Raw genomic sequence first — 54,288 nt, 5'->3', positions numbered from 1 at the left:
TCCTGAGGCCCGTCCATGGACACCTTTGCTCTGGTCGTGACCATCGGGGTCGCGCTCTTCTTCACGTACACCAACGGCTTCCACGACTCGGCGAACGCGATCGCCACCTCCGTGTCGACGCGGGCGCTGACACCGCGGGCCGCGCTGGCCATGGCCGCTGTCATGAACCTTGCCGGCGCGTTCCTCGGTTCCGGGGTCGCCAAGACCGTCAGTGAGGGCCTGATCCAGACACCGGAGGGCTCGAAGGGGATGGGCATCCTCTTCGCCGCGCTGGTGGGTGCGATCACCTGGAACCTGATCACCTGGTACTTCGGCCTGCCCTCGTCCTCCTCGCACGCGCTGTTCGGCGGCATGGTGGGCGCGGCGCTGGCCGGCGGGACGACCGTGTACTGGGACGGGGTGCTGGAGAAGATCGTCATCCCGATGTTCGTGTCGCCCATCGTCGGGATGTGTGCCGGGTACCTGGTGATGACGGCGATCATGTGGATCTTCCGGCGCGCCAACCCGCACAAGGCCAAGCGGGGATTCCGTATCGCGCAGACCGTCTCGGCCGCGGGCATGGCGCTCGGGCACGGTCTGCAGGACGCCCAGAAGACGATGGGCATCGTGGTGATGGCGCTGGTCATCGCCGATGTCGAGGACTACGGCGACCCCATCCCGGTGTGGGTGAAGGTCGTGTGCGCCGTGATGCTGTCGCTGGGGACGTACGCCGGCGGGTGGCGGATCATGCGGACACTGGGGCGGAAGATCATCGAGCTGGATCCGCCGCAGGGGTTCGCGGCCGAGACGACCGGCGCGTCGATCATGTTCGTCACCGCCTTCCTCTTCAAGGCGCCGATCTCGACGACCCATGTGATCACCTCGGCGATCATGGGCGTGGGCGCGACGAAGCGGGTGAACGCCGTGCGGTGGGGCGTGGCCAAGAACATCGTCCTGGGGTGGTTCATCACGATGCCGGCGGCGGCCGTCGTCGCGGCGTGCTCGTTCTGGATCGTCAATCTGGCCTTCCTGTAGATCACTTCCCTAGTAGGGTGCATCCGTTCGGAATTCAAGTGTTCGAGCCAGCACTCGTATGGGGGAAACATGAGTCTTGTCCGCAAGCGTTTCGGCTATGTCGCCGGGATGGCGGCCGCCGCGACGGCGTCCGTCGTCCTCGCGGCGAGCCCGGCCGCGGCCCGGGAGTACTCGAAGTCCACCGTGGCGTCCAACGGATTCGCCACGGCGGCCGGCCACATCGTCTTCGAGACGTACGGCGACCGCTTCCGTGTCTGTGACAACTGGAGCGACTCGGCCGGCGTCGTCGGCTACTGGAAGACCGGCAGCGGCGTGGTCCACTCGCTCTACAACGGCAAGGGCTTTGCCACCTGCGAGTACGCCAACGAGCAGCTGGCCGAGGACATCTACGTCAGCATCAAGGTCTGCATCCGCGACAACGGCAACGACGTCCAGGGCACGTGCAGTTCCTGGCGGGACGTCTTCAACCCGAGCGGCGAGACCGGGCCGTGAAAAACGGGCCCGCCCCCCGGGAGCCGGGGGGCGGGCCCTTTTTCGTCCTCGCGGTGGCACCGCCATGCAGCACCGCGAGGGGTTCACATCGCCGGGCGCCGGCTCAGCCGAAGCGGCCCGAGATGTAGTCCTCCGTGGCCTGGACCGACGGGTTGGAGAAGATGCGCTCCGTGTCGTCGATCTCTATGAGCTTGCCGGGCTGGCCGACCGCCGCCAGGTTGAAGAAGGCGGTGCGGTCGGAGACGCGGGCGGCCTGCTGCATGTTGTGCGTCACGATGACGATCGTGAAGCGCTCCTTCAGCTCGCCGATCAGGTCCTCGATCGCCAGGGTCGAGATGGGGTCCAGGGCCGAGCAGGGCTCGTCCATCAGCAGGACCTTGGGCTCCACCGCGATCGCCCGCGCGATGCACAGACGCTGCTGCTGGCCGCCCGACAGGCCCGAGCCGGGCTTGTTGAGGCGGTCCTTGACCTCGTTCCAGAGGTTCGCGCCCTTCAGGGACCGCTCGACGATGTCCTGAAGCTCGCTCTTCTTGTAGTTGCCGTTCAGGCGCAGGCCCGCCGCCACGTTGTCGAAGATCGACATGGTGGGGAAGGGGTTCGGGCGCTGGAAGACCATGCCGATCTCCCGGCGCACGGACACCGGGTCGACCCCGGCGCCGTACAGGTCCTCGTCGTCCAGCAGCACCTTGCCCTCGACCCGGCCGCCGGAGGTGACCTCGTGCATACGGTTCAGGGTGCGCAGGAATGTCGACTTGCCGCATCCGGAGGGGCCGATGAAGGCCGTCACCGAGCGGGGCTCGACCGTCATCGAGATGTCTTCGATCGCCTTGTGGGAGCCGTAGTAGGCGGTGAGCCCGCTTACGTCGATTCGCTTGGCCATGTCTGCTTCACTTCCAGAAATTCTGATCGGTCGCTGTGGGTGCCCCGCCGGGCGGAGCCGGAAATCGTCGCCTCAGCGACCGGTCTTCGGGGCCTTCCAGCGGGCGATGCCCCGGGCCACCAGGTTGAGGATCATCACGAAGGCGATCAGGGTGAGCGACGCGGCCCACGCACGGTCGTACGCCGCCGGGGAACCGGCGCTGTTCGCGTACTGCTGATAGATGTACAGCGGCAGTGACGCCTGCGCACCCTCGAAGGGGTTGGCGTTGATGAACGCGTTGCCGAACACCAGCAGCAGCACCGGGGCCGTCTCACCGGTGATACGGGCGACCGCCAGCATGATGCCGGTCGTGATACCGCCGATGGAGGTCGGTACGACCACCTTCAGGATGGTGCGCCACTTCGGGACGCCGAGCGCCAGGGACGCCTCGCGCAGCTCGTTCGGGACGAGCTTGAGCATCTCCTCCGTGGAGCGGACGACCACCGGCATCATCAGGATCGCGAGCGCGAGCGAGCCGGCGAAGCCGAAGGGCTGCATCTCCAGCATCAGCATGAGGCTGAGGATGAACAGACCCGCGACGATCGACGGGATGCCGGTCATGACGTCGACGAAGAAGGTGATGGCCCGGGCGAGATTCCCGCGGCCGTACTCCACCAGGTAGATCGCGGTCAGCACACCGATCGGCGCGGCGATCAGGGTGGCGAGGCCGACCTGCTCCAGGGTGCCGAGGATGGCGTGGTAGATGCCACCGCCCGGCTCGGAGTCGGCGACCACGCCCATGGAGTGGGTCAGGAAGTAGACGTCGAGGACCTTCACGCCGCGCTTGACCGTCTCCCAGATCAGGGAGACCAGCGGGACGACGGCGAGCAGGAAGGCCACCCACACCAGCGAGGTGGCGATGCGGTCCTTGGCCTGGCGGGGACCCTCGACGCGGGAGGCGATGACGTACGTGCCGAAGACGAACAGGAGACCGGCGATCAGCCCCCACTGGACGCGGCTGTGCAGGCCGGCGGCCAGGCCGACGCCCACGGCCACGGCGGCCGAGCCGGCCGCGATCGCGTACGGCGCCCACTTGGGCAGGCGGGCACCCTTGAGGGTGCTGACGGTGGCGGCGGTGCTCATGCGTTGGCCCCCGAGTACTCCTTGCGGCGGGCGATGATCGCGCGGGCCGCGCCGTTGACCAGCAGGGTGATGACGAACAGGACGAGGCCGGAGGCGATCAGGGCGTCCCGGCCGAACTCGGTCGCCTCACCGAACTTGCTGGCGATGTTCTGGGCGAAGGTGCCGCCGCCCGGGTTGAGCAGGCTGGCGTGGATGTCGAAGTCCGGCGAGAGCACCGTGGCCACGGCCATCGTCTCGCCGAGGGCGCGGCCGAGGCCGAGCATCGAGGCGGAGATCACGCCGGAGCGGCCGAAGGGGAGGACCGCCATGCGGATGACCTCCCAGCGGGTGGCGCCGAGCGCCAGGGCCGCCTCCTCGTGCATCTGCGGTACCTGCCGGAAGACCTCGCGGCTCACGTTGGTGATGATCGGCAGGATCATGATCGCGAGCAGGACGCCGACGGTGAGCATCGAGCGGGGGGCGCCGCTGTCCCAGGAGAACACGCCGGTCCAGCCGAGGTAGCTGTCCAGCCAGCCGAACAGGCCGTCCATGTGCGGGACGAGGATCAGGGCGCCCCACAAGCCGTAGACGATGGACGGCACGGCGGCGAGCAGGTCGATGACGTAGGCGATCGTGCCGCCGAGCTTGCGCGGCGCGTAGTGCGTGATGAACAGCGCGATGGCGACGGCGATCGGGACCGCGATGACCATGGCGATGACCGAGGAGACGATCGTGCCGTAGACCAGGACCGCGATGCCGAACTTCGGCGGCACCGCGCTGGTGTTCCACTCGAAGGCGGTGAGGAAGTTCGCCTCGTCCTTGCTGATCGCGAGGCTCGCGCGGTAGGTGAGGAAGACCGCGATGGCGGCCATGATCACCAGCAGGAAGATGCCCGACCCACGGGAGAGACCGAGGAAGATCCGGTCACCGGGTCGGGTGGCGCCCCGGGCGGCACGCTTCTGCTCGGTCGGCGAGGGCTCGGGGACGGGTGGAGGAGCTTGGATGTTCTTCGTCGATATGTCCATCGGGTTCTCCGGTCTGCGGAGCCGCATGCGGTCTGCGGCGGCTCGGAGGAGCCGTGCGGGTGACACGGCTCCGGGCGGCGGTGCACCGGAAGGTGCGGTCCGGTCCGGGTCACTGGGGCCCGGACCGGACCGCACCCAGGTCAGTTCAGGCCCTCGATGGTCTTGCGGACCTCGGAGATGATCTCCGCGGGCATCGGGGCGTAGTCGTTCTCGGTGAGGATCTTCTGGCCGTCCTCGGAGGCGATGTAGCGCAGGAACGCCTTGGTACCGGGCAGGGTCTCGGCCTTGTTGCCCTTGTCGCAGACGATCTCGTAGGTCACCAGGGTGATCGGGTAGGCGCCCTCGGCCTTGGTGGCGTAGTCCAGCTCCAGCGCCATGTCCTTGCCGGTGCCGACGCGCTTGGCGGCGGCGATCATCTTGGTGGCGTTGGCGACGTTGGCCTCGACCGGCTCGGCGGCACCCGTGTCGATGCTGACGGCCTTGATGCCGTCCTTGGCGTACGACAGCTCCATGTAGCTGATGGCGCCGGCGGTCTGCTTGACCTGCTGGGCGACACCGGAGGAGCCGGAGGCGGACTGGCCGCCCTTGGCCTGCCAGGCCTTGCCGCCCTCGTAGGGCCACTCGGACTTGGCGGTGGCGATCAGGTACTTGGTGAAGTTGTCCGTGGTGCCGGACTCGTCGGAGCGGTGGAACGCCTGGATCTTCAGGTCGGGAAGCTTGACGCCGGGGTTCAGCTTCGCGATCGCCGGGTCGTTCCAGTTCTTGATCTTGTCGTTGAAGATCTTGGCGAGGGTCGGCGCGTCCAGGACGAGCTTGTCGACGCCCGGGACGTTGTAGCCGACCGCGATCGGGCCGCCGACCATGGGCAGGTCGATGCCCTGACCGTTGGAGCAGACCTTCTTGGAGGCGGCGATCTCCTCCTCGTCCAGGGCGGAGTCGGAACCGGCGAAGGCGACCTGGCCCTGCGTGAAGGCGGTGACACCGGCGCCGGAGCCGCCGCCCTTGTAGTTGATCTGGACGTTCTTGCAGGCGGCGGTGAACTGCTTGACCCAGGCGTCGATGGCGTTCTTCTGCGCGGAAGAGCCGTCGGCGAGCAGCTGGCCCTGGGCGTCGTCGCACTTGATGTTGCCGGCCGCGGCGGTGGACGTGCCGCTGCCGCCGTTGGTGCCGGTTTCGTCGGAGCCGCACGCCGTGAGGGCCAGGGCGCCGGAGACGGCGAGAGCGCCGAGAGCGAGTGCCCGCCGGTTCTTGCGCTGAAGCTTCACTTGAGGGAGTTCCTTCCAGGAGCCGCCGTCCTGAATTCGGCGGCGTGCGAAGAATGGGTGGTGCGGACGTCCCCCCGGGGCGCGGTCCGCACCGCGTAAGGCTGAAATTAGGCAGATCAGGTGAAGCGGCCGATTGGCGTAAATGAACGAGGGGTGAACCCCTGGGGACGGTGCGGTGAGGTCACGGAACGCTCACGTCGAGGACACGGGTACATCCCGAGACTTTGTGCGATGTGCCGGTGCTCAGGCGAGGTGCAGCGACTCGAGCAAGGCGTCCACGAGGGTGCGGTCCCTCGGCTGGGTCAGCCGGCGCCGGGCGGCCGCGGGGGAGAGCCACCGTATGCGGTCCACCTCCGGGCCCGGGGTGAAGGTGCCCGGCCCCGCCTCGGCGGCCCAGTAGCGGACCTCCTTGGGGCGGTCGTTCGCCACGTACCGCACGGTCGGCAGCTCGGCGCCGGGGCGGGCGGTGTGCCCCGTCTCCTCCGTCACCTCGCGCAGGGCCCCCTCCAAGGGGTCCTCGCCGCGTTTCAGCTTGCCCTTGGGGTGTGACCAGTCGTCGTACTTCGGCCGATGGATGAGGCATATCTCCACCTCACCGCCGGCCGGGGAGCGGCGCCACAGGACGCAGCCGGCCGCGCGGACGGTGAGGTCCTTCGCTTGTGTCACCGGTATGCCTCCTTCCTGGGATGCCCGCCTTCCGGTCAGCGCCTCCGTCTCAGGACGTGCCCACGGTCTGCATCTGCCAGGACTGCTGGAAGGCGAACCGCGCCGCCTCCACCTCGTGCCGCTGATCGGCGTGCAGCACTCCCAGGGCGTACGCCGTCGCCGGGGCGATCCGCGGCGTGCGGGCCGCCTGGGCCGCGGCGGCCGCCGCCTCGGAGGCGTCGCGGTGCCGGTCGAGGGACTGACCGGCCGCCAGCAACCGTACGTCCACCGAGGCGTCGCCGCCGTGGAGGGCCTCGCGGGCGTAGCGGTGCAGGCGCAGCAGCAGACGGACCTGGTGCCAGGGCGCGTCCTGCGGGTGCGGGGCCGGATCCGGGGAGAGGCCGTGGATGAGGGCCTCCGCGTTGTAGGGGTGGCCCGCGGTCACCAGGGGGAGCGCGGCGACGGCGTCGGTGAGGCGTTCCTCGGCGGCGACAGCGAGGGGGCGCAGGTCGGCGGTGGCCGCGGCGGCGGTGAGGGGGACCTCGCTGGCCAGTAAGGCGATGCCGTCGGCCACGGCGTGGAAACGGCTGCTGCCGAGGGCCTGGAGTGCGGTGCTGTGCGCCCGGGTCCGGGCGAGGGTGAGCTGGCGTTCGAGGAGCGCGCCCGCTTTGGCGGCGCCGACCGTGAGGTTGCCCCGGTCGGGGGCGGGCGCCGGGGCGGGCGGGCCGGCGTGCGACGGTGCCGCTTTCCGCAGGGCGGGTGCGGCCCCGGCGACACGACCGTCCGCGGCCGGGTCCGGCGCGTCGGACGCGGTTCGGGACGGACTGCCCGCGGCGGCGCCGAGCGGGCCGTCGGCCGCGGTCCCGGCTGCGCGCGCCGAGTGGACGCCCGCCGCCGAGTCACCGGCCGGCGTCCCCCCCGCGATCCCCGTGCCCGCCTGCGCCGGGAAGACCGGTGCCCCCGACAACCGGTGCAGCGCCAGCAGCAGGCGGTCCAGGCGGGCCGCGTACGCGTGTTCCATGGCGAGGGTTCCCGAGAGCCAGGCCAGTTCCGGGCGGATGGCCTCCGACCAGTCGGGGTCCAGCAGGGAGCGGAAGGTGTGCAGGCTGGCGCTGATGCGGCGGGCCGAGCGGCGCAGGGCCCGGGCCGCGTCGACGGAGTCCACCGAGCCGCTGCCCGCCGGCCGGGACTTCGCCCGGGCGAGGGCGCCCCCGTCGCCGCCGGTCTCCCGGTGCAGGCGCAGGGCTCGGAGGAACTCCGTGGCCTGGGCGCGCAGGTAGCCCGCGAGGGCGTCCCCGGTCACCGCCCCGGCCACGGGGTCCGTCGGGTCAAGGTGTTGCTGTGCCACGCCGGCGCCTCCGGGCGTCTATGAGCATCTCCTGGACGTTGCGCAGGGGCTGCCCGTCCACGTCCGTCGCGTGCCGGGTCCACTCGCCCTCCGGCCCCAGGTGCCAGGACGCGGTGGAGTCGGACATACCGGTCTCCATGAGCCGGTTCAGCGCGGCGCGGTGGGCGGGGTCGGTGACCCTGACCAGTGCTTCTATACGGCGGTCGAGGTTGCGGTGCATCATGTCGGCGCTGCCGATCCACACCTCGGGTTCGCCGCCGTTGCCGAAGGCGAAGACCCGGGAGTGTTCGAGGAAGCGGCCGAGGACCGAGCGGACGCGGACGTTCTCCGACAGCCCCGGCACGCCCGGGCGGACCGCGCAGATGCCGCGGACCCAGATGTCGACCGGCACGCCCGCCTGGGACGCGCCGTAGCAGGCGTCGATGAGCGCCTCGTCGACGATCGAGTTGACCTTGATGCGGACGTAGGCGGGACGCCCGGCACGGTGGTGCTGGACCTCCTTGTTGATCCGCGAGATCAGGCCGTCGCGCAGGGATTTGGGCGCGACCAGCAGACGCCGGTACGTCTCGCGGCGCGAGTAGCCCGACAGCCGGTTGAACAGGTCGGACAGGTCCGCGCCGACCTGCGGGTCGGCCGTCAGCAGGCCCAGGTCCTCGTACAGCCGTGCCGTCTTCGGGTGGTAGTTGCCGGTGCCGACGTGGCTGTAGCGCCGGAGCGTTTCGCCTTCCTGGCGGACCACCAGCGACAGCTTGCAGTGGGTCTTCAGGCCGACGAGGCCGTACACCACATGGCAGCCCGCCTCCTCCAGCTTGCGCGCCCACTTGATGTTGGCGTGCTCGTCGAACCGGGCCTTGATCTCGACCAGGACGAGCACCTGCTTGCCGGCCTCGGCGGCGTCGATGAGCGCGTTGACTATGGGGGAGTCGCCGGACGTCCGGTACAGGGTCTGCTTGATCGCGAGGACGTCCGGGTCGTCTGCCGCCTGCTCCAGGAACGCCTGCACGGAGGTGGAGAAGGAGTCGTACGGGTGGTGCAGCAGGACGTCCCGGTTGCGCAGCGCGGCGAAGATGTCCGGCGCCGACGCGGACTCCACCTCGGCGAGGTCGCGGTGGGTGCCGGCGACGAACTTCGGGTACTTCAGCTCGGGCCGGTCGATGGAGGCGATGCGGAACAGACCGGTGAGGTCGAGGGGGCCGGTCAGCGGGTAGACCTCGGCCTCGCTGATCTTCAGCTCGCGCACCAGCAGGTCCAGGACCTCCTGGTTGATGTTCTCCTCGACCTCCAGGCGCACCGGCGGCCCGAAGCGGCGCCGCATGAGCTCCTTCTCCAGGGCCTGGAGCAGGTTCTCGGCGTCGTCCTCCTCCACCTCCAGGTCCTCGTTGCGGGTGACCCGGAAGGCGTGGTGCTCCAGGACCTCCATGCCCGGGAACAGCTCCTCCAGGTGCGCGGCGATGACGTCCTCCAGCGGGACGTACCGGCCGGGGGAGGCCTCCAGGAAGCGGGAGAGCAGCGGGGGCACCTTGACGCGGGCGAAGTGGGGCGTGCCGGTGACGGGGTTCCGTACCCGCACGGCCAGGTTCAGGGACAGGCCGGAGATGTACGGGAACGGGTGCGCCGGGTCGACCGCCAGCGGGGTCAGGACCGGGAAGATCTGGTGCCGGAACAGGGTGAACAGGCGGGCCTGCTCCTTCTCCTGCAGTTCGTTCCAGCGGACCAGGTGGATGCCCTCCTCCGCGAGGGCGGGAGCCACGTCCTCGTGGTAGCACGCGGCGTGCCGGGCCATCAGCTCGCGGGAGCGGGCCCAGATCATCTCCAGGACCTCGCGGGGCTGGAGGCCGGAGGCGGAGCGGGTGGCGACACCGGTCGCGATACGGCGCTTCAGACCGGCCACGCGGACCATGAAGAACTCGTCCAGGTTGCTGGCGAAGATCGCCAGGAAGTTCGCCCGTTCGAGCAGCGGGGTGTTCGGGTCCTCGGCGAGTTCGAGGACGCGCTCGTTGAACGCGAGCCAGCTGCGCTCCCGGTCCAGGAAGCGGCCCTGGGGCAGCTGGACGCCCGCGATCTCGGTGACCTCGTACGCGTCGAGGTCGGCGTCGATGTCGGGTTCCAGCTCGGAGACGACCGCCGAGGAGACCGTGTGCGGGCGGTGTGCCGCTATGGAGCCCACGGAGGGCTGCGCGTGCTGGACGTTCGCCTGGGCGTTTGTGGACTGGCTCATGTGCCCATTGTTCCGCGCGTCGAGGCTTACGGGCGCGTCGGAACGGGCGGGCGGGAGCGTGGTGGCGAGGCGTCGGGCGTACCCGTTGGTCGCGCTCCCCTCCGTGGACGGCGAAGGCTCTGGCACGGCGGGCGTCATTGGCCGAGCGTCGCAAGCCTGTCTGAACCGTTGGTTACGGAGACATGGCGTGTGGGATAGCGGGGGGCGGCCCGCAAAGGTTCACCGGGTGGCCGGCCGCCGCGGCCGCACGTCCCTCCCCCCGTGGAGGGACGTGCGGCGGGTCTCACGGGGTGCGGCGGCGCAGGACGGCGAAGGCGGTGACCGTCGCGGCGGCGGCTACGGCGAGGAGGATGCCGGTCTCGACGTACTGGAGCGGCCAGAAGTGGGACTCGGGGTGGTACGTCACCCGGGTCTCGCTCTGCCAGTGCGTCTGCCAGGCCGAGCGCGGCAGCTCGAACTCGGTCTTCTCGACACGGGTGACCGTCGGCCACAGGTCCTCGCGGAAGCGTTCCAGCACGGTGTGGAGGACCAGGGCGGCGGTGAAGCCCGCGCCCGCGGCGGGCAGCGCCCGGCGGCACAGCAGTCCGGCGAGGGCGCCGAGGGCGAGTCCGGCCAGCGCGTGGGCGACGGCGGTCGGCCCGAGGCTGATGTAGACCTCCGGGAAGTACCAGTCGCCGGCCAGGCTGGGGTCATCCTGCCGCGTCGACAGGTACAGCAGCACGAGCCCGCCGATGCCGACGGTGAGCAGGACGGCCGGGACGGCGAGCTTGGCGGCCAGCCAGCGGGCCGGGGAGACCGACTGGACCCAGGTCAGCCGGGCGGTGCCGTTCTCCAGTTCGCGTCCGATGAGCGCCCCGCCCGCCCAGGCGGCCACGGGGAGGACCGTGTACGACAGGGCCGCGGCGATCAGCGCGATGAAGGCGCGGTACGTGTCGTCGGCGGTGATCGCGTGGACGGAGGCGCAGGAGGGCAGGCCGTCGGCGGCGACCGGCATGGCGCACGCGCTCAGCCCCCGGCGTGCCTCGTCGCCGATGGCGTACATCCAGATCAGGACGGCCACGGCGGCGGCCAGCGCCAGCGCCAGGAAGACCAGGGCCGTGCGGTGCACCCGCAGCACGGCCCAGACCAGGCCGCTCGGCCCGCGCGGGGTTCGGGCGGCCGGAGCCGCCGTGGCGGAGAGCGCGGTGGTCATACGGCGGCTCCGGTACGGCGCTTCAGCATCCGGAAGGCGAGCAGGACCGTCAGGGCCGCGACGGCGAGGACGATGCCGGTCTCCACCAGCTGGAGGGGCCAGAAGTGGGAGGACGGGTGGTAGTCGCGGTAGAAGCCGACGATGTCGTGCTCGGCGAGGCACTTGGTGTCGTCGACGCAGATGGGGTCCGGCACGCGGGCGCCGGTGGAGGTGAGGGCGCCCTCGTCGACGACCATGCCGATGTACGGCGGGTACTCGTGCTTGTCGGTGAGCGTCGCCAGTGGCCACAGGTACGGGCGCAGGGTGCCGAGCACGGTCGTGATGAGCGCCAGGCCGATGACCGCCAGGCCGAGCGCGGGCAGGGCGCGGCGCTGGAGCAGACCCGCCAGGACGCCGACGGCGAGGCCGAGAAGGGCGTAGGAGACGCCGACGGTGCCGTTGGCTTCGAAGGCGGTGCCCTGGTACCAGCTCCGCGAGCCCATCGCCGCCCGCAGCTGACCGTCCGCCGACCACAGCGTGCGGTGCAGCAGCGTGAGCACGAGCATGCCGGTGGTGAGGAGGGCGGCCGGGACGGCGAGCTTGGCGGCCAGCCAGCGGGCCGGCGTGACCGACTGCGTCCACGCCAACTGGGCGGTACCGCTCTCCAGTTCACGTCCGATGAGCGCGGCGCCCGCCCAGGCGGCGGTGAGGAAGGGAGCGAGGCCGAGGAGTCCGGCGCCGATGCCGACGGCCGTGTCGTACATGTCGTAGGCGGGGCCCAGGGCGTCGCAGCCCAGGCCGGGATCGTTCGTGTCGCAGTGCAGGGTGCGGTACTCGGCCCAGGCGGCGTCCGCTCCCGGACCGTACGCCCACAGCAGGGCACCGGCGGCCACGACCACCAGCATCACCCAGAACCACAGTGCCGAGCGGTGCACCCGCAGCAGCGTCCAGAGCAGTCCGCGCGGCCCCCGGGAGGGCTCGGCGGTGGTGGACCTCTCCAGCGTCAGGGCGGTCATGCGGCGGCCTCCTGGACACCGTCGAAGCGCAGGGCCGGTGCCTCGGGAGCGCGCAGGTGCGCCAGGACCAGTTCCTCCAGGGTCGGTGGTGAGGCCTGCCAGGTGTCGCCGAGGGGGCCCGCGGGGCGGATCAGCGCCGTGAGCTGACGTCCCGTGGTGCGGGACTCGATCACGGTGTGCGGGGCGAGCGGTGTCTCGGCGCGGGCCTTGACGAGCCGGTGTGCGGCGAGCAGGTCGTCCAGCGGGCCGGCGAGGCGGACCCGGCCGGAGCCGAGCAGCAGGAGGTGGTCGCAGGCGCCGTCCAGTTCGGCGACGACGTGCGAGGACATGACAACCGTGGTGCCGCGCTCGGCGGCGTCGGCCATGAGCGTGGCCATCAGCTGGTGCCGGGCGAGGGGGTCCAGGTCGGCCATGGGCTCGTCCAGGAGCAGCACTTCGGGGCGCTTGCCGAGGGCGAGGGCGAGGGCGACGCGGGTGCGCTGGCCGCCGGAGAGCGTGCGGATCTTGGCGTGGGGGTCGAGTTCGCCCTCGGCGACGATCCGCTCGGCGGTCCGGGTGTCCCAGCCGCGGGGGTTGAGCTCGCGGCCGAAGCGCAGGGTGTCGGCGACGGTGAGCTGGGGGTGCAGGGGCTTGTCCTGGGCGACGTACGCCAGGCGCTCACGGGCGGCGGCGGGGGACCGGCCGAGGACGGTGATCGTGCCGTCGGTGGGCCGCAGCAGTCCGGCGGCCAGGGAGAGCAGGGTCGACTTGCCGGCGCCGTTCGGGCCGACGACCGCGCAGACCCGGCCCGTCGGCAACCGGAAGGCGCAGCCGTCCAGGGCCGGCCTGCGGCGCCCGAACCTCTTGCTCAGCGCCGCCGCCTCGATGGCGGTGTCGGTCATGAGTCGTCCCCCTTGAAGTGCGTGTCCAGTACGGAAGTGAAGAGCGCGTCCACGTCGTCGCGGTCCAGCCCGGCCTCGCGGGCCCGCACGGCCCAGGCGTCCAGCTCGGTGCGCAGCGGCGAGTCGGCCGGGGCGGTGCCCAGGGTGCGGCGGACGAAGGTGCCGAGTCCCCGTCGCGCCTCGACCAGGCCCTCGCGTTCCAGTTCGCGGTAGGCCTTGAGGACGGTGTTGGGGTTGATGGCGGTGGCCTCGACGACCTCGCGGGCCGTGGGCAGTTTGTCGCCCGGCTCCAACACGCCCAGGCGCAGCGCCTGTTTGGTCTGCTGGACGATCTGGACGTAGGTGGCGACGCCGGAGCGCCGGTCGATGCGGTACTCGACCACCCGTTCCACCACCCTTTCACTAATTGAGTAGTGAAAGGGTGGTGCAAAGAAAGGGGCGGCGTCAAGGCTGCCGCCCCTTAAGGAAGTTATGTGTGGATCGACATCCCGTTGTGGCCCGGTATGTCGCGTCCCCGGATACCGGGTCTCCGGTAGGTCAGGTCTCCGTGCGGTACATCAGGTCCGTCTCGTACGTGGTGAACCCCAGCCGCTCGTACACCGACACCGCCGCCTTGTTGTCGGCGTCGACGTACAGCATCGCCGTCGGCAGCCCCTGTGCGGCCAGGTGCCGCAGCCCGATCGTGGTCAGGGCCTTGCCCAGGCCCCCGCCCTGCTCGCCCGGCCGCACGCCGAGGACGTACACCTCGCCGAGCCCGTCGGCCGCGTGGACCTTCGTCCAGTGGAAGCCGACGAGTTCACCCCCGCGCTCCGCCAGGAAGAACCCGGCCGGGTCGAACCAGGGCTCGGCCTTGCGGTCGTCGAGGTCCCGCTGGGTGAGGGAGCCCTGCTCGGGGTGGTGCGCGAACGCCTCGGCGTTCACGGTGAGCCAGGCGGAGTCGTCCTGGCCGGGCACGAAGGCGCGCACCGTCACGCCCTCGGGGAGCACCGGGTCGGGCAGGTTCAGGTCGGCCAGGGAGCGGCGCATCTGGCGCAGTTCGCGGAACAGGGTGAGGCCGAGCACCTGGGAGAGGTGGCGGGCGGCGGCGTGGCCGCCGTGGGCCCACACCCGCAGCCGTTTGCCGGACGCGGCGAGCAGGGCCGAGCCAAGGGCGCGGCCGTGGCCGTGGCCGCGGTGCGAGGGGCGGACGACCAGTTCGGCGGCCGGCGCCTCCACCGGGTCGGTGTCCTCCAGCTGGGCGTAACCGACGAGTTCGCCCGCGACCGTCAGCAGCAGATGCGACACGCCCTCGCGCTCGCCGCCCCGCAGCTGCAGCCGGCCCTGCTCGGACACCGCCTGCTGCCCGTCGTTGCGGGCGGCCTCCGCGAGCAGTTCCAGTACGGCCTCGGTCTGCTCCGGGGAGAGCGCAAAGCGGGTCTCGATGGCGCGGGACGAGAGGGGGTGTGCGGTGTCGTCGCTGGTCATGCGTACGAGGGTAAGGGGCCGTCTGGTCAAAGTCCCGGCACAGAAGCAATCAACGTGTGACCTGAATCCCCTGTCGCGCTACGCGCGTTGACTCTAGGCTGCCGCCCGACGGGGCCATGTCACACCTAGACCGACAGGGGGGCGCATGCCAGCCACATCCCACCAGGACCACCGCAGACGCCGTACGTACGCGCTGATAGCGACCGCGGCGTCGCTCGCCACCGCGGGCGCGCTGGTCGCCGCCCTCCCCGGGGCGGCGACGGCGACGGAGAGCTCGGACCGGCACGGCGGCGGCCACTACTTCAGCCGCTACCAGGACGTGCAGCTGCTGTCCTTCAACGACCTGCACGGCAACCTGGAGCCGCCGGCCGGTTCCTCCGGCCGGGTCACCGAGCTCCAGCACGACGGCACCACGAAGACCATCGACGCGGGCGGCGTGGAGTACCTCGCCACGCACCTGCGCAAGGCCCGCGAGGGCAACAAGTACTCCATCACCGCGGCCGGCGGCGACATGGTCGGCGCCTCCCCGCTGATCTCGGGCCTCTTCCACGACGAGCCCACCATCGAGGCGCTGAACAAGCTCGACCTGGACGTCACCTCCGTCGGCAACCACGAGTTCGACGAGGGCGCCAAGGAACTGGCCCGCCTGCAGAAGGGCGGCTGCCACCCGACGGCCGGCTGCTACACGGACGAGGAGTTCGAGGGCGCCGACTTCCCGTACCTCGCCGCGAACGTCCTGAACGAGAAGACCGGCAAGCCGATCCTCAAGCCCTACTGGGTGTGGAAGAAGAAGGACGTCAAGGTCGGCTTCATCGGTGTGACCCTGGAGGACACACCGGGCGTCGTCTCGGCCGAGGGCGTCAAGGGCCTGAAGTTCAAGGACGAGGTCGAGACGATCAACAAGTACGCCAAGGTGCTCCAGAGCCAGGGCGTGAAGTCGATCGTCGCCCTGATCCACGAGGGCGGGGCCCCCGCCTCGACGTCGTACAACTACGACTGTGACGCGCCGGGCGCGGGCGACGGGATCTCCGGTCCGATCGTCGACATCGCCAAGAACATCACGCCGCAGGTCGACGCGCTGGTCACCGGCCACACGCACGCCGCGTACGCGTGCACGATCGCCGACCCGTCGGGCAAGCCGCGCACGGTCACGTCGGCCGCGGCCTTCGGCCGCCTCTACACCGACACCACGCTGACGTACGACCGCTTCACCGGCGACATCGCCCGTACGGCCGTGAAGTCGGCGAACCACGTGGTCACCCGGGACGTCCCCAAGGCGCCCGACATGACCGAGCTGATCAGCAAGTGGAACACCCTCGCGGCGCCCATCGGCAACCGCGCGATCGGCTACATCTCCGCCGACATCCCCAGCACCGGCACCGAGTCCCCGATGGGCGACCTGATCGCGGACGCGCAGCTCGCGCACGGCAAGGAGCTGGACCCGGAGACCGACCTGGCGCTGATGAACCCCGGCGGCATCCGGGCACCGCTGACCTACGCGGCCAAGGGCGCCGAGGGCGACGGTGTGGTGACGTACGCCGAGGGCTTCACCGTGCAGCCGTTCTCCAACACCGTGAACCTGCAGGACTTCACCGGCGCACAGCTGATCCAGGTGCTCAAGGAGCAGGTCAGCGGCACGAACGCGGCCTCGCCCAAGGTCCTGCAGGTGTCCTCGGGCCTGACCTACACCCTGGACCTGACGAAGACGGGTGCGGACCGGGTGGTGACCGACTCCATCAAGCTGAACGGCGAGGCCGTCAACCCGACGGCCACCTACCGCGTCGCCACGAACAGCTTCCTCGCGGGCGGCGGCGACGGTTTCCCGACGCTGGGTCAGGGCACGAACGACCTGGTCGGCTCCGACGACCTGACGGCGCTGGAGAAGTACCTGACGGCCAACTCCTCGGCGTCCGACCCGATCGCGCCGCCGGCGGCGAACCGGATCACCGTGGTGAAGTAGTTCGACGCGGGATTGCGTGAACCGGCGTGAACTAGATCGCAAACCCCCGGTACAGGTTGCGGGTGGGGGGCGTGCGCATGGTCGGATGGACCGATGCGTTCCCCCCACCACATAACGACGCATCCGTATACAAACCCATACGAGGAGCTCGCCGCACTGGACGACCGCCCGCTGGACGACGGCCCGCTGGACGAGTTCCTCCACGAGGACACGCGCGACGGGCCGGACGGGCCGGACGGGCCGGACGAGCGGGACGAGGCGGCGGCCCAGGACGATCCCTGGGCCCCGCCCAACCACCGCCGTAACGGCCGGCGCCGCCGGCGCGGTCGCTTCGCGGGGCTTCCCCTCGCCCTCAAGGCGGTGGTCGGCCTGCTCGTCCTCGCCGCCTTCCTCGCCCTGGGCGACCGCTGGGCCCTGCTGTACGCCGAGCGCAGAGCCGCGGACACCCTCAAGGACCGACTGCACCTGACGGCGGCCCCCGAAGTCGAGATCGGCGGCTTCCCCTTCCTCACCCAGGTCGCCGACGAGCGGCTGGACTCGGTGCGGGTCACCGTCCCCGACGTGGCCGCCGACCGGATCTCGCTCGCCCAGGTGACGGCGACGGCGAAGGACGTACGCCTGGACACCGACGGCCCGACCGAGGTGCGCGGCGCCGACGTCCCCCGCCTGGAGGGCGACGTCCTGCTCTCGTTCGCGGACCTGAACCGCGAACTCGGCGCCTCCCAGGTGACGTTCACCGGTGAGGGCGACGACCGCGTCCGGGCGCGCGGCACCCTGCCGGTCGCCGGACACGACCTGCGGCTGCGCGCCGAGGCCCGCATCGTGCGCGAGGGCGACCGCGGCATCGCGACCCACATCGCAGGCATGCGCCTGGACATCGGGGACCTGGCCACGTACCGCCCCGGCGCCCGCGCCTCCCAGGGTCTGCACCTGAGCCCCCGGTCGGCGGAGCGCCTCGCCGAGGAGACCCACAAGGCGAAGGCGCTGCTGTCGGTCCCCTCCGTGGTACGGCGTCTGGGCGTGCCCGACTCACTGGTGCGCGACGCCCTGCGCAGCGAGGCCAAGCTCACCGAGCTGACCGGCACCCCGCGTTTCGCCCAGCGGGCGATGAAGCTCAACCTCATCGACCTGGCCCTGGACCACCCCGAGCTCCTCAAGCGCCTCGGATTCGACCCGGCCCTCCTCGACGCCCTGCCCCGCCTCACCCGGCCGGTCCTGGCCGACCAGCTGTCCCTGGGCTTCCGCCTGCCCGAACCGCCGAGCGGTGAGCTGCGGTTGCGGGACGTGCGGGTGGAGGAGGACGGGATCAGGGTCCGCCTGGAGGGCGCGGGGCTCACCGTCGGCGGCAGGTGAGTGCCGTCCCCGGCCGAGGGACGTGAGGGCGAGCGGGTGCGGCAGGTGTCCGGGAGGACGGCCGCACCCGCTCGCCCCGCGGCGTCAGCACAGGCGGTGGACGCCCTGGGTCGTCAGTTCGTAGCGGGCGCCGACGATGGCCAGCTCGCCCGCGGCGACCTTCGCGGCGAGGTCCGGTTCCGCGGCGAGGCGGGCGCGGACGGCTCGTACGTTGGCGTCGATGGTCGAGTCGACGCGGGCGTCGCCCTCCTTGCCGCGGTCTATGTTCGGCGCTATCTGGTCGGCTATGTACTGGATGTGGGCAGGCAGCCGCTCGCCCGACCCGTCCGCCGCGACCGCGGCCTTCACCGCGCCGCAGGACTGGTGCCCGAGCACCACGACCAGCGGGATGTCCAGTTCGAGCACGCCGTAGGCGACGCTGCCCAGTACGGCCTCGTCCAGCACCTCACCGGCGGAGCGCACGGTCATCAGGTCGCCGAGGCCCTGGTCGAAGACCAGCTCCGGAGGGACACGGGAGTCGATGCAGCCGAGCACGACGGCGAAGGGGTGCTGACCGGACGTCAGGGCCTGACGCACGGCGGGCGACTCGTCGGGGTGCCGTTCACGGTAGCTGCGCCAGCGCCGGTTGCCGGCCGCCAGGGCCCGCAGGGCTTCCGCGGGGGTGCTGGGACGGTGGCGGGAGGCCGTGGTGGCCGGTGCGGCGGCGGCGGGGCCCGAGCCGAGGGCTGCGGTGGTTCCCAGCGCCGCGGCCCCGGTCAGCCCGGCCCGCAGCAGTGCGCGGCGGGCGAGCGAGGGGAAGGCGAACCGCTTGTGAGCGGAGGCGGCCGGCACGGGGCCGGCGGATCTGTCGGAGTTCACGAACTGGAACGTACGCTCGATGAAGCGGACGGCTGTTCACGTTGCCGAATCATGGCCGGGCGCGGAGAACTCATGATCGAGCGTTGGCATGCTCTTGGTGCTTTCCCGCGCCCGCCTTGACTCTTCCGGCTGTGACCGGGCTCAGGACGCCGTCGCTTGAAGGGCCCCGCGTGAGAGCCGCTACGGAATGTCCGGCGGAGCCGTAGGCGCACCCGGCAGCCGTACGGTCGCCACCGTGCCGCCGCCCTCCGCGCGCTCCAGGGTGACCTGGCCGCCGGCCTGCTCGACGGTCCGGGCCACGATCGACAGACCCAGTCCCGACCCCGGCAGCGCCCGCGCACTCGGCGAACGCCAGAAGCGGTCGAAGACGTAGGGGAGTTCGTCGGAGGGGATGCCGGGGCCGTGGTCGCGGACGGTGAGGACGCCGTCGTGCAGGGCGACCTCGATCGTGCCGCCCTCGGGGCTGAACTTCACCGCGTTGTCGAGGACGTTGACCACCGCGCGCTCCAGCGCCGCCGGTTCCGCGCGGACGTACCAGGGCCGGAGGTCGGCCGTGATCGTCAGCTCCGGGCCGCGGAGGCGGGCTCGGCGCAGCGCCGACTCCACCGTGTCCTCCAGCGAGATCACCTGAACGCGCTCACCGCGCTGGCCCTCCGAACGGGACAGTTCCTGCAAGCCACCGATGAGAGCCGCCAGTTCGGTCATCTGGGCCTTCACCGAGGCGAGCAGTGCCTTGCGGTCGGCTTCGGGGATCGGGCGGCCCGTCTCCTCGCTGCGGGTGAGGAGTTCGATGTTGGTGCGCAATGACGTCAGGGGGGTACGCAGCTCGTGGCCCGCGTCGGCGATGAGCTGCTGCTGGAGCTCGTGGGAACTGGCCAACGCCGATGTCATGGAGTTGAAGGAGCGGGACAGGCGCGCCACCTCGTCCTCGGCGTCGTCCTCGACGGGGATGCGGATGTTCAGGTCCTCGGTGCGGGCCACGTGCTCGACGGCCTCGGTGAGCTTGTCGACGGGACGCAGCCCCGCGCGGGCGACCGCGAGGCCGGCGGCACCGGCGCCGAGTACTCCCACGCCGGAGACGAGGAGAAGGATCAGGGCCAGTTCGTTGAGGGTGGCGTGGGTGCCCTTCAGAGGGGTCGCGAGCTGCAGGGCGACCCCTTGTGAATCGGCCTGGTCGACGCCCAGGTACACGGTCAGCACACGTACGGCGTCGCCGCCCTCGGTGGTGCCGTCGCGGAACATGCCCTCGCTGCTCTTCGCGTTCTCGATCACGGTCTTGTCGGAGTCGGTGACCTTGACCGTGCCCGGGGAGTTCGGGTCGACGCAGGGGGCGCCCTCCTCCTTGATCGCCTGGACGTAGTCGTTCCGTCCCGGGAACAGCTGGGTGTTCTCCTGCGGGGTCTGCGTGCACCTCTGCAGGAGCGCCGTGACCGTTCCGGGCCTGCGCGCCATGTCCTTCAGGTCGGAGTCGACCTGCTCGTACAGCTTCCCCTGCACGATGAACCAGCACGTCACCGAGACCGCGGCCACCGCGAACGCCACCGCCGCCGCCACCAGCAGCGCCAGCCGGGAGCGGATCGGCAGGGACCGGTACCGGCGCACTACACGCTTCACTCCGCCCCGCCCTGCCGCAGCACGTACCCCACGCCCCGGACCGTGTGCACGAGCCGTGGCTCGCCGCCCGCCTCGGTCTTGCGGCGCAGGTACATGACGTACACGTCCAGTGAGTTGGAGCTCGGCTCGAAGTCGAAGCCCCACACCGCCTTCAGGATCTGCTCCCGGGTGAGGACCTGCCGTGGATGCGCCATGAACATCTCCAGCAGCGTGAACTCGGTACGGGTCAGCTCCACCGGCCGCCCACCCCGTGTGACCTCCCGCGTGGCGAGGTCCATACGCAGGTCGGCGAAGGTGAGCGCCTCGTCGTCGTCCGCCGCGCTCGCCCCCGCCGCCGCGTACGAACTGCGGCGCAGCAGCGCGCGGACCCGGGCGAACAGCTCGTCCAGTTCGAAGGGCTTCACGAGGTAGTCGTCGGCGCCCGCGTCCAGTCCCGTCACGCGGTCACCGACCGTGTCACGGGCCGTCAGCATCAGGATCGGGGTCGTGTCGCCGGCGCCACGGATGCGGCGGGCCGCGGTCAGGCCGTCCATGCGGGGCATCTGGATGTCCAGGACCACCAGGTCGGGCCGGTAGGCGGACATCTTCTCCAGGGCGTCGGCACCGTCGACCGCGACCTCGGTGTCGTACCCCTCGAAGGCGAGGCTGCGCCGGAGCGCTTCGCGCACGGCCGGCTCGTCGTCGACGATCAGGATGCGCTGGGGGTCACGGTCGCCGTCGGCGGGGCTCATGGGCTCGGGATCCTCGGGTGTGGTGGGACGGGGACTGAGCGGCTGTACGCCTTCAGCCTCGCATGTTCGGCCTCGGCTTCTAGTTCTGCGCCCCCGACCGCAGCGTCGCCAGGTCGGACTTGACGGTGTCGATCGGGATGGCGAAGCCGAGGCCGACGCTGCCGGCGTCGGTGGAGCTCGAACCCGCCGGCGAGTACATCGCGGAGTTGATGCCGATGATGTTGCCGTTCATGTCGATCAGCGCACCGCCGGAGTTGCCGGGGTTCAGTGAGGCGTCGGTCTGCAGGGCCTTGTACGTCGTGGTGTCCGAGCCGGTGTCGCCGTTGAACTGGCGCCCGCCGAACTCGAACGGCCAGCCGCCGTCCGGCTGTTGCTGCCCCTCGTCCGTCGAGACGGTCACGTCGCGGTCGAGGGCCGAGACGATGCCGCTGGTGACGGTGCCGGTCAGGCCCTCGGGGGAGCCGATCGCCACGACCTGGTCGCCGACCTGCACCCGGCTGGAGTCGCCGAGGCCGGCCGCCTTGAGACCGGAGGCGTTCTCCAGTTTGATCAGCGCGAGGTCCTTCCTGCTGTCGGTGCCGACGACCTTGGCGGTGTACGACTTCCCGTCGCTGGTGGAGACCTTGATCTGCGAGGCGCCCGCGATGACGTGGTTGTTGGTGACGATCTCGCCGTCACCGGTGATGATCACACCGGAGCCGGTGGAGGACCCGGCGTTCGAGGCCGCGTTGATCTCGACGATGCTCGGACCGACCGCCTTGGCGACCCCGGCGACGGTGCCCTTCTGGCTGGCGGGGACGACGTTGGTGTTCGTGGTGCTGGAGCCGGCGACGGTGTCGTTGCCGGTCAGCTCCTGGATGCCGTAGGCCGTGCCGCCTCCGATCGCCGCGGCCACGATCGCCACGGCGGCGATGAGGGCGACGGGACCCCGGGTGCGGCGCCCGGCCCTGGGCGCCTGGGCGACGGGCTCGGTCAGGAGCGTGGTGGGCGTTCCGCCGCCCGCCTGGTGCACCGAGGGCCGGTACGCCGGCGGGGGCGGCCATTCCGGGTCGACGGGCGAGGAGGCGTGCTGCTCGGCGCCCTGGCGGGGGTTCTCGTGATCGCCGCTGCGGCGGAAGCTCTCGGTCATGGAAATGAGCTTGTCGCCCGTCCATGAGAGCTTCCTGAGTGCTGACTGAGAAGCCCGGCAGAAGCGCGTATGCCCGATGTAAAGGCCGTTTCGGCGGTAGGCGCCCGCCCCTCGGAGACCTCTCAGGAAAGCCGTCGGGACGGTGGCCCCGTCAGCCCTGCCGCTCTCAGGCGCACCCGCAGGACCGCCGGGTCACGAGCCGCGACGGGAACACCTTCAACCGCTCCCGCCGGGAGCCCGCGACGCGCAACCCGTCGTCGAGGACCAGGTCCACCGCGGCCCGAGCCATCGCCGACCGGTCCGACGCGATGGTCGTCAGCGGCGGGTCCGCCAGCGCCGCTTCCTTGATGTCGTCGAACCCGGCGACGGCCAGCTTCCCGGGCACGTCGATCCGCAGCTCACGAGCCGCGCGCAGCACACCGATCGCCTGGTCGTCGGTGGAGCAGAAGATCGCGGGCGGCCGGTCCGGCCCGGCGAGGATGTCCAGCGCTATGCGGTACGCGTCGTAGCGGTTGTACGGCGCCTCGAAGAGCCGTCCCTCGGTGGGGAGCCCGGCCTCGGCCATGGCCCGCCGCCAGCCCTCGACGTGGTCGGAGACCGGGTCGCCGACCGCCGGGGTCTCCGCGGTGCCGCCCATACAGGCGACGTACTCGTACCCGTGCTCCAGCAGGTGGCGGACGGCGAGCTGGGCGCCGCCCAGGTCGTCGGTGACGACGGCGACGTCGTCGATGGCCTCGGGCCGCTCGTGCAGCAGCACGACCCGGGCGTCCCAGGCCTCGATCTCGGCGGCGGCCAGGTCGTTCAGGGCGTGGGAGACGAGGATGAGTCCGGAGACCCGCATGCCGAGGAACGCCCGCAGATAGTGGACCTCGCGCTCGCCCACGTAGTCGGAGTTGCCGACGAGAACCATCTTGCCGCGCTCGGCGGCGGCCCACTCGACGGCGTGCGCCATCTCCCCGAAGAAGGGCTGGCGTGCGTCCGGCACGATCAGGCCTATGAGATCCGTGCGCCGCGAGGCCATCGCCTGCGCGACCCGGTCCGGACGGTAGCCCAGCTCCTTGATCGCGGCGAGGACACGCTCGCGCGTGGCCGGGGCGACCGGCCGGGGTCCGTTGTTGATGACATAACTGACGACGGCAGTGGAGGTCCCTGCCAGTCGCGCGACGTCATCCCGAGTCACCTTGGCCACGCGCGGAGTCTACGCGGATGGACCCGCTCTGGGCAGGGCGTGAAGGAGCTTGCCCGGCGCCCGGCCACGGCTTCGCTGTGCGAAAGCAACGCGGCCCCACCCCGCCGGAGCCCGCGCTAGGCGTCGGCGCGGACCTCGGCGCCGTCCAGGGCCGCCGTCTCGTCCGCATCGTCCGACTTTGAACGGCTTGCCTTGGCCTTGGCTTCGTCGGCGGCGCGATCGGCCTTCTCCGGCGTAACGAATCGATAACCGACGTTCCGGACGGTGCCGATGAGCGACTCGTGCTCGGGGCCGAGTTTCGCCCGCAGCCGTCGTACGTGCACGTCGACGGTCCGGGTGCCACCGAAGTAGTCGTAGCCCCACACCTCCTGGAGGAGCTGCGCCCGCGTGAAGACGCGGCCCGGGTGCTGGGCGAGGTACTTCAGGAGCTCGAACTCCTTGAAGGTGAGGTCGAGGACCCGGCCCTTGAGCTTGGCGGAGTAGGTCGCCTCGTCCACCGACAGGTCGCCGTTGCGGATCTCCATCGGGGAGTCGTCGTTGACGATCTGCTGGCGGCCCATGGCGAGCCGCAGCCGCGCCTCCACCTCGGCGGGACCCGCGGTGTCGAGCAGGACGTCGTCGATGCCCCAGTCGGCGGTGACGGCGGCGAGACCGCCCTCGGTGACGACGAGGACGAGGGGGCAGCCGGGCCCGGTCGAGCGCAGGAGCTGGCACAGGCTGCGGACCTGCGGGAGGTCGCGGCGTCCGTCGATCAGGATGACGTCGGCGCCCGGGGTGTCGACGAGTGCGGGGCCTTCGGCCGGAGCCACGCGCACGTTGTGCAGCAGCAGGCCGAGGGCGGGGAGCACCTCCGTCGACGGCTGGAGGGCATTGGTCAGGAGCAGCAGAGAACTCATACGTCTGGTTCCTCCTCGGTCCCTGCGAGGACATTGCGGTACGGAACTGCTCTGCGATCCCGAAGGCCCGTACACCTGCGGTTTCCCGCGTCGTATACAACGCTTCCGAAAGCACAAAAGGACCCGGGGGCAACGCTGCCCGAGTCCTCTGCCCAGCAGAATAGCCGACATGAGCGATGCTCCGGCAGGTCATGTGGCACGATCGACGGTTCGTCCGAACTGTGAGACATCCAGACGTACACCTATGCGGACGTTTCTGTACACCGACGACGGTGTGACCATCGATTCCGTATACGACCCGGGTGCGGTCGTATACGACGCCGACGACCCCTCGCGTCCACCTGCCCGTGATCTGGTGTTCGTTGTCGCCCACGGCTTCACCGGCCATGTGGACCGGCCGCATGTGCGCAGGGTGGCGCGGGCCCTCACCCGGCACGGAGCCGTCGTGACCTTCTCCTTCCGGGGGCACGGCGCCTCCGGCGGACGCTCCACCGTCGGTGACCGCGAGGTGCTGGACCTGGCGGCAGCGGTGCGCTGGGCCCGCGGGCTCGGGCACGCGCGCGTGGTGACCGTCGGGTTCTCCATGGGCGGCTCGGTGGTGCTGCGGCACGCGGCGCTGTACCGGCCGGACGCGGCGGGGAGCGTTCAGCAGCGCGCGGGGGCGCACGCGGACGCGGTGGTGTCGGTGAGTGCGCCTGCGCGCTGGTACTACCGGGGCACGCCCTACATGCGCCGCCTGCACTGGCTGGTGACCCGGCCCGAGGGGCGTCTGGTGGGCCGCTACGGATTCCGCACCCGGATCCACCACCGGCAGTGGGATCCGGTGCCGATGTCGCCGGTCGAGGCGGTGCCGCACATCGCGCCCGCTCCGCTGCTGATCGTGCACGGCGACCGGGACGGCTACTTCCCCCTCGACCACCCCAGGATGCTGGCCGCCGCGCCCGGTGACCAGGGCGAGCTCTGGCTGGAGCCCGGCATGGGGCACGCCGAGCACGCGGCCGGCGAGGAACTGCTGGACCGGATCGGGGACTGGGCCCTCGCGCAGGGCGGCTAGCCTGACGGGGTACACAGCCGATCGATCGAGGAACCTGATGCCCAAGGTCACGGTGCGCTACTGGGCCGCCGCGAAGGCCGCGGCCCAGATCGCCGAGGAGCCGTTCGAGGCGGCCACGCTCGCCGAGGCGCTGGACGCCGCCCGCGAGCGACACCCCGGTGAACTCGTGCGCGTCCTGCAGCGATGCTCGTTCCTCGTCGACGGCGATCCCGTGGGCACCCGCGCACATGAGACGGTACGGCTGGCCGACGGCGGCACGGTCGAGGTGCTCCCGCCGTTCGCAGGAGGGTGACGATGTCCGACCAGCCGTATCAGGGGTACGACGGGTACGACCCGTATCAGCAGCCCGCGCCGCAGGGGTGGCCCGGGCAGCAGGCGTACGACGATCCGCAGGCCGCCCAGCAGCACACGCAGCAGTGGCAGGGGCAGACCTGGGAGACCCAGGTGCAGCCGCCGGTCACACCGGCCGCGGCTGCGGAGACGTCGTATCTGCCCTCCCAGGGGGCGGGGGTGTACGGGTACGGGGACGCGGGGCACACCGGCCAGGCTCCCGGATATCAGGCAGCGGGCTGGGACGGCCCGGCTCATCCGCACGGCCACCAGCCGCAGCCGCAAGGCCGGCCCCAGGGCCACCAGGCGCAGCCGCAGCCGCAGGTTCAGCCCCAGGCCCAGCCGGCCCACGTCCAGCCGCAGGCCCCCGGGCCGGAGCCGGAAGCGGAGCCGGGCGACGGGTCCGGATACGGCCCGGCGACCCTCGCCGGCAACCCCCGCGTCACCGACGCCCAGCGGGCCCGGCTGGAGGGCCGGTCCCCGATCATCGAGCCGGGGATGCAGCCGGCCGCGCTCACGGCACTGCTCGGAGTGCTGCTCGCGTCGGCGGCAGCGGTCGGCTCGTACGCCCTGCTCGTTCCCCTCGTGGTCCTGCAGGCGGTGACGGCGGCGGGCTGGTTCCGGCTGAACGGCATGTGGCCCGCCCGGCAGGGCATCGCGCTGGCCTTCGCGGGCGCGCTGACGGCGGACGTGGCGCTGCTGGCGGCGGACCGCGCGCCGGCGGCGATCCTCGGCACGCTGGGCGTCTGGGTGCTGCTCGCCCTGGTGCTGCAACTGCGCTCGCACGCCGACCCGGACGAGCGGATGTACGGCCTGATGGCGACGGTCGCCTCGGCGGCGCTGTCCATCGTCGCGGCCGGGTACCTCGCGGCGGAGGCGGACGCGGCGATCGTGGGCGCGTTCGCGGTGGCGGTCTCGGTCCTGGCGCGGGCACTGCCGCTGCCGACGCCGGCCTCCGTGGTGGTCGCGTTGCTCGCGGCGGCCGGAGCCGGGGTCGCCGGAGGCGCGATGACGGGCGTGGGGGCGAGCGGGGCGCTGCTCGGCGCGGGAGCCGCGGTGTGCGCCCTGATCGGGCACCGGGTGGCGAGCTACGACTACCCGTCCCGTTTCGTCCACTTCACGGCCGGAGTCGCCCTGCCGCTGGCGTGTGCGGCGCCCGCGGTGTACCTGCTCGGGCGGGCGTTGGTCTGAGCCGGGTGCTGGCTCGTTACGGTCGTCCCTGTCACAGGTGATCGACAATCCGGTGGTCCCCCCTTGCCCCAGGGTTACCCTCGCGCTTGACGGCCGTCCGGTCGTCGGCGACCACGTCCTTGATGACCGTCGAGGTGGGGGGAACACCACAACATGCGCGCCCTTCGGATACTGCTGATCCTCGTCGTGATACTCGGCGGCCTCTTCGTGCTGGCCGACCGGCTCGCCGTCGGATTCGCCGAGGACGAAGCGGCCGGCAAGCTCCAGGCCAGCGAGAACCTCACCGCCACCCCCGAGGTGTCCATCAAGGGCTTCCCCTTCCTGACCCAGGTCGCGAGCGGCACGCTGGACGACGTCGAGGTCGGCATCAAGGACTACGAGGCGAGCGCCGGCGCCGAGGGCAGGACGATCCGGATCGACGACCTCACGGCGAACATGAAGGGCGTCGAGTTCTCCGGCGACTACAGCTCCGCCACCGCCGCCACCGCCACCGGCAGCGCGTCCGTGACCTACGCCGAGCTGCTGAAGGCCGCCAAGTCCGAGCCCACCCAGGTCGCCCCCGGCGTCACCGCGAACGTCATCGGCCTCTCCGACGGCGGCAACGGCAAGATCAAGGTCGCCGTCGAGGCCACGGTCCTCGGCAAGAAGCTGCCGAACCCGGTCTTCGTCCTCAGCTCGGTCACCGCCCAGGGCGACACGGTGAAGGTGAACGCCGACAACCTGCCGAAGTTCGCGGGTGCGGACCTCGCCGAGTCCCGGACCCGCGCGATCACCGACTTCGAGCAGAAGATCGACGGCCTTCCGGGTGGCATCGAGCTCGACCAGGTCCGGGCCGCGAAGAACGGCGTCGAGATCACGGTGAAGGGTTCGAACGTCCGCCTCGCCGGGTAGTACCGGACGGGACGAAAAGGGGCAGTCGCGTGGCGTCCGGACACCGATGTCCGACTGGCGAGACGGCGTAGTCCGCACCGTAGATGTGACCGCCGATGCACCGGCCGACGGGCCAGGCGCGGACGGCCCCGACGGTGATCCTTTCCCGTATGGCGGACGATCCTGTCTCAGCATGCGACACGCCGGTGACATGCTCGCCTGTCCGTCCCTACGATCGAGGTCATGAAGCGACAGGCGGATCTCACGAAGCGGCGGGCAGTAGACCTGTGCCGCGTTGCCGCCATGCTCTGTCGCACCTTCTGAGCGGACGCGTCCGGCGTAGCCCGGCGCCCGCATCCCAGCCGCCCTGCCCAGGGCACCCGTGCGCGCACCCCGGCCCGATCGCCGGTGCGAACCGCACCCCGCCTACACGCACGCCCCGCCGTAACTGCCCCGGAGGAGAAAGAGCATGAGCCGCAGCGACGTCCTGGTAGACGCCGACTGGCTGCAGGAGCACCTCGACGACGAGAACATCGCGATCGTGGAGGTGGACGAGGACACGTCCGCCTACGAGAAGAACCACATCAAGAACGCGATCCGCATCGACTGGACCAAGGACCTGCAGGACCCGGTCCGCCGTGACTTCGTCGACCAGGCAGGCTTCGAGAAGCTGCTGTCGGAGAAGGGCATCGCCAACGACACGCTGGTGATCCTGTACGGCGGCAACAACAACTGGTTCGCGTCCTACGCCTACTGGTACTTCAAGCTCTACGGCCACGAGAACGTCAAGCTCCTCGACGGCGGCCGCAAGAAGTGGGAGCTCGACGCCCGCGAACTGGTCGCCGGTGACGAGGTGCCGGAGCGCCCGAAGACCGACTACAAGGCCAAGCCGCAGGACACGTCGATCCGTGCCTTCCGCGACGACGTCGTGGCCGCCATCGGTTCGCAGAACCTGGTCGACGTCCGGTCCCCCGACGAGTTCTCCGGCAAGCTGCTCGCCCCGGCCCACCTGCCGCAGGAGCAGTCCCAGCGTCCGGGCCACGTCCCGTCCGCCCGCAACATCCCGTGGTCGAAGAACGCCAACGACGACGGCACCTTCAAGTCGGACGACGAGCTCAAGGAGCTCTACGCCGAGGAGCAGGTGGACCTGGCGAAGGACACCATCGCCTACTGCCGCATCGGTGAGCGCTCCGCGCTGACGTGGTTCGTGCTGCACGAGCTGCTCGGTGTGGAGAACGTCAAGAACTACGACGGCTCCTGGACCGAGTACGGCTCGCTCGTCGGTGTTCCGATCGAGCTCGGCGCCAACAAGTAAGCGACACGTCCCGAAAACCCCCGACCGGCCTTCCTTCCGGTCAGACCCCTTCTGGAGAAAGACATGTGTGGAGCGAAGGCCGGCGGCCCCGACGCCTCGACGATCAAGCCCGGTGAGACCACCATCCAGGGTCAGGTGACCCGCGACGGCGAGCCGGTGACGGGCTACGTCCGTCTGCTGGACTCGACCGGCGAGTTCACCGCGGAGGTCCCCACCTCCGCCACGGGCCAGTTCCGCTTCTACGCGGCCGAGGGCACCTGGACCGTGCGCGCTCTGGTGCCGGGCGGCACCGCCGACCGCACCGTCGTCGCCGAGAAGGGCGGCCTGGCGGAGGTCGCGATCGCGGTCTGACCGCCGAGCGCACGTGACGGCCGAGGGGCCGCACCTCATGGGTTGGACGCCCGAGGTGCGGCCCCTTTGGCGTGCACAGACCTACCCTGGAGGCATGTACGCGCGCCGGCGTCACCTCTACTTCGCCATGATGGGGACGTGCCTCACGCTCTTCGTCCTGGCCTGGGGCGTCGTACGCCTGTGGTCGGTGCCGGTGGCCGTGGGCATGTGCGTGGTCGCCATGGTCATCCCGCCCCTCGCGGCGATGGTCGCCAACCGCCGCGGCCCCGAGGACCGCTGGTGGGACGACCCCTCGGGCGATCCCCAGTCCGACGAGTGGTGGGACGAGCTGGACGGCAGGAAGGGCCCGCGGTGAGCGTCGGGATGCGGACGCGGGGGAGGGACCGGCGCGGGGTACGGGTCCTGGAGCCGTAGGCGCGACGACCGGCCCTGGGCCCTGTCGTCACATTCCCGTCTGCCCGGCGGCGTCTGGGCCTAGTAGACCAGCGCCTGAGCCCCGTCCCCCAGGGCCTCCTGCACGAAGACCTGCGCCCCGGCGATCCGTACGCCCTCGATGACGTCCTTCTCGGTGATGTCCCGGCGGGCCGCGCACTGGGTGCACAGGGTGACGCGGCCACCGGCCAGGAGCGAGTCGAGCAGGTCGGGCAGCGGGGCCGCGTGCGGGAGCTCGAACTCGGCGGCCCGGCCGGGCAGCGCGAACCAGGCGGACTCGCCGGTCAGCCACAGCGACACGTCCACGCCGCTGGCGACGGCCACCGCCGCCACCGTGAAGGCCTGCGAGCAGCGTTCGGGAGCGTCGGCCCCCGCCGTCACCTTGATCACCAGCTTCTTCGCCATGGCCGAATCGTAATCAACTCCTCTGCAACCCCGGGTGCGGGCCGGAGGTCTCCTGTGCGCACGCATACGGAATACGGGCTTCATATTGGGTGGGGGCGTTGTGGAAGGACCCGAAGAGATACGGGGGGCGGTCGACGCGCCGGTGGAACCGGTCGCGCCGGCCGCTTCCGGACCGCCGCCCCGAGCGCGGCGGCGTGGGCGTACGGCGATGCTGATCGCCGGTGCCGCGGTGCTGGGACTGGTGGCCGGGACGTGTGCCGGTTACCTGATCCAGGCGGACCGGGAGCCCACCAGGCTGCCCTCGCTGTCGCAGCCGGAGCTGACGCAGGCCGAGGGTGCGGCCCCCGAGCCGCTGTCGGCCGCGCGGGACCGGCACGTACGGACCGACGGCGATCTGCGCAAGCTGCTGCTGAAGAAGCCGCGCGGGGCGAAGAGCGCCGAGTGGCTGCGTGCCGCCGACGGCTGGCTGGACCTGGCCGACCACGCGCGTACGTTCAAAGAGCCGGACGCCGCCTTCGGTGAGCTGGTCAGCGACGAGTTCAGGCGCGCGGCGGTGGTCGGCTGGAAGACCGGCGACCTCGCGGTGGAGATCCGGCTGGTGCAGTTCCGGCAGGAGGAGTCCACCGCGGCCGCCGACATCACCGAGGACAACCAGTACTGGGCGGAGACCGAGGACGCCGACAGCTGGGCCGTTCCCGGCACCGGGGACGGTATGGCCTACGCCTACTCCGAACCCCGCTCCGAGCCCGGTTACGTGCCGCTGTACTCGGCGGAGGCGTTCGCGTGGCGCGGTGACGTCGCGATGCAGGTCTTCGCCTTCGACACGAAGCCGATCACCAAGAAGACGATCATGGGTCTGGCCGAGCGGCAGATGGAGCGGCTGTGAGCGAGAACGAGACGGGTGCCATCGACGTGCTCGGCTCCGGGGGCGAGCCGTCGGCCGTGCCGCCCGCCGAGAGGCGCAGGAAGCTGCGCCCGGGCCGTATCGGCGCCGTCGCCGGGGCCGTCCTGCTGGCCGGCGCGGTCGTCGCCGGGGTCGGGTACACCGTCGTGACGGTGCGGGACGCCGACCGGGACGCGGGAGCGCCGGTGTGGAAGTTCCCCGCGGACCGGCCCGACGAGAAGGTGCCGAGCGCCGAGGGGCTGGCCGGGATGCTCGTGCCGTACGGCACCGACGGCTGGGTGCGGGGTCCGGACCACGGCCGGTTCGGCTCGGACGCGCGGCTCACCGGGGCCGAGGCGACGGCCCTGAACAAGGAGTCGCTGCGCGACCTGCCCCGCTCGCAGCGGCGGCAGCTGGAGAAGCAGTCGAACAGGCTGCGCATCAAGGGCATGGTGATGCGGAGCTACTTCAGCGCGAACGGCAGCGGGCTCACCCAGGACGCCGCCGCCGGCATCTACTCCGTGAGCATCGTCCTCAGCCAGATGGAGAACCGGGCGGCCGTGCGGGACATGGCGACGTTCCAGAGCGGGTTCCTCGACGCCCTGGACTTCTTCCGCAAGGGCCCCGTGGTCAAGGGCCACAAGAACGCCAAGTGCTTCCTGGCGCCCAAGGAGGTCACCGAGGGCATCGACAGCATGTTCTGCTCCGCCTACGTCGGTGACGTCCTGGTCACCGCCACGGCGGACGGCGTCAGGCCACTCGACAGCAAGGGAGTCGCGATGCTGCTGAGCACCCAGCTCGACCGCATCGCCGAGCCGGGGGAGGCGGTATGAGCGAGCACCGGTCACAGAGCACCGAGCAGGCTGGTCCGGCGCCGGAGCCGACGGTGGTGCGGGCGCCCGCCGCGGCACCGGAGCCGACGGCACCGGCCGCCCCCGCCTCACTCGCGCCTTCAGCGCCTTCGGTCTCCGTTCAGCCCCCCGTCCAGGCGCCGCCCGTCCCCGTTCAGCCCCCCGTCCAGGCGCCGCCCCTCCCGCCCGCGCCCGGCAGGAAGGACCGCCGTGTCCTGCGCGCCGCGCTGCGGTGGACCGCTGCCGTCGTCGTCTTCGCGGCCGTCGGGGCCGGGACGGCGTACGGGATCGCCGGGATGGAGCGGACCGACGTGCCGGGGCTGCGGACCGAGTCGGACGGACGGTGGGACTTCCCGACGCTGCGCAAGCCGCCGCTGCCGTCCGGCAGCCCGCAGCCCTTCGCCGCGGAGAACGAGGCCGAGGCCCACTACGCCGACCTGCGCGCCCTGGTGCTGCCCGCGCCGGAGGGGGCCGAGGAGGATCCGGCGTTGCGGGGTGAGGACGGCTGGCTGGACACCAAGGGCTTCCTGGCGGAGTACCCCGTGCGGGGCGAGCGCGAGGAGCTGCGGCAAAAGCTCGTCGACAGCGGCCTGCGCCATGTCGCCGCCCGCGGCTGGACCACCCAGGACGGCACGCACTCCCGTGTCTACCTGCTCCACTTCGACACCGCCGCCATGGTGGACGAGCTGGTCACCGACATCGCCCCGTACAGCGGACCGGCGTACAAGGTGCGCGGCACCGACGCCTCGGTCATGGACAACGCCTTCGCGGAGGTGCCCTGGCCGGGTGAGTACCCGCGCCTCGCCTTCACCGAGTCCGAGCCGTACGGCGCCGAACAGGTCCGCCAGGCGTACCTGTCCGCCGGTGACGTCCTCGCCGTCGTCATCCAGTCCCGCAAGGGCACCGCGAAGGCCGTGCCCTTCCAGCAGACGGTGACCCTGCAGAGCCAGCTGCTCGGCTGACCCCGCGAGGGCGTACCTCACACGGAGGGCCGGGCCCCGGCCGCGTAAGCTGGGGCCCGGCCCTGTGCACGTACCGCAATCCCTCCGCTCAATCGAGGAGCACCCCGTGGAGATCTTCTTCGAAGCCCTGCTGGTCCTGGTCTGCGTCGGCGTCCTCGCCTTCGCCGGGCTGGCCGTGAAGAAGCTGTACCAGGGCCAGCGCTGACCGCCATCACCGACGTACGAGACTTCTGAGCTGCTCATGATCGAGATCCCGTCCGACCTCCACAAGGACCTTGTCCCCCTCGTCTTCCTGCTCGGCAACTGGGCGGGCGCGGGCGTGCACGACTTCCCCGGGTCCGAGAAGTGCAACTTCGGTCAGGAGGTCGCCTTCACGCACGACGGCCGGGACTTCCTGGAGTACCGGTCCCACACCTGGGTGCTCGACAACGACGGCAACAAGGTGCGGCCGCTGGAGTCCGAGCACGGCTTCTGGCGTGTCGACGCCGAGCGCAAGGTCGAGGTGACGATGGTCCGCGACGACGGCGTCGTCGAGGTCTGGTACGGCGAGCTCGCCGACAAGAAGCCGCAGATCGACCTGGTCACGGACGCCGTGGCGCGGACCGCCGCCTCCGGCCCCTACACCGGGGGCAAGCGGCTGTACGGCTACGTCAACAGCGACCTGATGTGGGTCGGCGAGAAGCAGACCCCGGAGGTCGAGCTGCGCCCCTACATGTCGGCCCATCTGAAGAAGGTCGTCACCCCGGAGGAGGTCGAGCGCTGGGCCAAGGCCCTCCCGGACGACCTGCCGGACGACGGCATCGCCTTCTTCAAGTAGTCCGGCGTCCGCTCAGGGGTCCTTTCACTGTGCCCGTCCGGGTCCTCATAGTGAAAGGACCCCTTAGGCAGCCGTTCGAATGGCTCTAGACTTTCCGGTGTGGTGAGCACCGACTGGAAGAGCGACCTCAGGCAGCGCGGCTACCGGCTGACGCCGCAGCGGCAACTCGTGCTCGAAGCCGTGGACACCCTTGAGCACGCGACCCCCGACGACATCCTCACGGAAGTGAAGAAGACGGCGTCGGGGGTCAACATTTCCACCGTCTACCGCACTCTGGAGCTGCTGGAGGAGCTGGGGCTCGTCAGCCATGCCCACCTCGGGCACGGCGCGCCGACGTATCACCTGGCGGACCGGCACCACCACATCCACCTCGTCTGCCGGGACTGCTCGAACGTGATCGAGGCCGATCTGTCGGTGGCCGCCGAGTTCACGGCGAAACTGCGCCAGACCTTCGGATTCGACACCGACATGAAGCACTTCGCGATCTTCGGCCGGTGCGAGGACTGTGCGCTGAAGAGTTCAACTACCGAGTCGTAGGCTTAGTCGTATGAAGAGCCCCCTGCTGACCCTGCCCGGTGCCGTGCCCGCCGAGGGCGTGGACGAAGGCGTCGCCGCCCACTACGGCGATCTGTTCCGTGAGCAGCGCACCCTCGCCGATGGCACCGGTTTCGTCGACCTCTCGCACCGCGGCGTCGTGACCGTCTCGGGCGAGGACCGGCTGAGCTGGCTGCACCTGCTGCTCACCCAGCACGTCAGCGACCTGCCGGCGGGCGAGGCCACCGAGGCGCTGATCCTCTCCGCGCACGGCCACGTCGAGCACGCGCTGTACCTGGTGGACGACGGCACGACGGTCTGGGCCCATGTCGAGCCGGGCACCCAGGACGCGCTGATCGCGTACCTGGAGTCGATGAAGTTCTTCTACCGGGTCGAGGTCGCCGACCGCACGGCCGAGTTCGCGGTGGTGCACCTGCCCGCGGGGTCGATCGCCGAGGTGCCCGAGGGCGTCGTCGTGCGCGAGACGGCGTACGGCCGTGATCTCTTCCTCCCCCGCGCGGAGCTGGAGTCGTACGCCGCGAAGACGGGCCCGGCGGCCGGGATCCTGGCGCACGAGGCGCTGCGGGTCGAGCAGCACCGCCCGCGTCTCGGCTTCGAGACCGACCACCGCACCATCCCGCACGAGCTGGGCTGGATCGGCACCGCGGTGCATCTGCAGAAGGGCTGCTACCGCGGCCAGGAGACGGTCGCCCGGGTGCAGAACCTCGGCAAGCCGCCCCGTCGGCTGGTCTTCCTGCACCTGGACGGCAGCGAGGTCCATCTGCCGGCCCCCGGCACCGAGATCCGGCTCGCCGACGAGGGCCCCGACGGCCGCAAGATCGGCTTCATCACCACGTCGGTACGCCACCACGAGCTGGGCCCGGTCGCCCTCGCGCTGGTGAAGCGGAACGTGCCGGTGGACGCTCGGCTGGTGGCGGGGGAGACGGCGGCGGCGCAGGAGGTCGTGGTCGAGCCCTGAGACCGGCGCCGTGACCGCGGTTCGCGGTTCTCTTCCCCGGTGATCAGAGGTGATCAGATCTCGATCAGCACCGTGAACGGGCCGTCGTTGGTGAGCCCCACCCGCATCCGGGCGCCGAACCGGCCCGTCGCCACGGTCGCGCCCAGCGCGCGGAGTTGCGCGACGACCTCGTCGACGAGCGGCTCGGCCACATCGCCGGGGGCGGCGGCGTTCCAGGTGGGGCGGCGGCCCTTGCGGGCGTCACCGTAGAGGGTGAACTGGCTGATGACGAGGAGCGGGGCGTCGATGTCGCTGCAGGACTTCTCCTCGTGCAGCATCCGGATCGACCAGAGCTTGCGGGCGAGTTGGGCCGCCTTCTCCTTGGTGTCCTCGTGCGTGACCCCGACCAGGACGCACAGCCCCTCGCCGGTGATCTCCCCGACCGTCTCGCCGTCCACGACGACGCTCGCGCCGTCCACTCTCTGCACCACAGCTCGCATGCCGCCATCATGCCGTGTGCGGGAAAGTGCCTCGTAAGGGCCTCTTTTTTTGATCCTTAAGCCCCCATCTGGGGCTGTTCGTGGGCACTCGGTCACATAGCGTCCACTGGGGATGGCACCATGCTTCCACGCGCCGGTCGAGGGGACGGTAGAGGCACATGAGCACACCGAGTACCGGGCAGCCGCCTGGGGCTGTCGTGTTGGACCAAGCGGGCCAGCTGGAGGTTCTTCGGCCGCCCACACAGCGCACCGCCGAGGATCCGGGACCGGGTGCCGATCCACGGCTTCCGGTGGACCCACCCGAGCATGATCTGATCCGGCTCAGCCTGCCCGAGCTGCGCACCCTGCGCCGGGACGCCCAGCGGGACGAGGCGGACCTCAGCTACGTACGGCGGCTGCTGCAGGGGCGGATCGACATCCTGCGGGCCGAACTGGCCCGGCGCTCCCCGGCGGGCGCGGCGTCCGTCGTGGAGCGCCTGTCGGAGATCCTGACCGACGCCCCGGCCCGCCACCGCTCCTCCGCGCGGCATGTCACGCTCGGCACCCCGCAGAGCGAGGAGTACCGGCGGCTGGCGTCGGAGATGCTCGCCGAGGTCGAGCTGTCGGACCTCCAGGCGCGTACGGACGTCGAGCTGAGCACCGCGATGGGCCGGCTCGTGCAGTACGAGCAGCAGGTCTCGCGGCGCCGCCAGCGGCTGCAGCGGACGGCGGACGACTGCGGCGCGGAGATCACTCGCCGGTACCGGGACGGCGAGGCGCAGGTCGACGATCTGCTGACCTAGGGCCGTCGTCCGGATCATGCCGGCGTCGCCGGGTGGCCGCCGCCGTCCACAGGCTGTGGACGGCGGCACCGGATCGGGACATGGGTCGCGGGACACGGGCGGGGCGCGGCGGGCGGGCGGAAATGTCGGCGACACCCCGCGCCCGCCGACCTACCGTGGCCCCATGAGCCGCCCCGAACCCCCCATAGACGTCCGTCCGATCACCGAAGCCGACATCCCCGACTGGACCCGGGCCCTCAACACCGGTTTCCTGCGCACCCCCGGCGTCGCCGAGACGGAGATCGCGGACCGCAGTTCGTACCTCGTGCCCGCCCGTACTCTGGGCGCCTTCGACGACGGCCGGTGTGTCGCGACGTTCCGGTCGTTCGCGCAGGAGCTCACCGTGGTGGGCGGCGGGACCGTCCCCGCCGACGCCATCTCCAACGTCACCGTCACCCCCACACACCGCCGCCGCGGCATCCTCGGCCGGATGATGGACCACGACCTGGCCGCCGCGAAGGACCGCGGCGACGTCGTCGCGACCCTGATCGCCGCCGAGTACCCGATCTACGGCCGGTACGGCTTCGGCCCCGCCACCTGGACCGCCCAGTGGACGATCGACGTTCCGCGTACCGGCCTGGACCCGAGGTGGGCAGGCCCTGGGGACGGCGGCCGTATCGACATCGTGGACCCGGCGGACGTACGCAAGATCGGCCCGGAGCTGCACGAACGGGTCCGCCGTGCCCAGCCGGGCGCCATCAACCGGGACGCGCGCTGGTGGCAGGTCGCTACGGGGGCGCTGCGTCTTGACCGGGACCCGTGGACCGAGCCCTTCTTCGCCGCATACCGTTCGGCGGGCGGTGAGGTCCAGGGGCTGGTGGCGTACACGGCGGACGACCGCTGGGGGGACGGCAAGCAGCCGCTGAACACGGCGAGCGTGAAGTGGCTGATCGCGGCGACGCCGGACGCCGAGCGCGCGCTGTGGCGCTACCTGTGCTCGATCGACTGGATCACCACGGTCAAGTCCGGCTGGCGGGCCCCCGACGACCTGCTGCCCTTCCATCTGCCCGACCCGCGGGCCGCCCGGATCACGACGCTGGCGGACTGGTTGTGGGTACGGATCCTCGATGTCGTACGGGCCCTGGAGGCCCGGACCTACGAGGGCGAGGGGGCGCTCGTGCTGGAGATCGTGGACGAGGGCGGACCGGCCGGGGGGCGGTACCGGCTGGAGGCGTCGGCGGACGGGGCCCGTTGTGCGCCGACGGCCGCTGCCGCCGACCTCACCCTCGACGTCGCGGAGCTGGCCCGGTTGTGGCTCGGCGACGAGTCGGCCGTGCGGCTCGCCGCGCTGGGACGGGTGCGCGAAGACCGAGCGGGCGCCGCCCGGGTGGCCGACGCCCTGCTGCGTACGTCCAGGCGTCCTTGGTGCCCGGACATCTTCTGAGGTCTCCTCTCTGCCGACGACGGGGGGCTCATCCGTAGCGAGCTGTGCGGTTGTGGTTGTTGTTCGGTTGTGGCTGTGCCATCACGCTGTTCGGTTGTCGGTGTGAAGTTGTGGCTGTGCTGACCGATCGGGCTCCCGGCTCCCCTCCGGAAGGGAGCCCGGCCGGTGGAACCTCGGCTTCGGCGGCCAACCCTCTGAAAGTTTGACCATGTCGCTGAAGTTGGCGACCAACTTGACTGTAGTTATGACCGCTTGGGAGCGGCGCATAACCACCATGCGCGGAACTGCCTAAAGATGGCGGGAAGTTGTAGTGTTTTGTCGTGGAGCCGAAACACGCCCCCGTCACTGGACGGAACAGGTCACAGCGGCCACAGAAGTCACACCGGGAGGTGGCCGACGAGCTGCGCGCCCGGATCGCCTCGGGTGAGTTGCGGCCCGGCCAGCGCATGCCCACCCAGGCCAAGCTGGCCGACGAGTTCGGCGTCGAGCGCGGGGCCGTGCGCCAGGCCCTGCGCATCCTGCAGTCGGAGCACCTGCTGACCAACGTGTCCAAAGGGGCCCCAGCGACCGTCGCCCTCGACCTGGGCAAAGCGCTGACCGGCCCGGGAGCACCTCCGCAGCCCACCATGGTGGCGCTCGCCCCGCGCATCGCGGCCGCCTTCGCGGCTCCGCACGTCGAGATCGACGCCCTGTGCCTGACCTCGGTCTCCCTCACCCTCGCCATGGGCGAACCGCTGCGCCAGATCCACGCCGGACAGCTGAAACCGGCCAAGGTCGACGTCCGCGTCCTGCTGCCCAGCCGGGACATCCCGCTCGCGTTCCCGACGCCGGTGGACGGCTCGGCCGACGACGCCGACGAACGGCTGCGCCGGCGCTGGCTGGCCCAGCGCAACGCCCAGGGGCAGGTGCTGCGGCATAACCTGCTCGCGCTGCGCTCCACGCACGGTATCGATGTGCGGGTCAGCTTCCGCGCGCTGCCGTTCACCCCGCCGGTGAAGCTGTACCTGCTCAACGGCACGGAGGCGCTCTTCGCTTACTACACGCTGAAGCGCCACGAGGTGGAGATCGACCACCAGCAGCTGCAGATGTACGACGCCCCGGGCATCCAGTCGACGCTGTTCGCCTTCGAGCAGGGGGCGGGGCTGCGGGACACGACGTTCGTGGAGCAGTCGCACGTGTGGTTCAACGCACTGTGGGAGACGATCAGTTCGGAGCTGGTGCTCACGAGCTGATCGTCTCCCACAGTGTGTGACCTGTGCGTTCGTGGTTCCGGTGGTGCGCATGGCTCATAGGGCGGGCCCCGAGACCAGAAGGGCGAGGACGACGGCCCCGATCGAGGAGACGGTGGGGCTCTTGGCCTTGATGCCGATGGTGAGCAGCAGCAGGCCGATGACGCCGGTGGCTCCGTACTTCCACTGGAGGGTCTGTTCGACGCCGACGACGAAGACGGCGGAGAGGAGTGCGAGGACGGGCATCGGTGTTTCCCCCTTCGGGCTCCTGGGGATGGAAGAATTACTTCCGCCAACTCAACCAACTTGGTGCCAACCCTGACTAAGTTGTCCCCACTTGGCCCCTACTTTGAAACAAGCCGCAGACAACTCCCGCTAGATGGATCAGAGTTGTAGCGTTTGGTCGTGACTCAGGAGAACGTGGCAGTGAACGGCAGCAGGAGACTCTCTCCGCAGGAGATCGCCGACAACCTGCGGGAACGGATCCGGGTCGGAGACCTCAAGGCGGGCGACCGCCTGCCCACCCAGGCCGAGCTGGCCGAGGAGTTCGGGGTGGAGCGAGGCGCCGTTCGCCAGGCGCTGCGCGCACTCCAGGAGGACGGTCTGCTCACCAACGTCAGCAAGGGCAGCCCGCCGCGCATCGCCCTGCCGGCCCCGACCCGGGACGCCCCCCAGCCGACGATGGTCAGCCTGGCCCCCCGGCTCACCGATGCCTTCGCCGCCCCGCAGGTCCGCGTGGACGTGGTCTGCCACACCTCCGAGACCCTGATGGTGGCCCTCGGCGAGCCACTGCGCCTGATCCACGAGGGGTCGGTCCGCCCCCGGTCGATCGACGTACGGATCCTGCTGCCCTCCCGGAACATCCATCTCGCCTTCCCGGTGCTGGTCGAGGGGCGGGGCGACGACGACCCCGTGCACCAGCGCTGGCTGGCCATGCGCAACGCCCAGGCCCAGGTGCTGCGCCACAACCTCCAGGCCATCCGCGCCACCCACGGCGTCGACGTCCACGTCACCTTCCGCGCGCTGCCGTTCACCCCGCCGATCAAGCTGTACCTGCTCAACGGCGACGAGGCGCTGATCGGCTATTACGTCCTCACCGAACGCCAGGAGGAGTACGAGAGCCGGACCCTGGACATGTACGACGCCCTGGGCTCCCAGTCGCTGCTCTTCTCCTTCGCGCAGTCGGCAGGGCAGCGCGACGCCGCCTTCGTGGCGGAATCCCAGAAGTGGTTCGACGCCCTCTGGGAAACCATCAGCACGGAGCTGACACTCTCCTAGTGACTTCTGATACGACACAGACCGAACCGGTGACCGCCGAGACCGAGACCGACCCGCACCGGCTCCGGGAACTGATCGCGGGCGCCCGCATCGTGCTCTGGGACTTCGACGGACCGATCTGCCGGCTGTTCGCCGGGCACTCGGCGGAGCGGGTCGCGACCGACCTGGTGGAGTGGCTGGAGCGACGGGGACTGCCCGGCCTGCTGTCCGACGACGAACGGGAGTCGCTGGACCCCCATGTCGTCCTGCGCGCCGTGGACCGCCGGCGCCCGGGCAGCGACCTGGTCGCGGAACTGGAGGAACGTCTCACCCAGGAGGAGCTCAGGGCTACCTCCTCCGCGATGCCCACGGCGTACGCCGACCCGCTGATCCGTACGTGGACGGCGGTCGGGTCCCGGCTGGCCATCGCCACCAACAACTCCCCGCGCGTGGTCCGCACGTACCTGGACAGCCGCGGGCTGCTCGGATGCTTCAGTCCCCACGTCTACGGCCGCACCCGCAACCTCCACCAGCTCAAGCCGGACCCGCACTGCCTCAACCGGGCCCTGAGCGCCATGGGCGCCGCCCCCTCGTCGGCGCTGATGATCGGCGACACGCCCTCGGACCTCGACGCCGCCACCAGGGCCGGGGTTCCGTTCCTCGGGTACGCGCGTAACGCGCGCAAGGAGAAGCTGCTGCGTGAGGCGGGTGCCACGGCGGTGGTGGACTCACTGGAGCCGGTGCTGGCGCTGGTCCGCGCTCACGCCTGAATCATCAGCAGCGCGAACATCACGGCGGCCCCTACCGCGAGACCCGTGCGCCGGGCCCGTAAGCCGACGCCGACGGTCAAGAGGAGCACGATCCCGGCCAAGCCGAGTCGTGTCTCGGCCTGTATGCCGAGGAAGAGCTCGAAGAGTCCTCGGGTGACCTGTAGCAGGAGCATGACCCCACCCACCTTCCGCTGTCCTGCAACTCCACAACCATCCGTCCAATTGGGCTGACTGGTCTGGGAGTGGTCTGCCCGCCTGGTGTGATCCCTTAACCAACCGGCCTGCCTGGCAGTCGTGTTGACTGGTTGACTGGGCGCTGGTTTGCCGGTGGACGGAAAGCGGTACGGTCCCCACGTGGAGGCACAGCAGAGCGGTGACAGTGGGGCCAGGGAATTCCAGCGGGTGGCCTACGAGTTGCGCTCCCGGATGACCGACGGAGCGTACGCGCTGGGCTCCTTCCTGCCCTCCCAGCGCGATCTCGCGGAGGAGTTCGGGGTCTCCCGCGACACCGTCCAGCGGGCCCTGCGCGAGTTGGTCGACGAGGGCTGGATCGAGTCGCGGCAGGGCAGCGGCTCCCGGGTCGTCAAGACCCAGCGCATACAGTCCCCGACGCCCAAGGCCACCAGGTCGCGGCGGGGCATCACGCTGGAGTCCCTGATCAGTGAGGCCTTCGAGCAGCCCGAAGTCACCCTCGACGTCTACACGTTGACCTCCGAGTCCCTCTATTGGCGTATCCAGCAGCAGGCCGACCGCATCCGCGGCCGCTCCATAAGCCCCGCGCGCATCAGCCTGCGCATGCTCCTGCCCGCCGAGAAACTCCCTCTGCCGTATCCGCGGGTCAAGGACGACGAGGACGATCCCCGCCTGCGCCAGCGCCTGGACGACATCACGGAGCGGCACACGGAGTCGCTGCGGCAGTCGCTGGGGGCCCTCAAGACCGAGGGGTGGGTGCCGTCGGTGGACGTGGAGATCCGCAGGGCGCCGCTGACCCCCGCGTTCAAGCTCTACCTCTTCAACGGCACCGAGGCCCTGCACGGGCCGTACGAGGTCATCGAGCGGAAGATCGAACTGGCGCCCGGCGAGGAGGTCGCCGCGCTCGATGTGCTGGGCCTCGGGGCGACCCTCACGCACCACGTCAAGGACGACGACCCGAACTCGTCCGGAACCGTGTTCGTGGACAGCATGCAGAAGTGGTTCGAATCGGTATGGAATCTGCTGTCCCAGTAGCCACCGGGGTGCTGTTAGCATGCCCGCACCGATTGAGCAACCGTTCCCGTTCGAGCGTATGTGATGGCGAACCAGCCAGACGTCGAGCGGCCCCGCACAGACTTCGTGCAAGTAAGTGGTGGACCGCCCGCGGCGGCCACGCACGTCCCACCATGTCGTGCGAGGCAGAACATCGCGTGTTAACCGTTTGGCATACCGTCCTCGTCTTCACCTTCACCCGGAGCGGCCCGTGGGCGCACCTCCTGCTCCCCGTCATCTGCACGGGGGGCGCGCCACGCCCGACGACGCCATCGGCGAGTTCGTGGCGCAGGCCGAGCTGCTGGGGCAGGCGAGCAGCGGGCACCACAACCGCAACTACGTGCTGCCCCTGACGCAGTCAGCGGCCCGGCACCTGGGGCAGGAGGCCGGCACGTACGTGACGGTGCGCGTGCGGCGCGCCGACGCGCTGCCCGTCGTGATCAGGACCTGGAACGACGAGGCGCAGATCCTCGACGCCATCAGGGGGGTCCTGCCCCACGCGCCGCGGTGCCTCTTCAAGGGGGCCCACTTCTCGATCCACAGCTATGTGGAGGGCATGCCGCTGTCCAGTGTGTGCGGGAACGGCAAGCCCGTGGACACCCTGCTGGTCAAGGCGCTGGCCGGTCTGCTCGCCCAGATGGCCCAGGTGCGCCGGGGCGCGCTGCCGACGCTGCCGGCGGTGTGGCCGCGCAACGACATGGACAGCCAGGGATTCCTCCAGACGCTGGCCCGCCTCGCCGACCGGCAGATCAGGCAGCCCAATTGGCAGGTCTTCGGTGGACTGTTCGCGGCACTCGGCATCCCCGAGGACGCCCTGATCCGGCTCGCCGAGCGGGTACCCGCCATGGCGCGGCGGCCGTACAGCCTGCTCCACGCGGACCTGCACCGGGACAACCTGATCGTCTCCTACGCCGGTGACCCGCCCCTCATCTGCGTCGACTGGGAGCTGGCGACCTACGGCGATCCGCTGCACGACCTGGCGACCCATCTGGTGCGCATGCGCTATCCGGACCAGCAGTGGGCCGAAGTGGTCCATGCCTGGGCCGACGCCATGCACGAGCTGCGTCCCGCGGCCGTCAACGGCCTGGGCAAGGACCTGCCCCGCTACGTCGCCTTCGAGCGGGCGCAGTCCGTCTACCCGGACGTCATGCGCGCCGCGCAGTCGCTGCTGGAGCCATTGACCCAGAAGCGGCTCGACGAGGCGACCGCGGAGGTGCGTCTGGCCCTGGAGGCGGCGGCGGACCCGCTGCGGCTGGGCAAGGTGCCGAGCGAGGGCGAGATCGAGCGGGCCCTGTTCCGGTGGCTGGCGTCGCGCAGCCACGGCGGCATCAACGGGCGGGACTGGGTCAGGAAAGCCTTCACCTGGACTCGGGACCGGCGGCTCGGCACACGGCACGACTTTCCCGCCTCGGCCGTGCGCAACGCTTTGCTTCTGGAGGGCGCCGCCCCGGCGGGCCGGGTGTTCAAGGGGACCGCGCACCTCAACACGGTCGTCTCGGTGCCGGGGGTCGGCTTCCCCGTGGTCGTGCGGCGCAGGCTGCCCGACGTGTGCCGCAGGGAGCCCAGCTTTCTCAGCGAGCACGCCGTGCTCCGCGCCATCGAGGAGGCGCCCGTGGAGGTGGCGGCGCCCCGGGCCCTCGTGCTGGGCGTGAGCTACGCCAACGACCCGTTCGCCATCCACACCTACGTCGGATCGCGCGACGAGCCTCCCAGGCACCCGGTGCACGGCCTGCTCCCGCATGAGGCGGACGGGCTCGTGGACCAGCTGACCGCACTGACACGGGTGGACTACAAGCAGGTCGACCCGACCGCCGGGGAGGGCGGCTTCTTCGCCTGGCTGATGGGGCAGCTCGTCGCACTGGTGCGGGAGTTGCCCAAGGAGTCGCAGCAGCTGGCCCGTTTCCTGGGGCTTCCCGACGCCGACCGCCTCCAGCAGATCCTGTCCCGGCACCGGGTGAGTCACCGCAAGCCGTCTCTGCTGCACGGCGACCTCAACCCGTGGAACCTCGTGCGTCGTGACGACCGCCTCGCGGTGACCATCATCGACTGGGAGATGGCGGTGGTCGGCGACCCTCTCTACGACCTGGTCCGGCACATGCACCTCACGCCGACCCGGCCGGAGATCCGGGACCGTATGTTCCGGCGTTGGGAGCGCGCGCTGGAGGTGGAGTTCACCAAGGACTGGCGGCTCGACTGGCGGGTCTACCGTGGCATCGAGACCGTCCGCTCCGCGTACGTGGACCTGGACCGCCTGGTCACCGGCGCGAGCATGGACGCACCCAACGTACGCCGTGCGGTGGACTCCTACCCGATGACCCTGGCCGAGGCGACCGCCTTCCTGGGCCTCCCCGTCCGCCGGACGGCGAACCCGTATCTTGCCCGCGCTCTGGCCTAGCGGCACCATGACCTCACCCAAAGGCGGGGTGGCTCCCGGTATGTGACGTTCCGTCGGGCCGCGCGGGTATGGAGGTGGGTCAGGGATGGCCGAGCGGGGGAACGGACCGTCCGAGGGCGGGGTGGGACGGCGGTTGAGGCGGTACCAGGAACGGTTCGAACCGGCCGTGACCCGCGTGCTGCTGGCCGCGGTGTTCGCCGTGGGGCTGACCGCCCAGTTCGTCAGGCCGGTCGGGGACGCCCTGCAGGACAAGGCCTACCTCGGCGGTGCCCTGCTCGGCCTGATCGGCTATGTGCTGTACGACGCGGTGAAGGAGCTTTCGTCCTCGGTGCGGGTGCCGACCCTGACGCTGGTGAACTCCCGCCAGCTCGGCAGCTTCGTCAGCGAGGCGTTCCAGGCCCGGAGGGTGGAGATCAGCTTCCTCGGGTACACGGGCGAGACCCTCCACCACGAGCTGTACCACCGCCTCGAAGACCTCTTCGACAACCGTGGGCCGATCCGGAAGGTCGTGATCCGGATGCTCGTGCCGGACTTCGAGAAGGAGATGACGGTGCCCTCGAAGGTCGGCGAGGACGGCCGGCCGGTGGACGACCGGGCGTTCCGTGAACGCATGTCGGCGCGCTGCCAGGAGTACGAGGAGAAACTGTCGGACATCGCCCGGCGGCTCACCGCCACCGGCAGGCTGGTGGTCGAGTGCGAGTACCGCTGCTACCCGGGCATTCCGCGGGACAAGATCTGCATCTTCAACCGGCTCCAGGTGCTGCACGGTCTGTACGACCTGTCGGTGCGGATGCACCACCGGGGTGAGGTGTTCTTCGACCCGAAGGGGTACCGGACCGACCTCAACGTCTGGCACCGGGAGGGCACCGCCGCCGCGGAGGCGGCCGTCTCCACGTGGATCAAGCACTTCGACGACCTGTGGGAGCTGGCCACGGTTCCGCAGTGGCGCAGGGGGGAGGCGACCTGAGGGAGAGGCCGGCGGTGCGTAGGCTCACGTCATGAGCGAGATCGGCCTGCGGGAGCGCAAGAAGCGGCGGATGTACCGGACCGTGTCGGACACCGCCATCCGTCTCTTCCTGGAGAAGGGCTTCGACGCCGTCTCCGTGGCCGAGGTCGCCGCCGCGGCCGAGATCTCCAAGCCGACGCTCTTCCGGTACTTCCCGACGAAGGAGGATCTCGTCCTGTACCGGTTCGCCGACCACGAGGACGAGGCCGCCCGGGTCGTGCGGGAGGGGCCCTCGCCCGTCGCGGCGCTGCGGCGGCACTTCCTGGCCGGGCTGGAGCGGTGCGACCCCGTCACCGGGCTGAACGACCATCCCGAGGTCCTCGCCTACCAGTCGATGCTGTACGGGACTCCCGCACTGGCCGCCCGCCTGTACGGCTACCTGGAGCGGTCGGAGGCGGCGCTCGCCGAGGCGCTCGGCGCAGGGCTGGAGGCGAGGCTGGCCGCCGGGCAGATCATCGCCGTGCAGCGGGTCCTGGCGCAGGAGAACTGGCGACGGATCGCCGCGGGGGAGCCGTTGGCCGAGGTGAAGCGGGATGCGGTGACGGCCGCGGAGCGGGCGTTCGGGGCGTTGGAGGCGGGGCTGACGGGACTGACCATCCGCTGAGTCTCAGTAAGAAATTTAACTCAGTCACGGTTTTTGGGTATGCTCCATGGAATGACGTCACCCGACCCGGCCCTGCGCCACACCCTCGCCCAGGAACGCGCCCATCACGACCGCTGCCGCGCCGCCTTCGCCGAGATGGTCGAGGGCGCCCAGGAACACGTCGTCACCGGTGAGGACGTCTCCGCCTCCGGCGCCGACGCCGAGGTCCTCGGACACCGGCTGCGCAGCCGCGCCAAGGAGATGCGCGAGCTGCCCGAGGGACCGCTGTTCTTCGGGCGCCTCGACTTCGGCGGCGACGGGCAGGCGCTGCACATCGGGCGGCTGCGGATCAGCGAGCATCCCGCCGAACCACCCCTCGTGGTCGACTGGCGCGCCCCCGTCTCCCGCGCCTTCTACCAGGCCTCCGTCCACGACCCGCAGGGCGTCGCCGTACGGCGGCGGTTCGGCTGGGCGCCCGGGAGCCGCGGCGACTCCGCCGACCTCACCGGCCTGGAGGACGAGCACCTCGACGGGGGCGAGTCCCGGGCGAGCGAGATCGTCAGCCGGGAGATCGAGCGCCCCCGGGTCGGGCCCATGCGGGACATCGCGGCCACCATCCAGCCCGAGCAGGACGATCTGGTGCGGGGCGACCTCACCCTCTCCGTCTGCGTGCAGGGCGCTCCGGGCACCGGCAAGACCGCTGTCGGCCTGCACCGCGCCGCGTATCTGCTCTACACCCACCCGCGGCGCATCCGGCGCGGCGGCCTGCTGATCCTCGGCCCCAACCGCACCTTCCTGGCGTACATCTCCCAGGTGCTGCCCGCGCTCGGCGAGACCGGCGTACGCCAGTCCACCCTGCGGGACGAGATCGCCCGGCATCCGGTCACCGGAACCGACGACGAGCGGGCCGCCGGGGTGAAGCACGACGCGCGGATGGCGGAGGTCCTGCGGCGGGCGCTGTACGCGCGGGTGGGCGCCGAGAAGGCGGAGGCCCTCGTGGTCCCCGACGGCTCGTACCGATGGCGGGTCCCGGAGGGCGAGCTGCTGCGCATCGTCGACGGAGTGCGGGCCGAGGAGCCGCCGTACGCCGTCGGGCGGGAGCGGGTGCGGACGCGGGTCGTGCGGTACATCCAGGCCCAGGCCGAACGCCGTGCCGGTCCGCGGGGCAACGCCTGGGTGCAGAGGATCTCGCGGGCGCGGGCGGTCGGGGCGTACGTCGACGCGGTGTGGCCGCAGGTCCGGCCCGAGGAGGTGGTCGCCGCACTGCTCACCGGTCCCGGGGCGCTGGCCGCGGCGGCGGACGGGCTGCTGGACGCCGACGAGCAGAAGGCGCTGCTGTGGGCGAGACCGCCCCGGTCGTGGAAGTCGGCGCGCTGGTCGGCCGCCGACCTCGTGCTGCTGGACGAGGTGGCCGGCCTCATCGAGCACCCCCAGGGGTACGGCCATGTCGTCGTCGACGAGGCGCAGGACCTGTCGCCGATGGAGTGCCGGGCGATCGCGCGCCGGGCGGCCTTCGGCTCGATGACGGTGCTGGGGGATCTGGCGCAGGGGACGACACCCTGGGCGGCACGGTCGTGGCGGACGGTGCTGCGGCACCTGGGGAAGCCGGACGCGGCGGTCGTACCGCTCACCGCGGGGTTCCGGGTGCCCGGGGCGGTGCTGTCGCTGGCCAACCGGCTGCTGGAGCGGCTGGACGTGGAGGTGCCGGCGGCCCGGTCGCTGCGCGGCGAGGGGAAGCTGCGGTTCCGGGAGGCGGGCGGAGACCTGCCGGGGGCGGTCGCGGCGGCGGTACGGGACGCGCTGGGCCGGGAGGGGTCCGTGGGGGTCGTCGCGGCCGACGGCGAGGTGGAGCGGATGCGTGCGGCCCTGGCGGCGGCCGGGATCGAGGCGGGGGGCGCGGACGAGCTCGGGGCGCGGGTGGCCGTCGTGCCGGCGGGTGTGGTGAAGGGACTGGAGTACGACCACGTCGTCGCCGTGGAGCCGGCCGCGATCGTGGCGGCGGAGGAGCGCGGGTGGCAGCGGCTGTACGTGGTGGTGACGCGGGCGGTGGCGGGGCTGGAGGTCGTGCACGACAGGCCGCTGCCGTTCTGAGGGGTGCCGCTCGGTCGGGAGGGGGTGCTTCGAGGGGTGCCCGCCGCCGTCCGCCGCGGCACGTGGAGGCACCCCTCGTCAGGTCCTACGCGGCGTCGAGGATCGGGATCAACTGCTCCTCCTCGTAGGCCAGATGATCCTCCAGTGCCGCGGTGAGGCGCTCGACCTCGGCGCGGGCGGCGGCCGGGTCCGCGGCCTCGGCGGACACGGCGCGCCGCAGGTCCTCGACGAGCTCGGCGATCCGCTCGTGCTCCTCGCCCAGCCGGGCCAGCGCCGGCGCGAACTCGGGGTGGCGGTCGGCCAGGACGGGGAACATTCCCTGCTCCTCGCCCGTGTGGTGGTTGTGCAGGCCGGCGCAGAAGGTCAGGCAGTTGACGCGGAGCTGGGCACCGAGGGCCGTACCGCCGTCCTTGCTCATCTCCTCGCGGATCAGCGCGAGTTCACGGCGGAAGGCGTCGTGGACGACCTTGATGGCCTCGCCCATGGAGGAGGCGTTGACGTTCGGCGGACCACCGCGGGTGATCTCCTCCAGGGCCACGACGGGTATCACCCGCTCCGTCTTCTCCTGGTACTCCGCCCAGCCGGGTTCCGCCTCCACGGCCCGCGCGAAGGCCCGGTCGCGCTCCTTGCCTTCGAGGACGACGGCCCGCGCCTCGTAGGTGAAGGCGCCGCTGTCGACGGTGACCCGGGGATGCGCGACGAGGTTGTGGAACCACGCCGGGTGCCTGGGGGCGCCGCCGGCCGAGGCGATGACCAGGACGCGCTCGCCGCCGTCGGGGAGGTAGCCGACGGGTGTGGTGTGCGGGCGGCCGGTGCGGGCGCCGGTGGTGGTGAGCAGCAGGAGCCTGGCACCTTCGAAGTAGCCGCCCACGCGGCCCTTGTTGGCGCGGAACTCCTCGATGACCGGTTGATTGAAGTCGTTGGGCAAGTCTCTCTCTTTCTCTGTCGCTGGTTTCCGTACGAAGGGAAGGCGAAGAGAAAGAGGCGGGCCCCTGGCCCGCCGCCCTGGCCTCACTCAGAGGCCGGGCAACACCCAACTCGCTCACGGCACATGGCCGACCCGGCAGTCATGGGGCAGACGGTACCGTCCGTCCCATGACACCCGCCACGGAATATGTGGAGATCCCGACGACCACGCTCGCCGACCTGCTGGGGCGCGCCTGGGTGGCCGGCCACCACTCAGGGCCGGCCCTCCTCCACCGCGTCGACGACCGCCAGGGCCTCACCGACCGGGACTTCGCCGTCCTTCAGGAGTGGATCACCGCAGGTGGCGGCCGAGCAGCTCGCTGACCCGCAGGTACCCGTCCGTGCCGTGCCCGAGGGCGATGACGCGGCGGGCCTGCCCCTCGATCGCCCGCATGACGGCGGCGTCGATGCCGTGGGACTCCGACGCCTCGACGATGTGCGCCATGGTGGAGGCGCCGGAGGTGATCGGGTTGAGCTCGCCGGAGTAGGTGGCGTCGTCCACGTCACCCGCGAACTCCTCGAAGAGCGGCGGCAGGATCGCGGCGATGCCCTGCGCGAAGGGAGTGAGCTCGCGCGCGGCGATGCCCTCGGCCCGGGCCACGGCCAGGGCGTGGGCGAAACCCGCCATCGAGGTCCAGAAGATGTCGAGCAGGGCGATGTCGTAGGCCGCGGCCCGGCCGATGTCCTCGCCGAGGTGGGTGTGGGCGCCGCCGAGCGCGTCGAGGACCGGTCGGTGCTCGCCGTAGAGCTCCGCGGAGCCGCTGTAGATGAACACCCCCTGCGGCGTGCCGATCGCCGTGGTCGGCGTCATGATCGCGCCGTCCAGATAGCGGATCCCGTGCGCGTCCGCCCACGCGGCGGTGTCCCGGGCGCGGTCCGGGGTGTCGGCGGTCAGGTTGACGACGGTACGGCCCTTGAGCGCGTCGGTGACCGCGTCCTGCCGCAGGACGGCGTCGGCCGCGTCGTAGTTCACCACGCAGACGACGGTCAGCGCGCCGGCGGCGACCGCCTCCGCCGCGGACGCGGCCGACGTGGCACCGCGGCCGACCAGCTCCCGGTCCCGCCCCGGAGTGCGGTTCCAGACGGTGACCCGCACTCCCGCGTCCAGGAACGCGCCGGCCAGGGCCCGGCCCATCGGGCCGAGACCGAGGACGGTGACGGCGGACTCGGAGGCGTGTGTGGACATGAGCAACTCCTAGTAGGGTGACGCTGATTGATGACAAAAGGGGTGGGACATGGCGCAAAGGAGCCTGGCCCGAAAGGGTGTGGTGAAGAGGGCCGTGGTGCCCGGGGGCGTGGCATGACGCACCGGCGCCATGACCCGAACGTGTGCGGGGTGACCGCGGCGATCGCCGTGATCGACGGCAAGTGGAAGACGTCGCTGCTGTGGCGGCTGGAGGACGGCCCGCACCGCCCGGCCGAACTGCGCCGCCGGCTGCCGGGGCTCAGCGAGAAGGTGCTGACCCAGGCGTTGCGTGAGATGGAGGCGGACGGACTGGTGCACCGGGAGGTCTACGACGTCCTGCCGCTGAAGACCGTCTACTCCCTGACCGACTTCGGCCGCGAACTCGCCGAGGCCCTCGGCCCGCTCTCCGACTGGGGTCATCGGCGCCTGGAGAGGCTGACGGAGAGCAGGTCGGCCTGATCCGTCGCCTGGACCGGTCGGTCCTGATCCGGTGGGTCACCTCCCTTGTGGTGTCGAGCCGGTCCTGCGGTGGCCGGGTGCCTCGCCGATCACGCGTATCCAGGTTCTGATGTTCGTCGGCCGCTGCCAAGTACCCACAAAAAAGTGGGTACCGGGGATGACGTGCCGTTCGGGGCTCAGCAGCCGACGGCCGCCGCGACTCGCTGGGCGGCCTGGGCAGGTGTGAGGCGAGTGGTGTCGACGACCTCGGCCTCGTCGTGCAGCCAGGCGCGGGCCGCCTCCGCGTAGGGCTCCAGGCAGCGGAGGCGGAACGGCGAGGGGACGGGAGTGGCCCGCTCGATGCGCTCGCGGAGGGTGTCCTGGTCGGCGTGGAGCACGAAGTGCCCTACGGGGATGCCGTGGTGGGCGAGACCGGCGCTGATCTCACGCCAGTACTGCTCGACCAGGACCGTCATGGGCATCACCAGAGTGCCGCCGGTGTAGTCGAGTACCCGGCGCGCGGTCTCCACCACGAGCTGCCGCCATGGCGGCCAGTGCTGGAAGTTGTCCGTCCCGGGGAGCCCCGGCGCGATGTCCATGAGCGTCTCGCCGACCTTCTCGGCGTCGGGCACCCGGGAATCCGGGATCAGCGGTTGCACGAGTGCACTGGTCGTCGTCTTGCCCACGCCGTGGAAGTCCGGGCGCCTCGGGCTGAGTCATATGCCTCAGCGGCGGGCCGCACGGAGAAAAGTTGCTCGCGGGCGATGACTTTTCTCCGGAGCATCGGTCTTCCTGACGGACGCCCGTGCCGGATGCCCAGACCGGCCCGGGTGCGACGCTGGAGTACACCCCCGTGACAGGAGACTTCCCGTATGAATGATCCGGCAGTGACAGCGGACCGTGGCCATGGGACCGGGGCCTGGCCCTTGATCCGCGCTGAGCGAGCCGCGTTGGCGGTCGATCTCGCAGACATGCATGACGAGCAGTGGGAAACGCCCTCCTTGTGCGCCGGTTTGACGGTGCGTGAGGTCCTTGCGCACCTCACCGCAGGCGCGAGCCTCAACGCCGTGCGCTGGATGGCAGGGGTGATCCGTTGCCGGTTCGACTTCGACAAGCAGGTGGCCATGCGGCTGGCCGAGCAGCTGGGCACGACCCCGGCCGAGACTCTTGAGCGATTCCGGCGCGTCGTCCCGAGCACCACCAAGCCTCCCTTGCCCGCCATAGCCATGCTGGGCGAGACGATCGTGCACGGAGAAGACATCCGGCGTCCGCTGGGCATCCGCCGCGATTACCCGATCGAGGTCGTCACCCGGGTGGCCGAGTACTACCAGGGCTCGGACCTCGTGGTCGTTGCCAAGGGACGTATCGACGGGCTGAAGCTCGTCGCGAATGACGGCCCTTTCACGACCGGTTCGGGGCCGCTCGTGTCCGGCCCCACCTTGGCCTTGGTGATGGCCATGACCGGACGCGCGACGTACTGCAACGAACTCGAAGGCGACGGTGCGGAACTCCTTCGCAGTCGCTGCGGGGCGGTGTGACTTTGCTGCGATTCGGGTCAGTGGTGGCTGGTGTCCCGTGCGCCCATAGGCAGCTGCTCATTCACCCGCGGAGCCGAGCCGGCGGGCTCCGTGGCGTCGCTCATGGGAAAGGTCTGATGCGGTGTCGTCGCCTGGCGGTGCGCGATGCGGGCGAGCTGGACGTCCTTTTCCACGGGCACGTAGACCACCTGACATGCTGCCCCGGCTGAGCGTGCCAGCCAGCGCAGTGCCGACCGTTCATCGCGGCCCCAGAGCCCGTAGTCGAGCACGACGCTGGCCCCCAGCCGCAGCGTCTGGAGGGCGACCGAGATGAGCCGTCCTTCGAGCACCCAGCGCTTTCCGTCGGCCATTGAATCGCCGAACAGCGGGATCATCCAGTCGTCTGGGGTCAGCCGCAGTGCCCGGTGCGTTGCGGCGAGCCCTTTGGCCCGGGTGGTTTTCCCGGCTCCGGGGAGCCCGACCAACAGAAACAGGGTGGCGACAGGCCGATCCTGCGCGACGATGGGGCTGGCTCCATGCGGGCAAGGAGATGGGGTTTCGTGCTGTGAATCGAAGGGCTGCGACTGAGACATGACTCCCCTGATCAGGCAGGATGGCCCGGCAGCACAGAAATAAGCGAGTGGCTGCCGGCAGGACACTGATCCGGCGGTACGTCGTGACACTGGCCCCGGACGGGGGCAGCAACGAGGCTGCGGTTATGGGCAACCGCGGATACCGCCGCTAAGCGGCGGTACGGGTGGTCATGGCAGCACGGCAACACATGCCTTCACCATAGCCGACAGCGTCGGCGGACCATTTCGTGGGATCGCACCAGCAGTCTTGTGCTTGACAGTGAGGCAGCGAGCAGTGGGTGATGTGACTGCAAGCTGCTTCGAGGGGGGTCTGTGGATCTTGGCTCTGTGATCATCGCGGTGGCAGGTGTGGCTGGAACACTGGGGGGATCGTTCCTCACCCAACGCGCCTCCGAACGGGCAAGACGTCGGGAGATAGAGCTGCTTCGGGACCATGAGGAGGTCCGCGAGAACCTGCTCCTCCGACGCACCTGCTATGTGGAGCTCAATCGGGATGCACGTCAGTTCACCACAGCGCTCAACCACCATCTGCATGTCATGCGAGAACGCAATGTCGAGGAGACCGACAGGGAGGCACTCGATGATGCGAAGAGAGCACATCGCGACAGATACTCCGAGGCGCAGATGATCGCCCCTGATGCAGTGCTCGTACGCGCGAGTGAAGTCAATCAGGCCCTGAACAAGGTCTATGGCCAGGTCAAACGCCTTGAGCGACAAGAGCCGGAGCCTGGGGAGACGATGGCCACTGCCGTTCAAGTCCAGGCGGAGATATGGGACATGCTCCGGGCCATGAGGACCGCGATGCGTCGTGACCTCGGGGTGGCCACCCTAGAGTGACGATGCGCCGATGGATCTCACACCCAGCTGACCGAGCATCGAAGCAGACGTTGAATCACAAGCTCAGGGTTTCTCGCTCTCGGCGGATGCTCGGACCATCTGGCCGCCCAAGAAGAGGCCAGCCTGCTCATCAGGTGGTTGACGTGCTCAGGGGACACGGACTGGTGATTGAGCTAGGCAGTTTCGTTTGGATCAGTCGGTCGTTGGTCTGGGTGTGCCGTTAACAGATGCGCAGTGGGCGCGGATCGAGCCGTTACTCCCGGACCG

General features: G+C 70.7%; 59 protein-coding genes (1 of these 59 only partly in view). 33 read left to right on the top strand and 26 right to left on the bottom strand.

From position 1 onward, the window contains the following. The 3 genes from ACWCPI_RS37230 to ACWCPI_RS37220 form a co-directional block, all read left to right on the top strand. Positions 1–6, top strand: the 3' portion of a protein-coding gene (locus tag ACWCPI_RS37230) for a DUF47 domain-containing protein (protein WP_451042390.1). The gene continues 615 nt to the left of window position 1, outside the view; the window shows 6 of its 621 coding nt (coding positions 616–621); its start codon lies off the left edge, out of view; its stop codon occupies positions 4–6. Between the two features lie 9 nt (positions 7–15). After that, complete coding sequence (locus tag ACWCPI_RS37225; protein ID WP_451042389.1) at positions 16–1,014, top strand: anion permease; 999 nt, start codon at positions 16–18, stop codon at positions 1,012–1,014. Between the two features lie 69 nt (positions 1,015–1,083). Further along, on the top strand, positions 1,084–1,506 hold the full coding sequence (locus ACWCPI_RS37220) for a hypothetical protein (protein WP_451042388.1): 423 nt from the start codon (positions 1,084–1,086) through the stop codon (positions 1,504–1,506). A gap of 103 nt (positions 1,507–1,609) precedes the next feature. Here the strand turns inward: ACWCPI_RS37220 and pstB are convergent, their stop codons facing one another. The 12 genes from pstB to mshD form a co-directional block, all read right to left on the bottom strand. Next, positions 1,610–2,386: a phosphate ABC transporter ATP-binding protein PstB gene (gene pstB / locus ACWCPI_RS37215; protein WP_451042387.1), complete on the bottom strand. Its 777-nt coding sequence runs from the start codon at positions 2,384–2,386 to the stop codon at positions 1,610–1,612. Positions 2,387–2,458: 72 nt separating this feature from the next. Further along, complete coding sequence (gene pstA / locus ACWCPI_RS37210; protein ID WP_451042386.1) at positions 2,459–3,508, bottom strand: phosphate ABC transporter permease PstA; 1,050 nt, start codon at positions 3,506–3,508, stop codon at positions 2,459–2,461. Then, entirely contained in the window at positions 3,505–4,512 is a 1,008-nt protein-coding gene (pstC, locus tag ACWCPI_RS37205; RefSeq protein ID WP_451042385.1) for a phosphate ABC transporter permease subunit PstC, read from the bottom strand. Before pstC ends, pstA begins: the two co-directional genes overlap by 4 nt. A gap of 140 nt (positions 4,513–4,652) precedes the next feature. Then, complete coding sequence (gene pstS, locus ACWCPI_RS37200; RefSeq protein WP_451042384.1) at positions 4,653–5,777, bottom strand: phosphate ABC transporter substrate-binding protein PstS; 1,125 nt, start codon at positions 5,775–5,777, stop codon at positions 4,653–4,655. 243 nt (positions 5,778–6,020) lie between these two features. After that, on the bottom strand, positions 6,021–6,443 hold the full coding sequence (locus ACWCPI_RS37195; RefSeq protein WP_451042383.1) for an NUDIX hydrolase: 423 nt from the start codon (positions 6,441–6,443) through the stop codon (positions 6,021–6,023). Positions 6,444–6,492: 49 nt separating this feature from the next. Then, a complete protein-coding gene (locus ACWCPI_RS37190) occupies positions 6,493–7,770 on the bottom strand; it encodes a CHAD domain-containing protein (protein WP_451042382.1) in 1,278 nt (425 codons plus the stop codon). Further along, complete coding sequence (locus ACWCPI_RS37185; protein WP_451042381.1) at positions 7,751–9,988, bottom strand: RNA degradosome polyphosphate kinase; 2,238 nt, start codon at positions 9,986–9,988, stop codon at positions 7,751–7,753. The genes ACWCPI_RS37190 and ACWCPI_RS37185 overlap by 20 nt, the downstream gene beginning before the upstream one ends. A 283-nt stretch (positions 9,989–10,271) precedes the next feature. Then, positions 10,272–11,180, bottom strand: a complete 909-nt coding sequence (locus ACWCPI_RS37180; protein ID WP_451042380.1) for a hypothetical protein — start codon at positions 11,178–11,180, stop codon at positions 10,272–10,274. Beyond that, entirely contained in the window at positions 11,177–12,175 is a 999-nt protein-coding gene (locus ACWCPI_RS37175; RefSeq protein ID WP_451042379.1) for an ABC transporter permease, read from the bottom strand. The genes ACWCPI_RS37180 and ACWCPI_RS37175 overlap by 4 nt, the downstream gene beginning before the upstream one ends. Beyond that, positions 12,172–13,056, bottom strand: coding sequence for an ABC transporter ATP-binding protein (locus ACWCPI_RS37170; protein ID WP_451042378.1), 885 nt, complete (start codon positions 13,054–13,056; stop codon positions 12,172–12,174). The genes ACWCPI_RS37175 and ACWCPI_RS37170 overlap by 4 nt, the downstream gene beginning before the upstream one ends. Further along, on the bottom strand, positions 13,053–13,439 hold the full coding sequence (locus ACWCPI_RS37165; protein WP_451042377.1) for a GntR family transcriptional regulator: 387 nt from the start codon (positions 13,437–13,439) through the stop codon (positions 13,053–13,055). The genes ACWCPI_RS37170 and ACWCPI_RS37165 overlap by 4 nt, the downstream gene beginning before the upstream one ends. Before the next feature lie 154 nt (positions 13,440–13,593). Continuing rightward, complete coding sequence (gene mshD, locus ACWCPI_RS37160; RefSeq protein WP_451042376.1) at positions 13,594–14,520, bottom strand: mycothiol synthase; 927 nt, start codon at positions 14,518–14,520, stop codon at positions 13,594–13,596. 145 nt (positions 14,521–14,665) lie between these two features. Between mshD and ACWCPI_RS37155 the strand changes: the two genes are divergently transcribed. Together ACWCPI_RS37155 and ACWCPI_RS37150 are read left to right on the top strand one after the other, a co-directional pair. Beyond that, complete coding sequence (locus ACWCPI_RS37155) at positions 14,666–16,480, top strand: bifunctional metallophosphatase/5'-nucleotidase (RefSeq protein WP_451042375.1); 1,815 nt, start codon at positions 14,666–14,668, stop codon at positions 16,478–16,480. Between the two features lie 93 nt (positions 16,481–16,573). Beyond that, on the top strand, positions 16,574–17,833 hold the full coding sequence (locus ACWCPI_RS37150; protein WP_451042374.1) for an LmeA family phospholipid-binding protein: 1,260 nt from the start codon (positions 16,574–16,576) through the stop codon (positions 17,831–17,833). Positions 17,834–17,917: 84 nt separating this feature from the next. Here ACWCPI_RS37150 and ACWCPI_RS37145 read toward each other — a convergent pair whose 3' ends face one another. The 6 genes from ACWCPI_RS37145 to ACWCPI_RS37120 all read right to left on the bottom strand — a co-directional run bounded on the left by ACWCPI_RS37145 (position 17,918) and on the right by ACWCPI_RS37120 (position 24,250). Next, positions 17,918–18,691 (bottom strand): carbonic anhydrase, encoded by a 774-nt coding sequence (locus ACWCPI_RS37145; RefSeq protein ID WP_451042373.1) that lies wholly within the window; start codon positions 18,689–18,691, stop codon positions 17,918–17,920. A 180-nt stretch (positions 18,692–18,871) separates the two neighbouring features. Further along, the gene (locus tag ACWCPI_RS37140; protein ID WP_451042372.1) at positions 18,872–20,305 is read right to left on the bottom strand and encodes a HAMP domain-containing sensor histidine kinase; all 1,434 of its coding nucleotides are present in this window, start codon (positions 20,303–20,305) and stop codon (positions 18,872–18,874) included. Next, entirely contained in the window at positions 20,302–21,036 is a 735-nt protein-coding gene (locus ACWCPI_RS37135; RefSeq protein ID WP_451042371.1) for a response regulator transcription factor, read from the bottom strand. Before ACWCPI_RS37135 ends, ACWCPI_RS37140 begins: the two co-directional genes overlap by 4 nt. 79 nt (positions 21,037–21,115) lie before the next feature. Continuing rightward, positions 21,116–22,165 carry a S1C family serine protease gene (locus ACWCPI_RS37130; RefSeq protein WP_451042370.1) on the bottom strand — a complete coding sequence of 350 codons (1,050 nt, stop codon included), beginning with the start codon at positions 22,163–22,165 and terminating at the stop codon, positions 21,116–21,118. Positions 22,166–22,331: 166 nt separating this feature from the next. Continuing rightward, positions 22,332–23,354 carry a LacI family DNA-binding transcriptional regulator gene (locus tag ACWCPI_RS37125; protein ID WP_451042369.1) on the bottom strand — a complete coding sequence of 341 codons (1,023 nt, stop codon included), beginning with the start codon at positions 23,352–23,354 and terminating at the stop codon, positions 22,332–22,334. Positions 23,355–23,470: 116 nt separating this feature from the next. Continuing rightward, positions 23,471–24,250 carry a winged helix-turn-helix transcriptional regulator gene (locus tag ACWCPI_RS37120; RefSeq protein ID WP_451042368.1) on the bottom strand — a complete coding sequence of 260 codons (780 nt, stop codon included), beginning with the start codon at positions 24,248–24,250 and terminating at the stop codon, positions 23,471–23,473. 169 nt (positions 24,251–24,419) lie between these two features. Here ACWCPI_RS37120 and ACWCPI_RS37115 point away from each other — a divergent pair, with 169 nt between their 5' ends. From ACWCPI_RS37115 to ACWCPI_RS37080, 8 genes are all read left to right on the top strand, one after another. Next, a complete protein-coding gene (locus ACWCPI_RS37115; protein ID WP_451042367.1) occupies positions 24,420–25,304 on the top strand; it encodes an alpha/beta hydrolase in 885 nt (294 codons plus the stop codon). A gap of 37 nt (positions 25,305–25,341) precedes the next feature. Beyond that, positions 25,342–25,596 carry a MoaD/ThiS family protein gene (locus ACWCPI_RS37110; protein ID WP_451042366.1) on the top strand — a complete coding sequence of 85 codons (255 nt, stop codon included), beginning with the start codon at positions 25,342–25,344 and terminating at the stop codon, positions 25,594–25,596. Positions 25,597–25,598: 2 nt separating this feature from the next. Beyond that, entirely contained in the window at positions 25,599–26,825 is a 1,227-nt protein-coding gene (locus tag ACWCPI_RS37105; protein ID WP_451042365.1) for a hypothetical protein, read from the top strand. 153 nt (positions 26,826–26,978) lie between these two features. Continuing rightward, a complete protein-coding gene (locus tag ACWCPI_RS37100) occupies positions 26,979–27,716 on the top strand; it encodes an LmeA family phospholipid-binding protein (protein ID WP_451042364.1) in 738 nt (245 codons plus the stop codon). 222 nt (positions 27,717–27,938) lie between these two features. Continuing rightward, positions 27,939–28,019, top strand: coding sequence for a putative leader peptide (locus ACWCPI_RS37095; protein WP_350310325.1), 81 nt, complete (start codon positions 27,939–27,941; stop codon positions 28,017–28,019). 145 nt (positions 28,020–28,164) lie between these two features. Next, positions 28,165–29,010 carry a sulfurtransferase gene (locus tag ACWCPI_RS37090; protein WP_019755962.1) on the top strand — a complete coding sequence of 282 codons (846 nt, stop codon included), beginning with the start codon at positions 28,165–28,167 and terminating at the stop codon, positions 29,008–29,010. 63 nt (positions 29,011–29,073) lie between these two features. Continuing rightward, complete coding sequence (locus ACWCPI_RS37085; protein ID WP_019755963.1) at positions 29,074–29,361, top strand: DUF1416 domain-containing protein; 288 nt, start codon at positions 29,074–29,076, stop codon at positions 29,359–29,361. Positions 29,362–29,455: 94 nt separating this feature from the next. After that, a complete protein-coding gene (locus ACWCPI_RS37080) occupies positions 29,456–29,716 on the top strand; it encodes a DUF3099 domain-containing protein (RefSeq protein ID WP_451042363.1) in 261 nt (86 codons plus the stop codon). Between the two features lie 119 nt (positions 29,717–29,835). Here the strand turns inward: ACWCPI_RS37080 and ACWCPI_RS37075 are convergent, their stop codons facing one another. Continuing rightward, positions 29,836–30,198 carry a DsrE family protein gene (locus ACWCPI_RS37075; RefSeq protein WP_451042362.1) on the bottom strand — a complete coding sequence of 121 codons (363 nt, stop codon included), beginning with the start codon at positions 30,196–30,198 and terminating at the stop codon, positions 29,836–29,838. Between the two features lie 100 nt (positions 30,199–30,298). Between ACWCPI_RS37075 and ACWCPI_RS37070 the strand changes: the two genes are divergently transcribed. The 6 genes from ACWCPI_RS37070 (at position 30,299) to ygfZ (ending at position 35,224) form a co-directional block, all read left to right on the top strand. Further along, positions 30,299–31,084, top strand: a complete 786-nt coding sequence (locus tag ACWCPI_RS37070) for a hypothetical protein (RefSeq protein ID WP_451042361.1) — start codon at positions 30,299–30,301, stop codon at positions 31,082–31,084. Next, a complete protein-coding gene (locus ACWCPI_RS37065; protein ID WP_451042360.1) occupies positions 31,081–31,914 on the top strand; it encodes a hypothetical protein in 834 nt (277 codons plus the stop codon). Before ACWCPI_RS37070 ends, ACWCPI_RS37065 begins: the two co-directional genes overlap by 4 nt. Then, a complete protein-coding gene (locus ACWCPI_RS37060) occupies positions 31,911–32,894 on the top strand; it encodes a hypothetical protein (protein WP_451042359.1) in 984 nt (327 codons plus the stop codon). Before ACWCPI_RS37065 ends, ACWCPI_RS37060 begins: the two co-directional genes overlap by 4 nt. A gap of 241 nt (positions 32,895–33,135) precedes the next feature. Then, on the top strand, positions 33,136–33,711 hold the full coding sequence (locus ACWCPI_RS37055) for an FABP family protein (protein WP_019754952.1): 576 nt from the start codon (positions 33,136–33,138) through the stop codon (positions 33,709–33,711). 99 nt (positions 33,712–33,810) lie between these two features. Then, positions 33,811–34,248 (top strand): Fur family transcriptional regulator, encoded by a 438-nt coding sequence (locus ACWCPI_RS37050; protein ID WP_019754951.1) that lies wholly within the window; start codon positions 33,811–33,813, stop codon positions 34,246–34,248. Positions 34,249–34,258: 10 nt separating this feature from the next. Then, complete coding sequence (gene ygfZ, locus ACWCPI_RS37045; RefSeq protein WP_451042358.1) at positions 34,259–35,224, top strand: CAF17-like 4Fe-4S cluster assembly/insertion protein YgfZ; 966 nt, start codon at positions 34,259–34,261, stop codon at positions 35,222–35,224. Between the two features lie 53 nt (positions 35,225–35,277). Here ygfZ and dtd read toward each other — a convergent pair whose 3' ends face one another. Beyond that, positions 35,278–35,703, bottom strand: coding sequence for a D-aminoacyl-tRNA deacylase (gene dtd, locus ACWCPI_RS37040; RefSeq protein WP_451042357.1), 426 nt, complete (start codon positions 35,701–35,703; stop codon positions 35,278–35,280). 158 nt (positions 35,704–35,861) lie between these two features. Between dtd and ACWCPI_RS37035 the strand changes: the two genes are divergently transcribed. The 3 genes from ACWCPI_RS37035 to ACWCPI_RS37025 all read left to right on the top strand — a co-directional run bounded on the left by ACWCPI_RS37035 (position 35,862) and on the right by ACWCPI_RS37025 (position 39,140). Continuing rightward, positions 35,862–36,485: an RsiG family protein gene (locus ACWCPI_RS37035; protein WP_451042356.1), complete on the top strand. Its 624-nt coding sequence runs from the start codon at positions 35,862–35,864 to the stop codon at positions 36,483–36,485. A gap of 163 nt (positions 36,486–36,648) precedes the next feature. Beyond that, positions 36,649–37,908, top strand: a complete 1,260-nt coding sequence (locus ACWCPI_RS37030; RefSeq protein WP_451042355.1) for a GNAT family N-acetyltransferase — start codon at positions 36,649–36,651, stop codon at positions 37,906–37,908. A 389-nt stretch (positions 37,909–38,297) separates the two neighbouring features. Continuing rightward, the gene (locus tag ACWCPI_RS37025) at positions 38,298–39,140 is read left to right on the top strand and encodes a winged helix-turn-helix domain-containing protein (protein WP_451042354.1); all 843 of its coding nucleotides are present in this window, start codon (positions 38,298–38,300) and stop codon (positions 39,138–39,140) included. 54 nt (positions 39,141–39,194) lie between these two features. Here the strand turns inward: ACWCPI_RS37025 and ACWCPI_RS37020 are convergent, their stop codons facing one another. Further along, complete coding sequence (locus ACWCPI_RS37020) at positions 39,195–39,383, bottom strand: hypothetical protein (protein ID WP_369170343.1); 189 nt, start codon at positions 39,381–39,383, stop codon at positions 39,195–39,197. A 153-nt stretch (positions 39,384–39,536) separates the two neighbouring features. Here ACWCPI_RS37020 and ACWCPI_RS37015 point away from each other — a divergent pair, with 153 nt between their 5' ends. Together ACWCPI_RS37015 and ACWCPI_RS37010 are read left to right on the top strand one after the other, a co-directional pair. Then, positions 39,537–40,415, top strand: a complete 879-nt coding sequence (locus ACWCPI_RS37015) for a GntR family transcriptional regulator (RefSeq protein ID WP_451042353.1) — start codon at positions 39,537–39,539, stop codon at positions 40,413–40,415. Then, the gene (locus ACWCPI_RS37010; protein WP_451042352.1) at positions 40,415–41,164 is read left to right on the top strand and encodes an HAD family hydrolase; all 750 of its coding nucleotides are present in this window, start codon (positions 40,415–40,417) and stop codon (positions 41,162–41,164) included. The genes ACWCPI_RS37015 and ACWCPI_RS37010 overlap by 1 nt, the downstream gene beginning before the upstream one ends. On the opposite strand, the gene ACWCPI_RS37005 is transcribed toward ACWCPI_RS37010, so the two are convergent. Next, on the bottom strand, positions 41,155–41,337 hold the full coding sequence (locus ACWCPI_RS37005; protein ID WP_451042351.1) for a hypothetical protein: 183 nt from the start codon (positions 41,335–41,337) through the stop codon (positions 41,155–41,157). The genes ACWCPI_RS37010 and ACWCPI_RS37005 overlap by 10 nt on opposite strands. A gap of 181 nt (positions 41,338–41,518) precedes the next feature. Here ACWCPI_RS37005 and ACWCPI_RS37000 point away from each other — a divergent pair, with 181 nt between their 5' ends. The 5 genes from ACWCPI_RS37000 (at position 41,519) to ACWCPI_RS36980 (ending at position 48,484) form a co-directional block, all read left to right on the top strand. Further along, complete coding sequence (locus ACWCPI_RS37000; RefSeq protein WP_451042350.1) at positions 41,519–42,391, top strand: GntR family transcriptional regulator; 873 nt, start codon at positions 41,519–41,521, stop codon at positions 42,389–42,391. 229 nt (positions 42,392–42,620) lie between these two features. Further along, positions 42,621–44,804 (top strand): phosphotransferase, encoded by a 2,184-nt coding sequence (locus ACWCPI_RS36995; RefSeq protein ID WP_451042349.1) that lies wholly within the window; start codon positions 42,621–42,623, stop codon positions 44,802–44,804. An 85-nt stretch (positions 44,805–44,889) separates the two neighbouring features. Further along, the gene (locus tag ACWCPI_RS36990; RefSeq protein ID WP_451042348.1) at positions 44,890–45,771 is read left to right on the top strand and encodes a hypothetical protein; all 882 of its coding nucleotides are present in this window, start codon (positions 44,890–44,892) and stop codon (positions 45,769–45,771) included. 31 nt (positions 45,772–45,802) lie between these two features. Then, positions 45,803–46,414 (top strand): TetR family transcriptional regulator, encoded by a 612-nt coding sequence (locus tag ACWCPI_RS36985; RefSeq protein ID WP_451042347.1) that lies wholly within the window; start codon positions 45,803–45,805, stop codon positions 46,412–46,414. A 51-nt stretch (positions 46,415–46,465) separates the two neighbouring features. Continuing rightward, complete coding sequence (locus ACWCPI_RS36980) at positions 46,466–48,484, top strand: HelD family protein (protein WP_451042346.1); 2,019 nt, start codon at positions 46,466–46,468, stop codon at positions 48,482–48,484. An 85-nt stretch (positions 48,485–48,569) separates the two neighbouring features. On the opposite strand, the gene ACWCPI_RS36975 is transcribed toward ACWCPI_RS36980, so the two are convergent. After that, complete coding sequence (locus tag ACWCPI_RS36975; RefSeq protein WP_451042345.1) at positions 48,570–49,412, bottom strand: nitroreductase/quinone reductase family protein; 843 nt, start codon at positions 49,410–49,412, stop codon at positions 48,570–48,572. 167 nt (positions 49,413–49,579) lie between these two features. On the opposite strand from ACWCPI_RS36975, the gene ACWCPI_RS36970 reads away from it, so the two are divergent. Further along, on the top strand, positions 49,580–49,774 hold the full coding sequence (locus ACWCPI_RS36970; protein WP_451042412.1) for a hypothetical protein: 195 nt from the start codon (positions 49,580–49,582) through the stop codon (positions 49,772–49,774). On the opposite strand, the gene ACWCPI_RS36965 is transcribed toward ACWCPI_RS36970, so the two are convergent. Next, positions 49,743–50,636, bottom strand: coding sequence for an NAD(P)-dependent oxidoreductase (locus ACWCPI_RS36965; protein WP_451042344.1), 894 nt, complete (start codon positions 50,634–50,636; stop codon positions 49,743–49,745). The genes ACWCPI_RS36970 and ACWCPI_RS36965 overlap by 32 nt on opposite strands. 114 nt (positions 50,637–50,750) lie before the next feature. Between ACWCPI_RS36965 and ACWCPI_RS36960 the strand changes: the two genes are divergently transcribed. Further along, complete coding sequence (locus ACWCPI_RS36960) at positions 50,751–51,095, top strand: winged helix-turn-helix transcriptional regulator (RefSeq protein WP_451042343.1); 345 nt, start codon at positions 50,751–50,753, stop codon at positions 51,093–51,095. 176 nt (positions 51,096–51,271) lie between these two features. On the opposite strand, the gene ACWCPI_RS36955 is transcribed toward ACWCPI_RS36960, so the two are convergent. After that, positions 51,272–51,733, bottom strand: a complete 462-nt coding sequence (locus ACWCPI_RS36955) for an ATP-binding protein (RefSeq protein WP_451042342.1) — start codon at positions 51,731–51,733, stop codon at positions 51,272–51,274. Positions 51,734–51,946: 213 nt separating this feature from the next. On the opposite strand from ACWCPI_RS36955, the gene ACWCPI_RS36950 reads away from it, so the two are divergent. Continuing rightward, on the top strand, positions 51,947–52,612 hold the full coding sequence (locus ACWCPI_RS36950; RefSeq protein WP_451042341.1) for a maleylpyruvate isomerase family mycothiol-dependent enzyme: 666 nt from the start codon (positions 51,947–51,949) through the stop codon (positions 52,610–52,612). A 17-nt stretch (positions 52,613–52,629) separates the two neighbouring features. Here the strand turns inward: ACWCPI_RS36950 and ACWCPI_RS36945 are convergent, their stop codons facing one another. Further along, the gene (locus ACWCPI_RS36945) at positions 52,630–53,184 is read right to left on the bottom strand and encodes an AAA family ATPase (protein ID WP_451042340.1); all 555 of its coding nucleotides are present in this window, start codon (positions 53,182–53,184) and stop codon (positions 52,630–52,632) included. Between the two features lie 327 nt (positions 53,185–53,511). Between ACWCPI_RS36945 and ACWCPI_RS36940 the strand changes: the two genes are divergently transcribed. Beyond that, positions 53,512–54,021 (top strand): hypothetical protein, encoded by a 510-nt coding sequence (locus ACWCPI_RS36940; RefSeq protein ID WP_451042339.1) that lies wholly within the window; start codon positions 53,512–53,514, stop codon positions 54,019–54,021. Positions 54,022–54,288 lie beyond the last annotated feature (267 nt).

This window comes from Streptomyces sp. NPDC001920, from assembly GCF_053594495.1.
The sequence above is the reverse complement of the archived record's forward strand: the minus strand, read 5'-3'. Positions and strand labels throughout refer to the sequence as shown.

Bases quoted from the DNA above. Each gene is read 5' to 3' on its own strand.
- ACWCPI_RS37225 (WP_451042389.1), top strand. From the start codon at position 16: ATGGACACCTTTGCTCTGGTCGTGACCATCGGGGTCGCGCTCTTCTTC.
- ACWCPI_RS37220 (WP_451042388.1), top strand. From the start codon at position 1,084: ATGAGTCTTGTCCGCAAGCGTTTCGGCTATGTCGCCGGGATGGCGGCC.
- pstB (WP_451042387.1), bottom strand. From the start codon at position 2,386: ATGGCCAAGCGAATCGACGTAAGCGGGCTCACCGCCTACTACGGCTCC.
- pstA (WP_451042386.1), bottom strand. From the start codon at position 3,508: ATGAGCACCGCCGCCACCGTCAGCACCCTCAAGGGTGCCCGCCTGCCC.
- pstC (WP_451042385.1), bottom strand. From the start codon at position 4,512: ATGGACATATCGACGAAGAACATCCAAGCTCCTCCACCCGTCCCCGAG.
- ACWCPI_RS37185 (WP_451042381.1), bottom strand. From the start codon at position 9,988: ATGAGCCAGTCCACAAACGCCCAGGCGAACGTCCAGCACGCGCAGCCC.
- ACWCPI_RS37180 (WP_451042380.1), bottom strand. From the start codon at position 11,180: ATGACCACCGCGCTCTCCGCCACGGCGGCTCCGGCCGCCCGAACCCCG.
- ACWCPI_RS37175 (WP_451042379.1), bottom strand. From the start codon at position 12,175: ATGACCGCCCTGACGCTGGAGAGGTCCACCACCGCCGAGCCCTCCCGG.
- ACWCPI_RS37170 (WP_451042378.1), bottom strand. From the start codon at position 13,056: ATGACCGACACCGCCATCGAGGCGGCGGCGCTGAGCAAGAGGTTCGGG.
- mshD (WP_451042376.1), bottom strand. From the start codon at position 14,520: ATGACCAGCGACGACACCGCACACCCCCTCTCGTCCCGCGCCATCGAG.
- ACWCPI_RS37155 (WP_451042375.1), top strand. From the start codon at position 14,666: ATGCCAGCCACATCCCACCAGGACCACCGCAGACGCCGTACGTACGCG.
- ACWCPI_RS37150 (WP_451042374.1), top strand. From the start codon at position 16,574: ATGCGTTCCCCCCACCACATAACGACGCATCCGTATACAAACCCATAC.
- ACWCPI_RS37135 (WP_451042371.1), bottom strand. From the start codon at position 21,036: ATGAGCCCCGCCGACGGCGACCGTGACCCCCAGCGCATCCTGATCGTC.
- ACWCPI_RS37130 (WP_451042370.1), bottom strand. From the start codon at position 22,165: ATGACCGAGAGCTTCCGCCGCAGCGGCGATCACGAGAACCCCCGCCAG.
- ACWCPI_RS37120 (WP_451042368.1), bottom strand. From the start codon at position 24,250: ATGAGTTCTCTGCTGCTCCTGACCAATGCCCTCCAGCCGTCGACGGAG.
- ACWCPI_RS37115 (WP_451042367.1), top strand. From the start codon at position 24,420: ATGAGCGATGCTCCGGCAGGTCATGTGGCACGATCGACGGTTCGTCCG.
- ACWCPI_RS37110 (WP_451042366.1), top strand. From the start codon at position 25,342: ATGCCCAAGGTCACGGTGCGCTACTGGGCCGCCGCGAAGGCCGCGGCC.
- ACWCPI_RS37105 (WP_451042365.1), top strand. From the start codon at position 25,599: ATGTCCGACCAGCCGTATCAGGGGTACGACGGGTACGACCCGTATCAG.
- ACWCPI_RS37100 (WP_451042364.1), top strand. From the start codon at position 26,979: ATGCGCGCCCTTCGGATACTGCTGATCCTCGTCGTGATACTCGGCGGC.
- ACWCPI_RS37095 (WP_350310325.1), top strand. From the start codon at position 27,939: ATGAAGCGACAGGCGGATCTCACGAAGCGGCGGGCAGTAGACCTGTGC.
- ACWCPI_RS37090 (WP_019755962.1), top strand. From the start codon at position 28,165: ATGAGCCGCAGCGACGTCCTGGTAGACGCCGACTGGCTGCAGGAGCAC.
- ACWCPI_RS37085 (WP_019755963.1), top strand. From the start codon at position 29,074: ATGTGTGGAGCGAAGGCCGGCGGCCCCGACGCCTCGACGATCAAGCCC.
- ACWCPI_RS37080 (WP_451042363.1), top strand. From the start codon at position 29,456: ATGTACGCGCGCCGGCGTCACCTCTACTTCGCCATGATGGGGACGTGC.
- ACWCPI_RS37075 (WP_451042362.1), bottom strand. From the start codon at position 30,198: ATGGCGAAGAAGCTGGTGATCAAGGTGACGGCGGGGGCCGACGCTCCC.
- ACWCPI_RS37060 (WP_451042359.1), top strand. From the start codon at position 31,911: ATGAGCGAGCACCGGTCACAGAGCACCGAGCAGGCTGGTCCGGCGCCG.
- ACWCPI_RS37055 (WP_019754952.1), top strand. From the start codon at position 33,136: ATGATCGAGATCCCGTCCGACCTCCACAAGGACCTTGTCCCCCTCGTC.
- ygfZ (WP_451042358.1), top strand. From the start codon at position 34,259: ATGAAGAGCCCCCTGCTGACCCTGCCCGGTGCCGTGCCCGCCGAGGGC.
- dtd (WP_451042357.1), bottom strand. From the start codon at position 35,703: ATGCGAGCTGTGGTGCAGAGAGTGGACGGCGCGAGCGTCGTCGTGGAC.
- ACWCPI_RS37035 (WP_451042356.1), top strand. From the start codon at position 35,862: ATGAGCACACCGAGTACCGGGCAGCCGCCTGGGGCTGTCGTGTTGGAC.
- ACWCPI_RS37030 (WP_451042355.1), top strand. From the start codon at position 36,649: ATGAGCCGCCCCGAACCCCCCATAGACGTCCGTCCGATCACCGAAGCC.
- ACWCPI_RS37020 (WP_369170343.1), bottom strand. From the start codon at position 39,383: ATGCCCGTCCTCGCACTCCTCTCCGCCGTCTTCGTCGTCGGCGTCGAA.
- ACWCPI_RS37005 (WP_451042351.1), bottom strand. From the start codon at position 41,337: ATGCTCCTGCTACAGGTCACCCGAGGACTCTTCGAGCTCTTCCTCGGC.
- ACWCPI_RS36990 (WP_451042348.1), top strand. From the start codon at position 44,890: ATGGCCGAGCGGGGGAACGGACCGTCCGAGGGCGGGGTGGGACGGCGG.
- ACWCPI_RS36985 (WP_451042347.1), top strand. From the start codon at position 45,803: ATGAGCGAGATCGGCCTGCGGGAGCGCAAGAAGCGGCGGATGTACCGG.
- ACWCPI_RS36980 (WP_451042346.1), top strand. From the start codon at position 46,466: ATGACGTCACCCGACCCGGCCCTGCGCCACACCCTCGCCCAGGAACGC.
- ACWCPI_RS36970 (WP_451042412.1), top strand. From the start codon at position 49,580: ATGACACCCGCCACGGAATATGTGGAGATCCCGACGACCACGCTCGCC.
- ACWCPI_RS36965 (WP_451042344.1), bottom strand. From the start codon at position 50,636: ATGTCCACACACGCCTCCGAGTCCGCCGTCACCGTCCTCGGTCTCGGC.
- ACWCPI_RS36960 (WP_451042343.1), top strand. From the start codon at position 50,751: ATGACGCACCGGCGCCATGACCCGAACGTGTGCGGGGTGACCGCGGCG.
- ACWCPI_RS36950 (WP_451042341.1), top strand. From the start codon at position 51,947: ATGAATGATCCGGCAGTGACAGCGGACCGTGGCCATGGGACCGGGGCC.
- ACWCPI_RS36945 (WP_451042340.1), bottom strand. From the start codon at position 53,184: ATGTCTCAGTCGCAGCCCTTCGATTCACAGCACGAAACCCCATCTCCT.